This window comes from Nostoc sp. FACHB-110, assembly GCF_014697425.1.
Taxonomy (GTDB): Bacteria; Cyanobacteriota; Cyanobacteriia; order Cyanobacteriales; family Nostocaceae; genus Nostoc_B.
Genome location: NZ_JACJRU010000023.1, coordinates 1 through 57,671 on the forward strand (window position 1 = coordinate 1; position 57,671 = coordinate 57,671).

Genomic DNA, 57,671 nt, shown 5'->3' on the forward strand with positions numbered 1-57,671 from the left:
AAGAACATACCCATGTCGCCACTAGCCTCAACAACCTAGCTCTACTCTACTACTCCCAAGGCAAATACAGCGAAGCCGAACCCTTGTTCATCCAAGCTTTGGCACTGTCGCGCAAACTCCTGGGCGAAGAACACCCCGATGTCGCCACTAGCCTCAACAACCTAGCTCTACTCTACTACTCCCAAGACAAATATAGCGAAGCCGAACCCTTGTTCATCCAAGCTTTGGCACTGTCGCGCAAACTCCTGGGCGAAGAACACCCCGATGTCGCCACTAGCCTCAACAACCTAGCTCTACTCTACTACTCCCAAGACAAATATAGCGAAGCCGAACCCTTGTTCATCCAAGCTTTGGCACTGTCGCGCAAACTCCTGGGCGAAGAACACCCCGATGTCGCCACTAGCCTCAACAACCTAGCTCTACTCTACTACTCCCAAGGCAAATATAGCGAAGCCGAACCCTTGTTCATCCAAGCTTTGGCACTGAAGCGTAAACTCCTGGGCGAAGAACATCCCAATGTTGCACAAAGCCTCAACAACCTAGCATTACTCTACTACTCCCAAGGCAAATACAGCGAAGCCGAACCCTTTTACATCCAAGCTTTGGCACTGAAGCGTAAACTCCTGGGCGAAGAACATCCCGATGTTGCACAAAGCCTCAACAACTTAGCTCTACTCTACTACTCCCAAGGCAAAGACAGCGAAGCCGAACCCTTTTACATCCAAGCTTTGGCACTGAGGCGCAAACTCCTGGGCGAAGAACATCCCGATGTTGCACTTAGCCTCAACAACCTAGCACAACTCTACTACTTCCAAGGCAAAGACAGCGAAGCCGAACCCTCGTACATCCAAGCTTTAGATATTTTTGAGCGACAGTTAGGAATAAATCATCCTCATAGTGTCATGGTGCGTGAAAATTTAGCATCTTTGCGCGACTCTTTGAAATCACAACAGTAAAATTTAACTTCCCAACCTCATCAATCAAGCTTTTATCTCCAAGTTTCGTGTTCTGAACTCGAAGTTTCATGTTTCAAACGAGAATGTTCCTGTTTTAAGTGAGAACGTTCTTGTTCTAAACGAAAATGTTGTCATTTCAAGTGAGAATGTTTTTGTTATAAACGAGAATTTTTTTGTTCTGAAGTGGAATAATGATGTTCTGAGGGCGAGCGTTTTACCTTTTTGCTTTAAGTTTCTTATTCGCAGGTGAAATGATAGTGTTCTGAGGGCGATCGCTCGACTTAAAATCTAAAATAATGTACGTAGAAGCAAAGCGGCTTGTCGTTACACATTGCTTGCGATCGCTTATTTTAAGGTAAAGTTTTACAAAAGTCTATATGACCAGGGTTTATCTAGATACCAGTATTTATAATCGTCCATTTGACGACCAAACACAGCCAAAAATCTTTCTGGAAACACAAGCCATTATCTTAATTTTACAAATGGTGGAAGCAAGACTGATAGAATTGGTTAGTTCTTCAGTTCTAGACTATGAAAATAGTCGTAATCCTTTTGTTGTTAATCAGCAATCAATGGAGCGATACTTACAAATAGCTACATTGAGAATATTAGTAGATGAAAATATTAAAATGAGGGCAGAACAACTAGAACAACAAGGAATTAAACCTATTGATGCACTTCATGTGGCTTGTGCCGAAGCTTCTCAAAGTGATTACTTCATTACCTGTGACAAAAGATTAATCAACCGATGTCAAAATTTATCACTTACAGTCATCAACCCCAATAATTTTATTTTTGAGGTATAAAGTGGAAATTAAAGTTATTAATGAACAAGAAAATTTACAAGAAGTAATGCAGGTGTTACTCACTCACCTAGAACCATCGAAGGTCATGAAATTTTGGGCAACCTGTAAACTAAATGAAGGCGACTATTTACAACTAAAAGAAAAACTATTTGCCCAAGAAACAGTTGCCAGCTTATATACCAAAATTAAGGCGTATCAGGACGAAGCCTAATGTTTCAAGATAGCAGGCAGAGGTGATTAGACATCGCCTCAACTCACAACAGTAAAATTCAACTTCCCAAATTGATCAATCAAGCTTTTATCTCCAAGTTTCGTGTTCTGAACTCGAAGTTTCATGTTTCAAACAAGAATGTTCCTGTTGCCAGTGAGAAAATTCTTGTTCTAAACGAAAACGTTCCTGTGATCAACAAGAACGTTTGTGTTGCCAACGAGAACATTCTAGTTTTAAGTGAGAATGTTCGTGTTCTGAGGTGGAATGCTGGTGTTATGAAGCCGATCGCTTGACTATTATTTATCTATCGTGGTCATCGTGGCGATCGTACCTATCATCTCTATCATAGTCGTCGCGGCGATCGTATCTATCATCTCTGCCATTTCTATCAATGCGGTAGTCATTATCCCTGTCGTACCTCCCATTTCTGTCATAGCGACGGTTTCTGTAAAATCTACCGTTTCTGTTTCTGCCATTTCTTTCATATCTACCGTTGTTATCGCCAATGGCAAACTCAGCGCGACAACCATCTCTCACCCAAATACGATTTCTGCTGTACCCCCAGTTATCTCTGCAACTAGCATCAGACAATTGTCTAACAAATCTAACTCTGCCGCTTGTAGGTACTGAACAAGTATTTCGGCGATTATTCTGGCTAGAACAAGTAATGATTTCTTGTGCTGAAGCGGGAGGTACAACACTCAAAAGTGTACCGATGCTAACGCCGGCAGCCATAAAAATAGCTGCTATTTTAGAAAAATGCATAAACATATCAAAATATTAGGTTGCTTTGAGAATTTCCAACATCAACTATAGTTATTGTAGCGAACTAGATTAATATTAAATTTCCGCAGAGAATTAAACGCAAATATTCTTTGCATTCCCAACAGTGCAGGCTTTAACTGCTAAATTGGTTACTACTAGATATTTTGTTACCTATTGTCTGTGCGCAATTCCCTGACTCTACAAGGATGTTTAATCATCAAGCTAAAAACCAATATATCCAAGCATTAAATATTATTAACTTGATTTAACAACAAACACTTTTCGTGTAATTAATGGTTATCTTGAACCTGACAGCGAAGTATATTTTTTTGTTATGACCTGTTAACTTTAGCAAAGTTAGCAGAGATATATCGGGTATTTTTTAAGTAAAAATCAGGTGATTTTATTATTAAATAATGTATATTTAGCCACCTAAACTCGAATAAAATACCAAAATTAAATCTTTTGCTGCGGCTCAATATATAGATAAAACATAATTAACCTGGGAGTCTGCTATGGAAGCTCTCGACTTAAAATGGATACGCGGTCAGTTTCCCGCACTGACGCAAACCATTAATGGTCAACCTGCGATTTTTTTTGATGGGCCGGGTGGTACTCAAGTGCCGGGGGCGGTACTGGATGCGATGAGTGATTATCTGGTGAGGTCAAATGCCAACGCGCATGGAACTTTTGCTACAAGTGTGCGTACTGATGCCACGATCGCCTCTGCCCGGGCGGCGATCGCTGATTTTTTAGGATGCAGCAGTGAAGAGGTGGTATTTGGTGCTAATATGACCAGCCTCACCTTCGCTTTTAGTCGGGCGATTGGTCGAGAAATCAAGCCAGGAGATGAAATTATTGTCACCAGGCTTGACCATTACGCCAATGTCTCTTCTTGGTATGCCTTAGAAGAACAAGGTGCAACTATCCGCGTTGTAGATATTCATGTTGCAGATTGCACCTTAGACATGAGCGAACTGGAACAATTAATTAATCCACGTACTAAGTTAATTGCTGTCAGTTATGCTTCCAATGCTGTCGGGACAATTAACGATGTTGCGGCGATCGCGCGTTTGGCTCATGCTGTTGGTGCGTGGCTATTTGTGGATGCCGTTCATTATGTACCTCACGCACCAATCAACGTCCACGCCTTAGATTGCGATTTCTTAGCTTGTTCTGCATATAAATTTTTCGCCCCCCACGTCGGGATTTTGTATGGTAAACGAGAGCATTTAGAACGTTTGCAACCTTATAAAGTCCAACCCGCACCCAATGAAGTTCCCTCGCGTTGGGAAACAGGTACTCTCAATCATGAAGGATTAGCAGGAGTTGTCGCCGCAGTTAACTATTTAACTAAATTAGGTTGTCATGTTTCTCCCGCAATTGATAGCGAACTAGTTACAGCTTTAATCACCGCTGACAAAGAAGGTTTACAAACATTTAGTTGTCCGCGCTTTTTGCAATCACCAGATCCATCAAACATCGCTTCGGCTTATCACAGCCGCCGCGCCGCATTAGTCGCAGCCATGTCTGCCATTCAGCAATACGAACGGGAACTCAGCCATAAGTTAATTTCTGGACTGTTAGAAATTCCTGGACTAACTTTGTATGGCATCAAAGATCCGGCGCGCTTTAGTTGGCGTACACCTACTGTCGGAATTCGCCTGGCGGGAAAAACCCCTGAAAGTGTGGCGCAAGCCTTAGGCGAGAGGGGAATTTTTACTTGGCACGGTCATTTTTATGCGATCGGTTTAATTGAAAAATTAGGTTTAGAAGCCAGTGGTGGCTTACTCCGAATTGGATTAGCACACTACAACACCGTCGAAGAAATTCATCAGTTGTTAGAGACATTGCAGGAAATAGCCCTGCTTGTGGAAGGTTAAATTCACATCTTGCACCTAGCCCCAGCGAATAGAATTCGCGGCTATACAAACGAAGTCCGCCTACGCGGACTAACGCAATATCAAGGGTTTTGTCTGTGTAGCCGCGACTTCAGTCGCAGGCGTGCAAGATATGTGTAAAGCCAGATTTATCTGAGTGGAAAATCTTCTGCTGTTCTCCTCAGCACTCAGCACTTTCCACTCAGCCCTATATTGAAGAGGTTTTTATGCATACTCAGTTAAATTCTTACGATTTAGTCTTAAAAAATGGTTGGGTAATTGATCCTAGTCAATCATTAAATGGGCGTTTTGATGTTGCTATTTGTGATGGTAAAATTGCTGCGATCGCCGAGCAGTTACCGCCTTACGAAACTAAGCAAGAAATTGCCGCTAGTCAATATTTAATTTGTCCAGGATTTATTGATTTACACGTTCATGTCTACGAATGGGCAACAACTTTTGGCGTAGCCGCAGATGATGTGGGGATTAATGCTGGCGTAACGACTATTGTTGACCAAGGTAGTAGTAGTCCGTTTACTTTTGCGGGCTTTCAATCAGAAGTTATTGCCAAATCAAAAACCGATGTTCGCAGCTTTTTGTTAGTTAATCATGCAGCTAACCAAACCATAGGTAGTATTTTATCAGGCTTAGAAAGCCCGCAAAAAGTCAAGATAGAAACGTTAATCAAATTGGCACAAGCAAATCCTCAGATTGTGCGTGGGTTTAAAGTTCATGCTGATTCTGGTTCGATATCGCGTTGGGGAATGGGTGTTTTAGCATTAGCTCGACAAATAGGCGATCAAACTAATTTACCTTTATATGTGCATACAGGCGAGTTATTTCCCGTAGTAGAAGCTAATCGACCCAACCCTGAAAAATTGGTTGAGAATGCGCTGACTTATATGAAAGCCGGAGACATTCTAGGCCATTGTTACAGTTGTCAACCAGATGGCTTGATGGGAATACGTACTCAAATACCACAATGGCTATTAGCGGCAATTGAGCAAGGCATACTTTTAGATTTAGGTCACGGGTTAAAATTCAGTTTTGCTGTGGCGCGGCGGATGTTAGCGCAAGGCGTGTTTCCTGACACTATCAGTAGTGACGCTCATGGTAGTTTTAAAAATCTTCATGACGATTCCACCCTGACCTATAGTTTGTGTGGCGCGATTTCTAAACTGGTAGCTTTGGGATTAGACTTAGAAAAAGCGATCGCAGCTGTAACACTCAACCCAGCCCGTGTGTTAAAAGCTGAAACTGAACTTGGTACTTTAAAAGTTGGCTCCATCGCAGACATTTCCATATTGCAGCTAGTCGAGGGTGAATGGTGCTTTTTTGATGCTTTAGAAGAAAAACTAGTCGCCCAACAAAAGCTGATTCCTGTGGGAGTTGTGCGTTCTGGCGAATTCATTCAACCCAGTGGTCGTTTTTTACGCGATTTAGTGGCTAGGGCTTCAGCCTAAAAAAGAAAAAATTAGAGTTGGGGAAAGGGTTCAAACTATCCCCAGCCTTAAAAGACAATCTTGATACTTCAATCCTGAGTTTGTGAACTTCATCTGAGGCGCAATTTGTAAATCTACTGGATATAGAATTTCTCTTCAATTTCTTTTTTGATACTTTTAATAGCGTCAGATTTACTGATAAAACAGTCAAAACTAGCCCGGAAAATTTATCCTAATTTCGTTAAACACTCATGCCATTTTATACTTTATTACGCCTTTGTTACTTAAGCTAGAGAGGTAGGCAGTAAAACATAGAAAAATGAAGAGACTTTGGCGTACTTTGATAGTTTCTGGCCTAGCAGGATTAGGGTTGTTCTCTACTACTAAAGCTCAGGCTGCATCTTTGGAAATTGATCCCACTTATACCTTTCTTAAAACATACGTCGATACCACTTATTACAACGGTGTGACCACCACAGCAGGAAACACCAAAGCCATTTCTTTAGCAGATTTAGGTCTTAAAGGTGGAGACTCCATCAATTTGAATACTTCTGGTGCATTTAACTGGAGTGTTTGGAACCCTGGATACAGAAATGACATGATTGGGGTATTCAGTACGTCAGATACCCTACTTGATTCATCGGTAACACAACGCGTAGTTGATGCTATTGGACTCAATGCTAGCGATGCTAGTAAATATAATTACACACAGACAAATTGGACTTCTCGCACTCTATTTGACTCTGTTAACTACGCAGGTTCTACCTACGATTCTTCCAAAAGTGCTTATATGTGTGATGGTGCTTCTATCAACGATCCTGGTAGACTCTGTGGTAAACAAACATTATTTGATGGTATTTTCGGCATCTTTGGCCAGATGACCATTCAAATTCCCACTGATGCTAAGTTTTTGTTCTTGGCTGTTAACGATGTTTTTTACAGTGACAACACAGAAAAGATGTTAGTTAACATCACCAAATCAGGAAGCTTCACTAACAGTGCCGCAGTTCCTGAACCCAGTATGTTGATTGGTGCTGTTGCGACAATCGCCATCGCTTTAAGAATGAAGCGTAAGCAGCAGATTGCTCAATAAGTAGGGCAGAGAATAGACACAAACCAGAAACGAAGTTAAAGTTTAGATCATTCAAGAGTTTGGATTGAGAATTACTGTCTACTTCTGGTTTGAAGTCAATTTATTAACCGCCATTATTTTCTTAATTGGTATTATATAACGATTGGCTATGATGAACGGGTGTAGAGATGAGTTGTGTCAAACTACACCCATACATTCTTGCTCATACACATCACTGCAATTATCAAGCTAGTTCTTGGCGACGATGGTTTGCGGCTTGGGTTAGCAAAGAATCAGCAAAAGCGATTGCTTCAGTGGCCGATTTACCACCAGCTAACTGTGCTAGTTCTTCCCTGCGTGTATTTAGGTTATCTAAATAAGTTACTCTTACAACGGTACGCTGTTCAGTGCTACCGTTATTTGCTTTTTTACCTTTGCCTTGAGTAATAATTTGCTTATCAACTCTAAAATGGCGGTCAGCCATTGCTGCTACTAAAGGTTGGTGAGTCACACACAATACTTGATGGCTTTGTCCGAGTTGGTGCAATTTTTCAGCGATGGCTTGGGCGACTCTCCCAGAAACACCCACATCAATTTCGTCAAATACCAATGTCTCGGCGGAATCGGCTTGGGAAAAACAAGCTTTCAAAGCTAATAAAAACCGACTCATTTCCCCACCAGAAGCAATTTCTGTTAACGGTTGTAAGGGTTCCCCTGGGTTAGGGCTAAACACAAAGGTAATTTTGTCTGCACCCGCAGCAGTTGGCACAATCGGTATAATTTCTACTTGAAACTTTACCTTTTCCATTGCTAGCGGTTTTAATTCTGATATTAAGCGGGTTTCTAAATTTGCTGCTGCTTGAGAACGCAGTTTAGTTAACTTGTCACAAGCTTGGGTGAGTTTATCAAAACAGATTTTTTCTTGTTGTTCTAAACTTTCGATAGATTGTTCGCTGTCGTTAAGTTCTGCTAATTCTGCTTGAATTTTTTGATAATAAGCGATCGCTTCTATGAGGGTTGGGCCGTACTTGCGGCAAATTTGCTTTAATTCTCGAATTCTTTCTTCTACTTCTTCTAATCGCTGGGGATCGGCTTCTAAACTGTCACCATAGGCGTTAATTTGTCTTCCAACTTCGGCAACTGCGGTTTGTGCTTCCCGCACCAACTCTAATAAAGATTGCAGTTGGCTATCATATTCCACCATGTCATTTAAGGTGGCTTCACTGTCGCCAATTAAATCGGCGGCGGCTGGAGTGTCACCATCGTTTTGATACAAAGCTTGATAGACTTTGTAACTCATCTGCTGCAAATCAACGACGTGATTGAGACGTTCTCGTTCTTGTGTGAGTTGTTCTAATTCTTGCGCATCGCTGAGGTTGGCTGTTGATAACTCTTGTACTTGGTAGGTAAGTAAGTCCAGTTGTTGTAAGCGTTCTCTTTCTGAAGTGCGGCGTTTTTCTAGGGCTAAATGCGCTTGTTGATAAGCACTATAAGCAGTAGCAATAACTTGGCGTTGCTGAATTAAAGCCTCACCACCGTAGACATCTAACCATTCTCGGACTTGGGCTGGTTGTCCGACTTGGACTGTTTGACCTTGGGCTGTAATTTCTACAAGGCGATCGCGCAATCCTACCATAATCTGCCGATTTACCAATACACCATTTACGCGCGATCGGCTGCGGACATTACTACCTGTGGCTGTAATTTCTCGACTAATGACAATTGAGTTGTCATCTATTAAATCTATTTCCTGTTCGGTCAACCAAGCCGCTAAAAAGGGGCTAGATTTAAAAGTTGCTTCTACCAAAGCTCGACTCGTCCCAGTCCGAATGACTCGACTAGAGACTTTGCCACCCAAAGCTGCGTCAATGGCATCTAATATAATTGACTTTCCTGCGCCAGTTTCACCTGTTAAGACATTCAGCCCAGCACCAAATTCTAATTCTAGTTGGTCTATGAGGGCAAAGTTTTCGATTCGCAGACCGAGCAACATCAAGCTAAATTCTCCATAGGTAGTGCTGAGTCAGCATGATTCAAAAAAGACTGTGAAATTACAAGCGATCGCAATTTGTTGTGACTCAGCACCCAAACAGGAACTAGTAGCCCAAGTACCGAAATCCAGCACCCATTACAAATTGCTGCCAAGCTGAGTATACTGTTTTCTTTATTTCATACTTTAGACTTCATACCTCAACCTGCTTGTACTAGTACGCCCATATCAGTGTAACAAATCTAATCATTGCCTCTGCTGGTGTAACTGAAGTACCAAAAGTTAAGCATCTGATTAACTTCTAGCTTGTAGGCTTTTTGCCCCTGAAGCATAGTTTACAACACTACTTATTTAGGACTTACGCAAGAGAACGAAAAATTAAGGTTTTAGCAAGGGTGCAGGTGTGTGGGGGTGGAATGGTGCTAAGAAAAAGTGAAACTTCGTCAGGGCAGGGTGTAGGGTTTAAGACAATTAAATTTTAATTGTGCTTGGGAGTTCACATCTTCTTAATTCCCTACACCCTCTAAGCCAAGCATATCAAGGGTTGATGCTTAACTTAGTAGCATTCGTATGGGGGTGTTTGTATCAAAACAAATTAACCCCAAACCCTAAACCCAATCTCTAGTCCTAAAGTTAGAAGATTTTTGCTAGACTGCTAAGTCTTTCATAAACAGGAATAATGCGATCGCCTTCAACTTCCAGCGAATTTTCTGGATAATTACTAATAGCTTCTAGTAGTGTCACTTCTCCATCTTGCCTCACAGATGTAGTCACAGATGTTCGCAGTGCTTGTACATTGAGTTCGCCCGCAGGTGGATGAAATACTTCTCCAACTTGATTAACTAAAATTGGCCCCGCCCAACCAGAGAGTATGCTATTGACATAATCGGGTTCAGCTTTTAGTCCGGCGGTGAGTGCTTGGCGTGCTAATGCTGGGTCTTGTTTAGCTGTCTGCAAATAAGCTTTCAAGTTCGGTGTAGTTTTGCCTGTTTTGACAAACTGATTCAATTCTTGAACAGTCACAGACCCTTGAAAGCTACCATATTTTAAAATTACTTGCTCGGCAGCATAAGCATCAGCATTAAACAATAAAACACTAGCACTCACTCCTAAAGCTAGTGTCTGGCTCAATAATTTGATAAACTTCCATCTATTGAATTGATGAAAAAGTTGAAGAATCTGCATTTTATCTAACTTTCCTAGTAGTGAGAAGCGTATAAGTTGTTCTGACTGAATCAGACTGTCTTAAAGGCTGTTGAGCATAGCAATCTTATTTGAGAAAATTAATGAGCGACTGATCACCGACTTCTTGAAAAGGTCAAGGATATTGCTATTCAAGAATGATTGAGGTTGGCTATATATTGAGCGAGGTAATTTTGCTAAATGGTATAACCAAAGACTGTTTTATTTTACTTTTGTTCGTCTTGAGTTTCTACTTCTTCGTCTGGACGTTGAATAGCTGGAGGAAAATCCACAAATTCTTGGGTTCTGGTGATATTTGTAGTAGCTCCTTCGAGTAATACATCTTCAGGATTCACGCTTTCGTCAGCTGCCATATCCATAATGCTATCAGCATTGGTATTAGGTTTATTGCCAGTTCCTTGATGACTTGCATGACCACCAGGCATAATTTTTTCTCCACAATGATATGGTAGATACACACTCTCAAGCTAAACTGACTGACTATAAAGCAAACACTATCAGAAGGCTTAAATCTAAGTTGGAAGAATATTGATGCCTCTGTCGTAAGATAGCTTATTGATGAGTGTATAGACTCACTCAACCAATATCTGCAACGCTAGCTTTTGAAATTCATCAGTTGTTTGAACAAAACTTACAATTCAACACACACTGATTCAATTTCATTTGCTTGAATAGCTATATTAATAGAATTGAAATTCACTATTCTGGACTATGGCAAGTAAATACATTGACATACACGAGTACACCGTTAGAGCGCATAAACGACTAATTCACACTAGGGTCTTTCACTTTGTCTGTAAAGAGTGCAATCAGACAACCAAACGCGAGACTTATGGCCCTCGTCCTTTATATTGTGAAAGCTGTCGTCCACCACAAGCACCCCGCAAATCTCTACAGACATCTCAAAAAGCTAAACCAAGACCAATGACTTATAAAAGTGACACCGATTTAGGTTGATTTGAGGGTCTATGAAAGAACAATTGCAAATAGCTCCTCCTCCTCAGACTTTAATTTCGCCTCTGCTGGAACTACGAGAGTACTACATTCAGCTTGTAGAAGAGTACGATAACCTTTACAAACAAGCGCGATCGCAACTCACGAATGTAGAATCTTTGTTATCTAGTTGGGTTTCGCCAGCAAATGCTAGCAACGGTTTGCTGACAGTTGAAGTAGTCAATGAAATGCTGACTACTCCTAAAAAAGACTTGCTGTTATCGCCATCAGACGAGAGGGAATTGCCCAGTCTAGAGTCAAATCTGCAAGGCTCTGACTCTCTAGCAACGAATGAATCTACACCAACTGCAAAGTACACTCAAGAGTTTTCCTTAAATCAAGATAACTCTCTCAATAATGTAGATATTCCGATGCTGTCCGAGTATGCAAATCTGACTCGGATGGATGCTATTAAAAAGCTATTGCAAGAACATCTGGGTACTGTTTGCCATATAGATTTTATTGTGCGATCGCTTTATGGTGATTTACATCCCCATGTGTTTAAGGTCGTCAAAGGCAGAGTCCAATCTTCACTGACACAAGGTAGAGAAAGGCAAGTTTGGTTTGGAATGCCAAATGAGCCTGGTTGTTACACTCTGGATTTGAGTTTGGTCAATGCCAAAACTAGCACTAACTCTCGGACTGCTAACGCTAAAAAGAAAAAACCTGTAGTCCAACCAAAGACAAAAGTTGTACCTATGCTCAAGCCTTACGAAGGGCAATTTTTGATTGATGCTTTAACTACTTTCTTTCGCCAATATCCAGGTAAAGTGTTTGGCGTGGCGGAAGTCATCAATGGACTCTATGGCAAACTAGATCCAGAAGATGTTAAAGAAGTCAAAAGTAAGGTACTCAACGAGTTATCACGAGGTTATCGAACAGGACGATTCTCTAGGATACCCAATCAAGTCGGCTTCTATACTTTGGATACAAAGCTGATTTTATAGATGCTAGAAAACAGGGTTGAGGAAACAGGCTGGGAAGCTTCTTAATGTGCAGATTCTATGCTTATTCCTTAAATTTTGTAGAGGCGCGATATATCGCGCCTCTACTACTGTCTGCTGACTTTTCACTGCAAGTCCTAAAACCTTTGTTAAGTCAGGGGGTTGGGGGTTGGGGTGTATGTATCCAAAACCCATTAACCCCACACCCGACACCCTTACACCCAGCCTCCACAGACAATCTTTGTCCCTAAGTCCTAATGATCATCTCAATCTACCCAATCGAGGCTGCGCTGAACTGCCTTTTGCCAAGTAGCAAAGTTAGCCAGGACATCTCTGCTTTGATTTGGTTCAAAGATGCGGTCTATCTGCCTTTGGCTAACTAGTTTTGTGTAACTATCCCAAAATCCAGCCGCTAAACCAGCACCAAAAGCTGCACCTTGTACAGTTGTATCGCGCATTTTTGGCCTTTCGACAGGAATACCTAAAACATCAGCTTGAAATTGCATGAGAAAATTATTCTCACAAGCACCACCATCAACAATTAACCGTCCCATCGGTGTGGGAGAATAAGTATTGATGGCTTGAACTACTTCTACAACTTGATAAGCGATCGCTTCTAAAACGGCGCGGACTAAGTGTTGGGGTTGGACACTGGCAGTGATGCCAAAGAAGGTTCCTCTGGCGTTCATATCCCAGTGCGGCGCACCCAGTCCACTAAAGGCTGGCACAAAGTACACACCACCGTTATCGCTCACTTGATTCGCCATTGCTTCGGTTTCGCCAGCAGTGTTAATCAGTTTAATGCCATCGCGCAACCATTGGATACAAGCACCACTGGTAAACATACTGCCTTCTAAGGCATAACCAATATTTAATTTCCCAATATCGTTAGTTTGCGTCCATGCCAAGGTGGAAATCAGTTGATTTTGAGAACGCACAATTTCTGAGCCAGTGTGAGCGACTAAAAAACTACCTGTGCCATAGGTGCATTTCATTAAGCCGGGGCGATCGCATCCATGACCAAACAAAGCTGCTTGCTGATCGCCTAAAATAGCTGTGATGGGAATTTCTGCACCCACTAAGGCTTTATCAGTCACGCCAAATCTGCCTAAGCTTGGTTGAATTTGGGGAAGAATCTGCGCCGGAATTTTGAATATCTCTAATAATGTCTCATCCCACTCGCAGGTTTTGAGGTTCATTAACATGGTGCGGCTGGCGTTACTGTGGTCTGTCGCATGGACTTTCCCGCCTGTGAGGTTCCACAGCACCCAAGTATCGATAGTCCCTGCCAAAATATTGTTCAGGTCAATATCGCCAACGTTATCTAACAACCATACAAGCTTGGTAGCACTAAAATAAGCATCAATTACTAAGCCAGTACGTTGATAAATTTCTGCTGCATAGCCTTGTGCTTGTAGTTGATGACAAAGTGGGGCGGTGCGGCGGTCTTGCCAGACTATAGCTTTATGTAGTGGTTTACCTGTAGTCTTATCCCAGATTAAGCAAGTTTCTCGCTGTACTGTTAATCCCAAGGCGGCAATTGCATCTGGGGAAATTTGAGCAGTTGCGATCGCATTTTGCATTACCCAGAGAGTATCTTGCCAAATTTCTTGGGGGTCATGCTCTAACCAGCCTGGCTGGGGATAATACTGTGTGAGTTCTTTATATGCTTGTCCGACAATTTGACCCACTGCGTTAAACACAAAAGCACGGTTGCCTGTTGTACCCAAATCCAATGCCAAAATGTAGCCTGATGCTGTGCTGTCCAAGGTCACTATATAAGTATAAAGTGTGTAGACACCCTTTGGGTGGCTTCCCGTAGGGTAGTATGAAGTATGAAATACACTTTATAACAAGAGGTTGTGTGGCAGAACACCTGATGATATTTCTACATCATTTGCCATTCTTCTCGGCTAATGCCGTAGACTAATACTTCTGTTCCCAAAACCTCGGTTGTACCTTGCAATTTTTCGCCTATTTTTTCGGCGACGCGCACCGAAGCAAGATTTTGGGGATGAATCAAACTCATCAAATGCGATCGCTCTAACTGAGTAAAAGCATAGTTCATTGCGGCTGTTGCGGCCTCTGTGGCAAAACCAAATCCCCAATAAGCCCGCCTTAATGACCAGCCAATCTCCAACCCAGGCCAGCCCTCTGGTTGCCAAAAGCCCACCCGACCAATCATTTCCCCAGTTTGACTTTCTTCTACCGCCCACAGTCCATAACCCCGTAGTTGCCAATGACCGACTATCATTGCCATATTTCGCCAAGCATCACTACGGGATAAAGGTTGGCCTGCACCGATATAACGCATCACTTCAGGATTACCGCACATATCAGCATAAGCATCCAGGTCTGATTCACAAAATCCCCGCATAATTAAACGTTGAGTAGTAATTTGCGGAATCATTTTAGTTTTTTAAAACCATATGTTTTTTTGCATCAAAAGAAATTAAATCTTGTTGTTGTAATTTACTCAATAGCCTAGTAATTGTAACTCTAGTTGTACAGCAAGCACTAGCAATCTCTTCATGGGTAAAGCGGATACTAATGCGAGTACCATTGTCTACTTGTTCACCAGCTTCTTGTTTGAGTAGTTCTAAGAGATAGTGCAGACGGTCTTCGACTAATTGCTTGCGAGAAATCGCTAAAAATGATTCTGTTTGTTGTAAGCGTTGCGTGATTTTTGGTAACAAAATATGGCTGAGTGGTTGGTTAACTGCTAGTTCTGAGACATAAATTGGTACTAACTCAACATCTGCTAAGGCTGTCGCTTGGTAAACAGATAAAGCAGTCATACTCGAACCAAACACCATTTGGTTTTTTGCCAAGCCTAATAGCACTTCTTCGCCTGTTTCACTAAAGGTGCTAAGTTTCACCCAGCCCCGACAAACATACCAAATCACTGAGGTGTTGAGAGAAATATTTTCGCCTTTGGGATGTTTGTATACAGGACGATTTTGAATTAACTCATGGGAATTTGCTGTTAATTGTAATGCAGTTGGATGGCGATCGCTAATGTTCCGCAACAGCCAAAATAAATGTGTAACTTCGCCCTGTTGGTTCCGAATTGCTGCGACTGTTACAGCTGCATCAAAATATTCGCCATAACGTTGTTGTAAGCGAAGAACTAACTCTTTGGTTTTATTGATATGGGCTAGCTGATTTAATTTACTACGAAAGTGTGAGCGTTCTTCTAGACAGACAAAGTTAATCATTGCTTTGCCCACAAGGAACTGTTTAGAAATGTTGAGTAATTTTGTGATGGTTGCATTAGCATCTTCGATGACTCCTGCTGTATTCGTGACTAAATAGCCATCTGGTGCAAACTCAAATAATTCTAGATAATACTGCCGTTCCGACTCTAATAAATTCTGTGTTCTAATTAATTCTTCATTTTGCTGATATAACTCTTCTGCCGCCAATTGTAAAATTTTAGAGTTGTTATATAATTCTTGATAAGCTTGGGGCAGTAAATCAGATGGAATCCAAGGCAAAATTCTAGCAGTTTGGTGTAACTCTGCTAAAGGTTGATACATAGATTCTAAACTTTGAATCAGTCTTTCAATATTCACTTTTAATTTCTGCTCCTTATTTTGCCGAATTTTCGCAAAATAGTTCAATTCAAAAAACTTATACAAGGAATTATCAAATAAAATTCAGGAGTCAGGAGCAAGAGTTCATCTGAGAAATTCTGTGCAAATATGCGGATAAATAAACGCGTTAAACCCTCTACCAAATTGAAAATTTGGTAGTCTTCAATCAGTCGGATATTCAGACATAAAACTGATTGATTCTGACTTATGAATTTTATTTAAACTAGAGTCTAAATAATCTATTATTCTTCATCTACTTTAGGAGATTGGGATACTATTTTAGCTAGTTTAAGTATTGATAGGATTTAGCTATATATCCTACTTTCTCCCAAAATAGATAAAATTTTATTTACAACTAAAAAGCAAAATCAAAAATAATTACTAATTTTGTTGGTATTTTATTTTTTATTCATATCGGCAATCGTAAATTTTGATATTGCTCTCAACTTGCTCAACGCAGCGATATTTTGTTAACGCTTGATAACTTTTATTCATTACATTAAGCTTTATTCTTATTTATAACTTCTACCTAAAGGCTCAAACATCTACCCCTATAGGTATATGTCAGTTACCAACTCTATCAGCAGAGACATTCTATAAATCCTCTAGAAGCATAATATACAACGCTTCTACAAGTGCCGATAATTTTATCTTTGATATATGCACAGGCGTTGCCTAAATCCGGCGTAAATTCAGGTTTTTCAACCAAGACAACTCAATGTTTTGGGCTGAAAAACAAAATTTATGCCCTGAATGAGCAACGCCTATAATCACCATAATTAACGCAAACCTTCACCATCAATAGCACTGTAAGCATCACTGGCTAATAGTCCTAGCCAAGGGTCAGAATTAGGTGTCAAAAATAGTTGAGCGTAAACTTTATCGTTTAATTTCGCCAAGTCGCTTGTCTGAGCATCTTGCAAAAACCACTGATGAATTTGGCTATGTAGCATATATTCGTTTCTTACCGTATCTAAAGCCATTAAAGCTTCAAATTTATTGATTGTTTTTAATAAATTTCCAGTTTCAGCTTTGGTATTGAGGAATTTTTTGGCTGTAATTAAAGAGATGCTATTTTGATCTAGTTTGGCATCAGCAGCATAAAGTTGAGCAATTTTATTCCAGGCTTCTTGGTCAGTAATTGCTGCTAAATTTTCTCGATTTTGGGTAGTGTTAGGCCGCAAAGCATTCAGCATTGGGTTTTCTATTGCCATTTTGGTAACAGCGAGAGAACCAGCAATTTCGGCTGTTGGTTGATTTGTATTGCTTAACTTTGGTGGTGACTGAATACCCAAACGAGATAAATCAGCTTGCCATTGGGATTGGATAGCATTTAGGCGATCGCTATGGTATTTTTGTAAGAACGCTTGGCGTTGTGCCAAAGGAACTTTGCTGTATTCTTTGGCTACAACCTCAGCCTGTTGTAACTGGCGTAAAAACGCCTGCGGACTATACAATCCTGGTATCGCATCAATTGGACGGCCTGACTCATCTAACACATAATGAATGCTATTACCCGTAATTGTACGCTCTATTTTCCGCCCATCGCCGAAATCAATTGTAATTTTTGGTACAGGACGTACTGATTGCCAATGTAAAATAAACCGATTTTGTAGTGCTTGAGAAATTGCTGCGTTAGGGTATAGTGCAACTCGAAAAAAGCGGCTATTAGCACAACTTAAATCCTCATCCAATCGCCCAAGCAAACGCAGAGATAAAATTGGTTTACCACTAGCTTTAGCCGCAGCTTTAGCTTGTTCTAAATCTGTGTACCAATACAAATGCGAGGCGTAGCAGTCTCGCTGTTGACAGAGTGCATCTAAAGCAGCTCGAATTTTAGCATTAGGAACTGTCGCACCTAAAACGCCTGTGTTGAGTGCATCTTGATGAGATTTGAGAAATGTTTGCAATCCTTGAGGCCCTTGTTTGCGTAAAGTAGCGACTTCTTGAGACAACAAAGATGTTTCCTTAACCGGGGTTTGTGCATTAGCTGTAGGTAAATAACTAAAAATTGCTAACATCACAATTAGGGAATTCTTAACGTTTGTAAATTTCATATATTTTGGAGACTTAATTTCTCACTATTTTTATAGCTTATCGAAGCTGGCAATTGCACAATCAGTAGGTTTATGACTGCACAGCAAATATAAAGACTTAATAGAGGCTTTTAAAGTTTCTGCCTGTAATTGAGATTAATTTAGTTAATATTTAGTTACAATTAATATTTAGGTTTCTAATTTATTTTAAATTCACATAAATAACGTATTTAGATCGTAAAATGCGCGCATCAAGCATATTTACATAAAGTTGGCTATAAATAAAAATCAGTATTTTTCCGCTTTATCTCTTTGCAGATTTGCTTCTATATTGCTTATAGTTGCGTTGTGAGCCGCGTTAGCAAATCCAATATTTATTAAATCAGTGTGTATCTATAGTGCGTTTTGAGTTGCTTTGAGTGTTTTATATTGCATTCATTGGTTTGACATAGCAACATACATAGTCAGTGATTTGCCATGAGCGATATAAATCAGAATTTTTGGTTTAAAGCATGACGCAACTAAAGCCTTAAGTTCAAAAATTTATTCACCATAATGAAACTATTTAGTCTGACTCTGCTGTTATTACTGTTAGGTACAGTCTCTAATTTCATGGCTACTCCATGCCAAGCTCAAACTGCCAGTGATTCAAACATTGATACCTCTGATAATGTTTCGTCTCAAAAAGTTTCTGCTAACAATAAACTGGATGCACAATCACCAGTAGATAAAGCAGAAAATTCTGCTAATAATAAAGCAAATGTCATCTCTGAAAATACAGAGCAGGCATCTTCTGTTAATGTTAACCAAGCTAACCAAGTTAACTTTCGGATTCCGATTAGCAGCCGAATCTTTGCTGTTCCTTCAATGCGACAGTAAATTAGAGATTTTGCTATATATACAAATAAATCCCCGACTTTTTGAAAAAGTCGGGGATTTCATATTGCTACTAAGGGACTTCCAACTAAAAAAATAGACAATCACTGTGTAGGCAAAAAACGCTTTAGCCAGTAGTGAAGAGCTAATACCAATTCACAATTCGTGGCGGACGCGACGCTCGTTCCGACGCTCAAAGATTCGCTAACGCTGCGCTATCGCAATCAAAAAATTAGACGCAGCAGAGCTTTGGGGGTTTACATCTGTATCAGATTTTTCGTGAAGAGCTAAGATGATAATTTTTGCTAGCTACTAAGTATAAGTATGTCTTTTGAAGTATTGTTGTTAATTTTCTACTTATCCTATCCCCCTGGAAGGGATTAATGATCTATCATGCAAAAAAATACATAGAGCTATTACTTAGCTTTGACTATGTACTCTGGTCTCTATTGAGGAATTGATTGTGGTTGCTACTCCAGAAAAATTGCAACACACCCACGAGCATCTACCAAGCCAAGATCGTGTAGCGGTATTGCTTATGGGTTACGGTGAAGTCGAAAGTTACGAAGATTTTGCGAACTATAACGAACAAGCCTTAAATTTACTCACAGCAAAATTCGCTCCTGTCCCAACGTGGATTTACCCGCCTCTAGCAAGGCTGCTAGCTTTATTTGACCGCCATGAATGGGGTCATACGCACCACGATTTCATCTCGCCACACAATGCTATTTTTGAAAAGCAACGCGCAGGTATTGAACAAAATTTACAAGCTAAGTGGGGCGATCGCGTTAAAGTTTTCAAAGCTTTTAACTTTTGTGCGCCGTTTTTACCAAAGCAGGTTTTAACAGAAATTCACAATCAGGGATTTGAGAAACTACTGATTTACCCGTTGTTGGTTGTTGATTCTATATTCACTAGTGGAATTGCGATTGAACAAGTCAACAATGCTTTAGCAGAAATAGCTGATGGAGAAGAACACTGGGTAAAAGGCCAGCGTTATATTCCTTCTTTCTACAACGAATCTGGCTACATTAATTTGATGGCGCATCTAGTAGAAGAAAAAATTAACGCTGACTTAGCCGCAAATTACTTACCTTCCCAAATCGGTATCGTGTTGATGAATCATGGTTGTCCCCACAAAGCCAAAGGTTTCACCTCTGGGATTACCGAAAGTCAAGCACTATATGATTTAGTTCGGGATAAATTAATTAATCGTTATCCTTTAATCTCGGTGGGTTGGTTAAATCACGACACCCCCTTAATTGAATGGACGCAGCCAAACGCCGAACAAGCTGCTAAAAATCTGATTCAATTAGGTGCAAAAGCCATTATATTTATGCCTATTGGCTTTGCTACAGAAAACCACGAAACTCTGTTAGATGTACATCATATTATCCATGCTTTAGAAAAACAGCATTCGGGTGTGGATTATATACAGATGGATTGTGTAAATGACAACCCAGAATTTTTGGCAATGGCCGCAGAATGGGCAAATCCATATATTAGCCAATTATTGTCAGAGGAAGCTTTGACGGTGAATACCCACATCAGTGAACATCATCATCACCACCATCATTAATTTAGGTAATGTAGCAGGGTGGGTTAAATTTAACTCACTACCCTAAATTTTAGATTTTAAATTTTGGATTTTGGATTGCTTGCTTGACTCGCAAATCCAAAATCCAAATTTATTTAATTGACTCCTTTGAGTTTGCGAGTGCTATCAACTAAACTTTGGGCAAATTGGTCAAATCTTTGAGACAATTTTTCATCTAACAGCTTACCTTCAGGACTAAAAGCATTCCACGCTTGCCCAATAGCAATTTGTTCAGGAATTACCCAACCATGTACCCAACGGACAATTAACCGTAAATCGTTGAGTGCGTTGCTGTTAGATTGTCCGCCTAACACACTAATTAGTCCAGTGACTTTTCCCGATAGTTCGTCAAAGCTCATTAAATCAAGGGCATTTTTTAGCACACCGCTAACGCCGCCATGATACTCTGGTGTCGCTAAAATTAATCCGTCTGTACTACTCACAGTCTCACGTAAGCGCTGCACATCTGGATAGTCTGGATACTCTTTTTCGCCATTGCACAATGGTAGCTGCAACTGTCGCAAATCTAAAATCTCTACCTCTGCACCGATGGCTTCTAAACGTTGTGCCGCTACTTGTAAAGCCAGTTGCGTATAGGATTTGGATCTTAAGCTACCACCAATACCGACAATCTTTACCATAACTTACTCATCCTTGAGGAATATATCGCTAATAGAGAAATTTTTTTTAAAAGTCATAGTCATTACGATTATGTCTATAATAGCGATTTATTTGTTTATGGTCAAATTTCCGTAGCGCAATCAAGCAAAAATGCCGAAAGTGATGAGAACAGGTCAATCAACTGGAAATTCCTTCAAAACTCTCATGTTGCTAATACTCTGTCAGAATTCATTTAAATTCATCCCACCCAGGGGGACAATTTATCCCACTTAGTGGGCTTCCTTGAGTAGCATGGGTAAAGATAGTAAAGAATAGTTTTGTACAGAAGCTAGACTAGATAAAAAACCCTGATTTCCAGTTATTGCAATTTTTGCTAGAAGAAGAGGCATAAATCAAGCGCAAAGCTCATGCCAGCAGATAAAAGGTAAGTGATATGAAAAATTTTGGGAGAAAGGCATTGATGCAACAGCGATCGCCGATGTTACAGGTTCAGCCAGAGTTAAACTTAACTAATAACAAGCGATGGCCCCACCAACGTCAAGGGCGAAAGTCAAAACCTGTTGCTTGGACTGGGGCATTAATCGCCAGTTTAGTGATGTTGCCAAGTATTGTTGGTGGTACACCTGCCCTGGCACAGAGAGCAGAGCGCGAAATATCTTATGGTGAACTCATCAAAAGAACTGAACGAGGTGAAGTTAAAAAAGTTGAACTAGACGAAACAGAACAAGTCGCCAAAGTTTATCTCCAAGGTCAAAAGCCAGATACACCACCATTACAAGTCCGACTGTTAAATCAAAATACTGAACTAATTAATAAACTCAAAGCCAAAAACGTTGAGTTTGGCGAAGTCTCCTCTGCCAATAGTCGGGCGGCTGTAGGCTTATTAATCAACCTGATGTGGATTTTGCCTTTGGTAGCTTTAATGTTACTGTTTTTGCGCCGTTCCACCAATGCTTCTAGCCAAGCGATGAACTTTGGTAAATCGAGAGCGCGGTTTCAAATGGAAGCCAAAACAGGAGTCAAGTTTGACGATGTAGCTGGTGTAGAAGAAGCCAAAGAAGAATTACAAGAAGTTGTCACTTTTTTGAAACAGCCAGAAAGATTTACCGCCGTAGGGGCGCGCATTCCTAAAGGCGTGTTGTTAATTGGGCCTCCAGGTACAGGTAAAACTTTACTGGCAAAAGCGATCGCTGGGGAAGCAGGCGTACCTTTTTTCAGCATTTCCGGTTCGGAATTTGTGGAAATGTTTGTTGGTGTAGGTGCGTCCCGTGTACGCGATTTGTTTAAAAAAGCCAAAGAAAACGCCCCTTGTCTAATATTTATTGATGAAATCGACGCTGTAGGTAGACAACGAGGTGCAGGTATTGGCGGCGGTAACGATGAACGGGAACAAACCCTCAACCAGTTGCTCACGGAAATGGATGGTTTTGAAGGCAATACAGGCATCATTATTATTGCTGCTACCAACCGTCCAGACGTATTAGACGCAGCCTTGTTACGTCCCGGACGCTTTGACAGACAAGTAATTGTCGATGCGCCAGACTTAAAAGGACGTTGGGAAATATTGCAAGTTCACGCCCGCAATAAGAAAATTGATGAAAGTGTATCATTAGAAGCGATCGCTCGCCGGACTCCTGGTTTTACTGGTGCAGATTTAGCTAACTTACTCAACGAAGCAGCTATTCTCACCGCCAGAAGACGGAAAGACGCTATTACCATCCTCGAAATTGACGATGCTGTAGATAGAGTCGTCGCTGGGATGGAAGGTACTCCCTTAGTAGACAGCAAAAACAAACGCTTAATTGCTTACCATGAAGTTGGACACGCCTTAATTGGCACATTACTCAAAGACCATGACCCTGTACAAAAAGTTACTCTCATTCCTCGCGGTCAAGCTTTGGGCTTAACTTGGTTTACACCCAACGAAGAACAAGGCTTAATTTCTCGTTCGCAACTCAAAGCCAGAATTACCGCTACTTTAGGTGGCCGTGCTGCTGAAGAGATTGTATTTGGTAAGCCAGAAGTAACTACAGGTGCAGGAGATGACCTACAAAAAGTTACAAGCATGGCAAGGCAAATGGTAACACGCTTTGGTATGTCTGATTTAGGGCCTTTATCTCTAGAAAATCAAAGTGGCGAGGTCTTTTTAGGACGCGACTGGATGAACAAATCAGAGTATTCTGAAGAAATTGCGAGCAAAATTGATTCGCAAGTCCGCGAAATTATCAACTCTTGTTATCAAAAGGCAAAAGAATTACTGCAAGAGAATCGCATCGCTCTCGAAAATTTAGTAGATTTGCTAGCCGAGCAGGAGACTATTGAAGGCGAGGTATTTCGGAAAATTGTCAGGGAATATCATCAGGTAGCTGACGAAAAATTTGCTGTACCTAATTAATAGGTTTGGCTATAAGTTACTAATTTGTAGAGATATTGCTATGCAATGTCTCTACTTTAAATTTAGCTATGATAAAAAATCCTCCAGTCACTACTAGAGGATAAGCTAATTGCTCTAATTTAGGATGTTTTTCTTTCCCAAATTATAGCAAGATTGATCAGTATAAATGTGCCAAAATGGCAGAAAAAATACCTTCTTACAACCAGTTGTAGTTAAAGAAAATAACCTAGGGTGGGAGTAGAGTTGAGGCAGTAGTCATACCCTTTTTCAAAGTAACTCATTCTTAGTAACCGAAATCACGCTGATTCTTTGACTCTTGAATGACAATTTTTGACTCTCTACTAGCAATTTGCTGCTGAGTAAACATTTCTCGCAACACTAATGCTGGGTCAACGTAGTTATTAGCATATTTCAATCCCCAGTGGAGATGCGGCCCAGTGGTACGTCCTGTCATCCCTACACGACCAATCCTCACTCCTGTGGGAATTACTTGACCTTCCCAAATGAGAATTCCACCATTACGGTCTATCAAATATCGCCGTCCGCTGCTTGCCTCGACATGACCTTCCAAATGGCAATAGGTATGTTCCCATTCGCCAGATTTAATGACTATATAAGTACCACAAGCAGTGCGTTGGCTTTGCTTGCCGTAGGCATCACCTACTTTAATTACTGTACCTGTCCACCAATTGCGAATATAACTACCTTGCGGTGCTGCTATATCTAAGCCTCCATGAAATTCCCAATTTCCACCACCCGTAGCAGAACGACGATAACCAAAGGGTGATGTATATGCTTGAAAGTTTTCTACAGGAAAAGAAGCTGCTAACCAAGCATTACTTCTTGTTGCTTGTTTTTGTTGTACTTCTCTGGCTCTAACTATTTCCATTTTAGGTATTAGAGTACTCACACTTGCTATACCTAAACCTAGAACTAATAAAGTTGCTCCAGACAGTAATATTTTCTGTGGTTTTTTGCCTATACTTTGATGTGTTATTTTCACAGGAATATCTGTAATTTTTTATATTTTTTGGTTAATTAATTTACTTATTTTTGGTGTACTTAAGTATTACTCTCTATGGCATCAATTAGCTAAAAATGTTTTTTGTCTAATTCACTTTTCAACAAAATTGCAACATAAAAGTGTCCGGCTTTAGCTTTGACCCGCTTATATTAGCAGGTTTTACTAGCCTCGAATAATCATTTGTTGATAATTTTGCAGATTTTTTAAAATATTTAAAGACTATTTTTACAATATATGCTTATCTGCTATCTACTTCAAATTAACAGTTCAATTGACAGATATTAAGTATATACTTAAGTAAATGTAATACATAATAATATCCCCAGCTTCTTGAATGAAGTTGGGGATCTAGAGCTTAATAATCTTCACTAATCAACTAAGAACGCTATAAATAGAAGGTATTAGTAATAAAAATTACTTAACTTCATTGGCAGGAAACTTAGGCACTTTGCCCTTTTTGACAGCTACCACTACATCAAAGGTAGAACAATAAGAAAATGTGACATTGTTAGCTTTGTTGTAAAGATTCACTACCGAACCAGCACCACCAGGCTGAATGCCGATTGGTTCTAAATCGCCAAAGAAGAAACGACGTAATTGATCTCCGCTACCAAACACACCTTTATTTTTGGCAATCAAATCAATTTGTTGTTGAGGTGTCAAACCTGTAACGTCTTTCCCCTCAGCAGCTACGGCTTGAGTTAATAAAGGGTTAACAGCCTGCATTGGCACATCCGCAAAACTCAACAAACCAGCTAGAGCAGCACCTGTAACTAATGAAGAAGCGAGTTTCATTTGTAAATTCCTGATGTTTGAACTTTGTAACTATCCAAAGCATCTCAGACACAAGTGAAGCTCATCTGAAACTCAGCTATAAATTTTCTGAATTTATTCGTTCAGGAGATTCAGTGTAAACTCAGCATTTTCTCAGGTAATTGTGTTCTGAAGGAATTTTATCTAATTCTCAAGCTTATCTCAGATTTCTCTCACCTAGACTTAAGCTAGAAAGTTTAGTATTGTTGACATAATTTATCTTGCCAATGGTGTTGCGGTGACTAGTCCCAGAAGATGGCAGCTTTTGTTTAACCAAATTCCTAACCAAGTCTATCTTTGGCTAGCTATCTTAATTTTTGGCGTGTCTAGTGCAGTAACTCGGAGATTGACAGAAATTGGTTCGCAAAACTTAATCAATGGTAGAAATCCAATTTCTTTATGTAATGTTTTATTTGTGGGCAATTTATGTGCCTTGTTAGTTTTATTAAGTATTTATAGGCAACAGTGGAACAAAAAAGTATTAAGAAAAATATCGAGAAAGAATTGGTGGATACTAGCTTTAGTAGCTATTTTATCAGGTGCTTTGGTTCCTGGATTAGTATTTCAAGCATTAGCATTAACCAATGTTAATAATGTGATTTTAGTAGGTAGATTAGAGCCACCATTGACTTTAGCTTTATCTATCTGGTTATTAAAAGAACGGGTCAATTTTTGGACAATTGTTGGAGCGATCGCAGCATTTATTGGCGTGACTTTAACTATAGTACTTCAACCTCCTAGCCCTAACATGATGAATATGGCTGGCTTGAATTTAGGTATAGGTGAAATTCTGGCGACTGTAGCAGCTATAGCTGCAGCAATTTCTACAGTTATTAGTAAACAATATCTTCATCATATCCCTTTAGGCATCTTCTCAATTGTCCGGAATGCTTTGGGTACTGTTGTGTTTTTCTTGATAGCTTTATCGCTGTATGGTAGTCATCATTTTATCGATGTATTGTCGCCTTTTTTGTGGCAATGGATGTTGTTATATAGTGCAGTGATTGTAGTTTTAGGTCAATTACTTTGGTTTCAAGGTTTGAGAAATTCTCCGATTGCTGTAGCGTCTTTAATTGGTTCTTTTACACCAGTGGTAGGTATCTTAGCAGCTTATTTAATTTTAAATGAAGCACCCACTCAAGCTCAATATTTAGGTGGCAGTTTAATTTTAGTGGGTATACTCATTAGCCAAATTGGAGTTTTATCTCAAACTCGTCGCGGGATGGAGACTAATAGTATTGATTCTAAACAAGCCAAACAAGTAGAAACTGAAATGGGGTTTAAGGGGATTTAATTTGCTCAATTTATGCAGATGTAGATTCCTGAGTTAATATCTCTGCATCTTCATCGGCGACACTATGATTTAAATTGTTTCTTAGAGAGAAACCATCCGCAATATCTTTAATAAAACCAGCTAAAGGTACGGCAATAATTAAACCTAATACTCCACCAAGATAAGTTCCTACTAATAAAGAAATTAACACCCAAATAGGTCTTAGACCTGTAAAACTGCCTAACAGACGAGGTGCGATCGCTTGGTCAATTAACTGATCGATAATTACAGCTACCGCTAGCACTTTAAGTGCTAACCAGAAATCATGGGTAGCTATAATTAACGTAATTACAGCTAAACTGACAACATCTCCAAAAGGAATTAAACTCAAAATTCCTACACCTAATCCAAAGAGTAACCCAAACTGAACTTGAAATAACAAAAACATGAATGTTTGAGAAATACCCATGATCAAAGCTAAACTTACCTGTCCAATTAGGTAGTTTTGAAAGTTGTTTTGAATAGACTGGCTGACTTTTTGGGCAAAATCCCAAGGCAATTTTTTAAAGATACCTTCCCAAATTCTTGGGCCATCTAATAAGAAATAAAAACTTAAAACGATGGTTATTAAAGCTACTGAAATGCTATCTATTGTATCTATAATAATGCCTAAAAGTCTGTCGGACAGATATTCTACTTCATCAGGAATTTTATCAGTAATTTTTGAAAAAATTTGACTAAAATCTATTTTAGTTCTTTGGCTAAAAGCCCAATCATTTAACCCTTGTAGTTTCGTTTCCGTAGAATCAATCCACTGAGGCAATAATTTCAGCATTTCATTAAATTGTTCTGAAACTATTGGTAATAAAGTAATTCCCAAAATAACTAATATAACTGTAGCTAAAATAAAAACTAGCAGGACTCCATAATTGCGTTTCACTCCCTGTCGCTCAAGTAATGAAACAGGATAATTTAAGATAAAGCCAAATAACGACGCTAGAATAAAAATTGTAAATAATGGTTGAAAATATTGAAATAATTTTAATAATAGCCAACCATTAAGAAATAAGAGGGGAAATAGCAAAGTTAAAATCAGCCACTTGAATAATTGTTTAAATGATAAATTCATATTTTCCTAGCTTTGCATAAAACCTATGCGTCTGCTTAAAGTATAAAACGGCGATCGCCAACACAGAAACAAGGTTGAGTAACTTAATTTTTTGGAGATTACTTTTAGATGAAATCATCAAAATGATTAGGGGCGCAAGTTATTGCGCCCCCTTAAGTAATTAGTTAAAATTCAACATCTAAAACAGTAGCTTAACGCAGAGTAGTTAGCGGTACACCCAACCACCCAGCAAAATTTTCTTTCTGCCTAGCATCAGGATTATTGACTGGTACTACTTGATACTTACTAGAGCGAGGTGCAGCCAGAGTCACAGCACAGTTACGTAATTCGTCTTGATGGAAAACTGTGACTTGAATGGTGTCGTTTGGTTGATAATCTTTGAGGCGATCGCTTAATTGATGACTGGTAACGCGGATACCAGCAATAGCCAGCAACTCATCACCCGCATCAATGCCTGCTAATTGTGCAGGTGAACCGAATTCAACCAACTTAACGATTTCTCGACCATTCTCAGTATTTAATCTCACACCGAAGTAAGGTTCGTCTTCCTTATCCGCAATCACCTGTAAACCAAATGGTTCTAGGTACTGGTTGAAGGGTAACTCTTCCGTGCCATTAATGTAACGTTCAAAAAAGTCAGTTAAATCCATTTCTGCAATCGATTCTATGACTTCTTGCAATTGCTCTGGAGTGTAACCAATTTCTGGTTTGCCGAACTTACGCCACATTTGCCGCATCACATCATCGAGCGATCGCTGATTACTATAGCGCTCTCTAATCAGCAAATCCAGCAGCAAAGAAACCATCTCTCCCTTTAAATAATAGGAAATTTGGGAATTATTACTATTGGCATCAGGACGATAAAGTTTAATCCAAGCATCAAAACTCGATTCAGCCAATGGTTGTACTTTGCGCCCTGGAGTTGTCAAATAGCGCGAAATTTCCTTACTCCAATTTTGGAAATATGACTTCGCGTCATAAATACCTGCGCGCAAAGGAATAATCAAATCGTAGTAACTCGTCGTACCTTCACAAAACCACAAAGAGGATGTATAGTTTTCGCGATCGTAATCAAAAACTTCTAAAGCTTTGGGACGAATGCGTTTGACATTCCACAAGTGAAAGAACTCGTGGGCTACTAATTGCATAAAACGTTCGTATTTATCAGGGGATTTAAAACCAAAACGTTGATAAATTAAAGAACAACAATTTTTATGCTCTAATCCACCATAGGCTTGGGCAAATAAATGCAGCAGAAACACATATCTTTCATAAGGCAAGCCGCCAAACATCTGTGCTTCGACATGAATAATTTTTTGGATGTCAGCAATTATTCGTTGTACTTGATAATTGCCTTGCCCCCAGATAGCTAGTTCATGGGGTTTTCCTAGCACTTCAAAGTGATATAGCTCGTGATAGCCAATTTCAAAGGGGCTATCTACAAGCGTATCAAAGTCTTCTGCATAGAAAGTATAGGGCTGTCCCTCGACTGAAGGTAGAGGAGTAGTCACGCGCCATTCTGGATGGGGTGGCACAATAGTGACTTGAATTGGTAAGCCTTCGCAACCTCTCAGCCTGAAAAATAAAGCTGCTCCGTTAAAATAGCCGTGAGTGTTATCTAAATGATTTGTGCGTACCGACAGCTCATTGGCGAATATGCGGTAACGCACAGTTAATTTTGAAATTCCATCGGTATTTACTTGCCAATGGTTTTTACTGAGTTTGCACCAAGACAAAGGCTCGTCACCCGCAAAAGCGGCAAAGTCTTGTAAATTCTTGGCATATTCGCGCACTAAGTAAGAGCCTGGTGTCCAGACAGGCATTTTTAAGTCCAAAGTTGGGGATGAGTGATTAACAAGCTGCAAGCTCACCTCAAACAGATGGGTTTCTGGTTGGGGCATTGCTACCGAGTAATGGATTGTCGGTACTGTTTCCTTAACGCCAATTTCGAGACGAGGTGCTGTTGCTTCAGTCATTTGTAGTAGTAGACAGGAGTGATAAGTTATGAGTTTATAGTTAATAGTCAAAAGTTAATAGTCAATAGTAGGACTTTGTAAAGAATTAAGAACAAAATAGCGTTAAACTCGGATTTTGTAAAAATTTACATTTATTAATTTAATAACTAATGGTTGATTTCACTCAGCTAGAGATACTTTTATTCACATAATCAGTACCTTTTTCCCGTTGAATCGGCGTTTTCAGCAAGATCCCAGCTGACCAGCTTTTCGTGATTAATAGTCAATCAGGCAGATTTCAAAACTGATTACTCAAGACTTCACACTCAGCACCTAGTTAAAAGTTGAGTCAGACGTTTTTAGGATATGTCTAAGAAAGTTGACATATCTCTATAAATAAGTTTAACCAATTCTGGTGGTTCTGTTAGCTCTACTTGCAACAGCCAGTCTCTTGTTTTCGGCAAATTAGCCTCAATTGCTCTGAAAGATGAAGCGGCAGCCACTGTTGAGCAATGGCTGGGAATGACTCGCTTGATTGCGATTTTGAGTGGGATAGATAAATTTTCCCAAGCAGGGGAAGTGGAGTGACTTGACTGTGAAAACAAAACTAGACTTTGCCTGCTAAATTCATCAACTGTTTAAAATTAACTAATGAAATGATGTTATTAACACTATCAATGATGATCCAGCCTTTTTCATGTAATTTTTCCATAATTTTGGTGGTTTCTTCTACACCAATTTCTGTTACCTCTGCTAAATCTTTAAAAGGAATATTAAAAATTTCTTTACCTTGATGTGTTTCTTGTCCATAACTTTCACCTAAATTGACTAAAGTATGAGCAAGTTTGACAGCGGGTGGTGAAGAACGGATTTGCAATCTTTGGTTAATTTGTCGCAATCTTCGCACCATTAATTGCAACATTCGATGATGTAATTGTGGGTCTTTAAATAAAATTTGAATAAACCGTTCTCTGGAAATACTTAGTAATTTGACTGGCGAAAGAGCAATGACATCTGTTGAACGCGGAGATTCATCAAGAATTGCCATTTCGCCAAAAAAATCGCCTCGCCCTAAAATTGCGATCGCTACAGAATCATCTCCTGAAGTTCGCCGGACTTTTACCCAGCCGGATACTACGAAGTAAACTGCATTACCCCAAGCATCTTCCATGAGTACCGCTCTGCCTGCTGGATATTCGTGTTCAATTGCTACATTGAGCAGCCATTCTAATGTTTGAGGGTTGGCTGTACTCAATAAAGGGAAAAGTTCACTAAAAACCTCTGTCTGCATGAAATATCTTTAAAAATTAATTAAATAATGGAAAATAAGCTGACTACTATAAGTTTTAAAACCGCAACCATAGTATTAATACATACTTTTACAATATTGATTTACACAATAAATCTATGGTATTGGTCTAATCGTCCATTACAACATAACAATTCTCTAGGGGATCGAAATCAGCGGTTTTACTGACAGGATGTTTATTTCTAATTTACGCCAGAATCGTTATTAGCGGTCAGGATTTTGACTTGTCTATCTAAATTTTCTACTATTTGATTTAAGGCTACTAAAGCATCTGATTGCTCTGTAGTCAGGCTAGAGTTGAGTAAAAGGCGTTGATTTAGTTCTTGTAACTTATAGTTGAGTTGTTGGGAAATTCCTAAAACATCGCGGCGTAGGCGAGCTAATTGTTGCTGCTGATAAAATTTTAAGGCTGCTCCCCGTAAAACTTGCAGGGTTGCTTCTTCACCATAAATTCCTGGCATCACTCGCAGGCGTAATAACAAACGATTTTGTTGATACAAACATTCTTTCTCTACTTGTTTTGGTTCGGAAATGATGGTTACAGGTAGCCCAGCAAATCGCTTTAATTCATTGAGTACGCCTTGGAAAACCGAAAGAGGTAATTTATCTAATACAGATTGCACAACGCCGTTATCACTCCACAGAATCTTACCTTGATAAGGTTGTCTTTCTAAATACAAGCGGCCAATTCCCCCACCGAGAACTCGCCCTAATAGTTCTTCTAGCAGTTGTTTTGGTGGAAGTGCTGGTAGCAATTCTACAGGCGTGGTTAACTGTGGAGTTGGCACTGGCAAAATACTCAAGTTAGTTAGCAGTGCTGCTTCTTTGGCTAAATCTTCTCTGGTCTTTTTGCTTTGGGTGGTAGGTTCTGATAGGGGAATATATTCAGAATTGGTTGTTTTGCCAAATTCTGATATTTGTGATTGCTGGCTTTGGGATGTGACGATATCTGGGTTTGTTTTTTGTTCTGATTTGGCGGCTAAGTCTGCTTTTGGATGACTAAAGGTTGTGATTTCTAAACTGTGGGTATTTTTATAGTTGAGATAGGCTGATAGTAGCTGGCGATGGCTATCAGTAGGAATTTCTTGAATGACCATTGTGCAGTGGATATAAGTCAAGATGCGATTCACATAATCTAGTGCGCCGCTGTCTTGAGGATGTACCATACCCAGCGTTAGTACGTTGTCTTCTAATTGAAAGGGCAAAATTTGGTGGTATAAGCAAGCTTCAAATGACAAAAGACTTTCAATGAGTTCAAATACCTGTTGAAGATTGCTGTCTAGTTCTAAATTGATAACTGTGTTGGGTGCTATTTGTTGCTTGCTGATATCGATATCAGGGGATTTGTCCTCAGAAGACAACATAAATTTTAATGGCTGAAAGTTTGCTTATATTGTATTTTGCTCTAAATTCGTTGGCAGTAAATAAAGATACTTTGTTACCTTGTTAAAGTTAAATTAATTACTTTGGTTAATCAGCACATCAGTTAAATGGGGTCAGGGAGTATCAAGAAAGATTGCTTGGAGAAAAGCTCTTTCAGTTGCCTCCCGCATAGTCCCAAATCAACTGCTGTTTACATGATGCTGGTGTTTCAGGTTTGAATTGCGGCGATCGCTCTTGATTGTGTTATTCTTCGGTTCTCAGTGATTGGGCTGCGAGATAAATTTTTGACCATTCGCCCATTGCCTGATGGGTTTTGAGTTTTAACTGTTGGGCGATTGCTTCAATGGAGTTACCTGCTTTACGTAAATCTAGTACTTGCCGCCCAATGGGGGTTAATTGTGTATACAGTTTTTGCCATTGGCTAGGTGTGAGTCCCAGATTATGTTCTTGCAAGGAAGTAGCTAACCAGCTATCTACAAGTTCTGGTTTATCTTTAAGGGCAAAGACCCGCACTGCATGATAGCTAATTTTTTCTCGCAAGCGATAAATTTCACGGATGGGTTTATTTAGTTGCTTGGCAATTTCGTCTTGAGTTTTGCCTTGGAGATACAATCGTAACCAATCTACGGCTTCTTGTCCGAGATTGGCTTGTAGGTACTCAGCGAATTCTTGTTGAACTGTTTGCCGTAGCGATTGCTGCTCTTCTAGTTGTTGTGCTTCTTGATATTCGGCTATGGCTTGTGTGTCTACCAAGTTGATGCGGTTATCACTATCATCGGTGAGAATTTCTTCGGAAACTAATCTCACCATATCGCTACCGGGAACTTGGGTTAAGCCACCACGTTGTGTCCGGCGCAGGTAGTTGACAAAGCGATAGACTAATAACGGTTGATTGCGGACTGGTCGCAAAGCATACTCTTCTATGGTGGCAAACAGTAATGTGTCTTGCAGTCGTCTATCGGTGGTAAATTCAGCGATGCAAGCCATTTGCTGCTGCATATAAGTATCGTTTTGCAACAATTCTTGGATGACTTCTTGTAATACATCCATGACACTGCGTTGGCGATCGCGGCTTAAAGCTACCCAAGTTTGAATTTTATTACGTAAAGAAACCAAACTGCCCAATCGGGTAATTAAGTTGCGATAAGCTTTATCTCTGCCAATTCCTAAGTAGCGTTGACGTAAAATTTTCCAGCGATACTCCATCGCTTGCTTGGCAATTTCTAGTTCTTTGGGTTCGAGTAGTTCAAACCGTTGTAAATCTCTGCCCAACAGCCAACGTACAATACTTTCTGTTGTCGTTGTACTGTTGTCTGGGCATTCTTCGGCTAGGCGGTTGCGCCAATACTGTTCTAGTTTTTCCGCATCCTTGGCCATAGCGAGATTGCGCTCCTCGAAACCCTGTTTTAAAGTTTGCATCACAACCCCCATACATCGCACTTAAATGTTGATTGGCAATTGTTCAGGAATCTATCAGACTGATCGAGACATTTCCGCGATTCTATTGTTATTTACGTTTTTATTCCTAAACTTTATGCAGAAGTTTGAAAATTGCTGTTTTTGTTTTGATTTTTTAATGCTAGAGATGCCTGTATTGAAAGCTTTTTGCCATCTTAGAAAAATCTAAATTTTTGTAAATTTACACTGAAATTTTTCGCACAATATCCTTACCCTAAAGGGCAAAATATCACTTAAAAAGCACAATTCAGTTTTTGTGAAAGAATTAAGAAGATTTCCTTCAATTGAGACGTGATATTACTTAAATAAGTTTCATCTATGAGAGTCTTGCTTGTATTTGGGATGATATGTAATTTTTTTTATCATTTCTCTGTAGCTGGCAGGGCTAAGAGCAGCAATTTGTCTTTCACTCCTTGATTTTTCGATGACTCTAACCGAGGTCTTGCCCTAGGGAAGCGATCGCTAATAATACAATTCTCTAAGCATATTGCCAAAAATTATGAGAATTTTATGAAAATTACATTAAAAATTTCCCACCTGACCCAACAAATACTGAAAAACAGGTAAAAAATTAAAGGGTTCTTTTTCCTCGAACCCAGCATACTCAATTAATAGTGGCTACTATATTTTTGTGATGAGAAGTATTTTATCAACCTCTAGAGTTAACACTCGTGACTTGGCTGTTATTTACATTCAATAGATTAAGATTTCACCATAATCTTTAGCAAAAAGTCAATAGTCAAACACCCAGGATTAATGGTTATTTAACGCTGAGACTGTAGACTTTTGACTTTAGCTATCAAATAAATGGCTCGTAAATTTCAGTTATCTACCGTTAGAAGACCGAATAATGGGATTTTCTACAGAGTCACGGTACTGTTGTACAGCTTCGGTATAGCCAATTGGTAAAACAGCCTCAACGTTCTCGTGAGGACGGGGGATAATGACCCAAGACTCTAAGGTTCCACCATGAACATTTTCTGCGGCTTCTACACCAGCGGCCATTGCGGTTTTAACCTCAGAAACATCTCCACGAATATTCACAGTAAAACGCGCACTCCCAACTCGGATATACCCAACGAGGGTAACTCGTCCAGCTTTTACCATAGCGTCTGCTGCCGCTAACACAGCAGGAAAACCTTTAGTTTCCAGCGCACCAACCGCTTGTAGTGACATTCTTCATCTCCTGATATGAATAAAACCTATGTAGGGCTACAAGATTAATTGTAGAAAGCTTCGTTACAAATTTTAATGGCGAAACCGTTTAGAAAATTCGGAAAGGCTCAGATTTTTGGGTGAAGTGGATAGGTAAAATTGTTTCCACATTTTCCGGGGGGTTAGGAACTATGTAGTGGGTGATCACTTCACCACCATAAGCTTGTTCTCCAGCGGCTATTCCTGCTTCAACGGCTCTTTTGACTTCAGCAACTTGTCCCCGGACAGCAACTAATAAGCGAGCGCTTTCTGCCTGACCATAATACACAAGTGTAACTGCGGCAGATTTGACCATTGCGTCTGCTGCGGCTAACACAGCAGGAAAACCTAAAGTTTCGATTACGCCAACCGCCATTGGCATGGCATCAGCTCCTGAGACAATAATAAGTGATATATATTTTACGAGGGTTTTGTCCTAGTTGTGACATTTGGGACAGTTTTTTTCCTGGGTAACTAGGTGTTGTAAACTATAACTTATGTTTCCAAGCTTTTTACCTGCCACAGTTGGGCAATTAACACAACCAGAATCGATCGCATTAGCTCGCAGTATTCAACGTCAAGCGATCGCAACACCCTTATCTGAGCAACCAATCACCACAACCTATGTTAAACAGGGCAGTGGTGGCACACCAATTTTATTAATTCACGGGTTTGACAGTTCCGTATTAGAATTTCGCCGACTGTTGCCACTTTTAGGCGTAAAGAACGAAACTTGGGCAGTAGACTTATTGGGTTTCGGTTTTACTGATAGGTTGACAGGCATAGCATTTAGCCCAGTTGCCATTAAAACCCATCTATATTATTTCTGGAAAACGCTGATTCAGCAGCCCGTGATTTTGGTGGGTGCATCGATGGGTGGTGCAGCCGCGCTTGATTTTACCCTCACTTATCCAGAAGCAGTAAAAAAACTGGTATTAATTGATAGTGCTGGGTTGCGTGGGGGTTCACCCTTAGCAAAATTTATGTTTCCGCCATTGGATAATTGGGCAACTCAGTTTTTGCGTAGTCCTAAAGTACGCGATCGCATTTCTCGTGCTGCTTATAAAAACCCTAGTTTGGCTTCCTTAGATGCATCCTGTTGTGCGGCATTGCATTTAGAAATGCCTAGTTGGCATTTAGCTTTAATTGCTTTTACAAAAAGTGGTGGTTACAACGCTTTTAGATTTAAAACACTAGCACAAATCAAGCAACCCACCTTAATTCTTTGGGGCGACTCCGATAAAATTTTAGGCACAACAGATGCTAAACGATTTAAACGAGCAATTCCTCATAGTCAACTCGTTTGGATTCAAGATTCAGGCCATGTGCCGCATCTAGAACAACCACAAGTCACAGCCAAGCACATTCTAGAGTTTTGTGAGTAATATCCTGTTTACAAGCTGACTTTTCCACATAACGTGAAAAGTCAGAGGGTGTGGGGTGTAGGGTGTAGTAAGACTTTTTTCTTTTTCCACTCAGCTACACCCAACCCCCTACCCCCTTTCTTGACAAAGGTTTTAGGACTTGCCTTGAAAAGTCAGGTTTACAAGAAGCTCCCCGACTTTGGCAAAAAGTCGGGGAGCTTCTTGTTGAAGAATGATTTGGAACTGCTGTAGATATAGCTGTAGTCACTTAGCTGAGGACAGTGTTGATAGCTTAATTCTTTCTCCCTGCCCCCCTGCGACCCATTTGTATCAAATTTAAAGTGAAACGGTATAACTACACGCCTACAGGGGTTTTGCTTCCTGTTTCTGGTTGTGTGCCATCTGGCTGCAAATCTTGTCCTTCAATAAATGAGCGCAACATCCAAGCCATCTCTTCATGTTCTTCCATGAGTCCAGTTAAAAAGTCAGCAGTTCCTTCATCATGGAAATTTTCACTAGATTGGTCTATGTGTTCTCTAAGGTTGCGAATAATTTGTTCGTGGTCTTCTACAAGATTAGATACCATTCCTGTAGCAGTAGGAATATTACCTGAATGTTCTTTGAGAGTAGCAATTTTGAGAAAGCCTTCCATTGAACCAACAGGATAACAACCTAAAGCCCGAACCCGTTCTGCTAAAGCGTCAATATTTTCTGTCAGTTTCTCGTAGTGTTCTTCCCAAAGCTGGTGCAAACTGCGAAACTGAGGCCCTACAACATCCCAGTGATATTTTTTAGTTTTTACTAACAGTAAATAGGCATCTGCTAAATCTTGATTTAACAAATTGGCGACACCTTGGCGTTGTTCTTCTGTCAAACCAATGTTAATTGCACGCATTGATTTTTGTTCCTAACTAGACTCATTTACTAAGTTCACAAAAATCAAACTTCTTTTTCATCAACCATAGGAAAGATTACCTCAGCGTGATTAATTACAACTTAAGGTAAACCACATTTCTAACTTGTAATAGACACAAAAATTATGTAAATACGAAGAAGTACCTTGTTTATAACTATTAAACAAAGTACTTACTTTCTATTTCAAGATTTAGAAATTCCTAGGAATAAGAGAGTTAACCAATTAGCATTCCCAATATATCTAGTTGCTAATCATCCTCATGAGGATTAGTCGTTTTTACCAGTAACTTTTTCTAAGAAGTTTTGCACTTCATCTTCAACCGAAGTTGCACTTTGGGAATTGCCGGGACGCTTCATTTTATCAATATCAGCATCACCTTGCACTTCGTTAAGACCTTTATTGGATTCTTCTTGCACTTTTGCCCGTCCAGGAGGTGCAGAACGGCTAATTTCGTCGGTTTTCTTTTGAGTTTCCAGCAATTGTGTAGTAGCTTCTGTTGGCTTGCTTTGATAGCTATCAATTGCAAAAGCAGGAAAGGCATTAGTGAACAGCATTAATGCACAGGTAAACGCTACAATTAGAAAACGTACTGGACGTAATAGAGATAAAACAGAAGTGATATTCTTCATTGGAAATCCTCAACAACAGCGTTAACAAGAAATAAGTTATATTTTTCAGGGAAGCTTGTATCCTAATTTATACAAAACTAGGCACATAATGATTAATTAATGCTTCAGCCTTAGTTATTTCGAGGTGAATGTTTGAATAAACATCAGCAATGTGTAGGTGCTGTAAATGAGTCTATTAACAAGCATCAATAGCGCTCATATTCTTTGCCTTTTTCACAATGATTTTGCTCTCGAATTTCACCTAACTTATATTTAAGTGAAATCATCCTACCTTGGGATCGACCTGTAGGGTGAACTTAATAGCATCTGGATGAGAAATAAAATCAATCTGTAGGTAGAGCCACTAAATATCGACAAATTTGGCAATTTATTGCTCTAATTCAGCACTGATAAGGCAAGATAACAAAATAGCTAGTTCCAAGTACAGCAAATTCCTGGTACTTATCTCTCACTGACTCACTTGCTTTGAAGAATTATCCCTGGCGGAAGTAAACTGACTTGCGATCGCCCAAAATTAATTAGTAATAGTTCCCACAAGTTCATTCAACTAGTTATTCACTGCTTTGCGATGAGGCGCACTCCCAGCAAGTTCACTTAGTCTTAGTCGCATTTTGTTGAGCATAGCTAAGATTCCGCTGATATTCGATAATTTTTTGCTGCGCTACTTCATAATTAGCGCTCGATAAAGGTACTGATTGCATCATTGATATAGCAGCCTTCCATTCTTTAACAATGTTTTCCCATTCTGTGGGAGATTTAGCTGATTGTGTCAAATTAGCTGCATTGATGGCTTGATTCACAGCCTCACGAAAATTATCAGACGGAGGTGATACTTGAAGCAATTCAGAGTTGACCGGTGTAGGTATTGGTTGTGGTGTTTTTGATAAAGTTAGTGATTGACTCTTAGAAGAAGTAGAAAATATCATTTTAGTTTGAATAGTGGGTAACTGTATTATTAAGTATAAAGCTGCAATGATTGATGGAATCAATAACAGCAGGAACCTTTTTTGCTTTGTATTCCAGGTATTTTGTTTCTTGATTTGATTAACTTTTGGCTCAATTTGAGGATTTATATTTGAAGATGTCGCATATATTCCCATTTCGTTTCGTAATTTATTAAGCTCTATATTTACTTCTATAACAGGATTATTTTTATTTATAACTGATTCTTTTTTGACAGAATAAATGGAGATATATCGTCGTTTAACCAAGTATTCAATATGATATATTACAGAAGCAGTTGAAATGTAAAACAGTCCAAATATTCCTATGATTATTCTTTGATATTCTGTATAGTAAATAATGGGTTTATCATAACTGATATTAAATACAGGAAGAAAAAAAGTAGAAAATAAAAATGCTGTTAGTACAGAAACAATAATTACCAGCCAGCCATATAATCCTTCCCACCAGCTCATTAATCCTGGTAGTATTCCTTGGGTTTTACCGATTTCTGGGGATTGAATTTGGGAAATAAAATTACTAATAAATATGTGCAAAAAATGATGCGTAAAAGCAATTACTAAAATGGGTGATAGAATAATTAATATGGAAAGTATAACAAACAGTTCTATACTTTTTGTAAAAGTAATTATGTGGTAACTTACCTGTCCAGATTTTTCTAATACAAAGAGAATAACTCGTAAAAACATTGCTAAAATTAATGCTTTTAGCCACGCAGTAGGATAAGGAAACCATACAGGCCAGTATGAATTTTCTTGTCCCTGTTTCGTGGAATCCAGAAAATTTGGCTTTTTCATAACCGCTAAAAGGGAAAATTGAGAAAATAAACTACTAGTTTTAGAATTCCCCCTTTATAGATAAAACAATCATTTTTAGCTGATTACTACATATATAAATTTATATCTTGCACCTAACCTTAGCCACGAGAAGTAGCACGTTAGTTGCTTCTCCTAATCGGAGAGACTACCTGAACAAGTTTGCAAAGGCGACGACAGTCTCATCAAGTCAGGAAACATTTCGGTAGTTCCTCTAAGGGTCAACCGCCAACACCAGACTGTCTCACTAATGCACTGGCTTGGCTATACAAACTAAATCCATGTGCGCTGCTAGACGATTTCCCTCCACAACCAACTGGCCTTAGCAAGGTTCGGGTAGCACTCCCTTGGGAAGAAGAAACCTCATGATTCTTATCGGCGTGGCCGCGACTTCTATTCACCTGGGGCAAAATATTTACTAAAGACGTTTTAAATAGGTTCGTCTTAATTAACTAAAACTGGGCTGATTGTTTCAATTTACGTCAATAAAACTCATTAAATCTCTTAGTTTATGCCTTTGCAACCATAAGCTATATCACTCAGCTTTTTATCGAAGAGTTTAGATATTATTTTCTGAATAGGAGACAAAATATACCACAATTTACTATTTACATCCTATACCTGAAGGTAGAGAATAATGTTTAACTTTAATGTGGGCAATCTCAGAAAAATTATCTCCTAGGGATGTTTGCTCAAGAAGAGCCTGCCTAATTTATCTCCAGTGCAACTGAGGTCAAATGACGCAATCTTTCAATCCAGTCCAAGAGTGGGAACAACGTCGTGATCAAGCAACCCGCTACTACCAAGAAGGTAAACTGCAAGAATCTATCGCTCTAGCAATTCAAAATTTAGAGTTAGCGAAAGAAATGTGCGATCGCGCTAAAGAAGGTCATACATTAAATGACCTTGGTTTAGCTCACCTTGGTTGCTGGCAACCTCAAAGAGCATTGGAGTGTTTTGAGCCAGCCCTTGCCATAGCTCAAGAAATAGGCAATAAAAAAGCAGAAGCAACAGCCCTAAGTAATATAGGTTCTAGTTACAGCCGCCTCGGAAAGTTTTCCCAAGCACTGAATTATCTAGACAGAGCTTTAGTAATATTTAGAAAATTGCAAGATGCTCAAGGGGAAGTTTCAACTCTTAACGATGTAGCCCTGATTTATACCAAACTAGGTGAACCAAAACGAGCATTGTTATTACAGCACCAAATTCTCCAGATGCGGCGAATATTAGGAGATTTTTCTGGTGAAGCAACAACACTAAATGGTCTTGCTTTTATCCACAGTATTTTGGGTAATTATGAGCAAGCTCTAGAATTTTTGCAAGAGGCACGCTCTATTCAAAAAGCCTTCAAAAATTTGGTTGGTGAAGCAACTACTATGAATAATATTGCTTCCATTTACAGCGATTTAGGGCAACCTAAACAAGCACTGCTAATTTACTATCAAGTACTTTTATCTCGTCGCGCCCTTAAAGACATCTCTGGTGAAGCCACAACGCTGAACAATATTGGTTATGCTTATAGCCTTCTAGGAAATAACTGGCAGGCAATGAAATTTTATAAACAAGCCATTGCAATTTATCAAGAATTAGGCGATCGCTTAGGAGAAATTTCGACCTTGTTGAATATGGGTAATTTATACGCCTCAACCAAGCGTAAAAAGAAAGCACTATCTTGCTATCAAAATGCCCATGAATTGTCTCAGCAAATTGAGTATCAACCACTCTCTAAGAAGGTGCAGCAGCATATAGATGCTCTGTAGAAGTTGATTAAAAATGGGTGGTAGAGGAGTCGAACCTCTCTATGACGGATTAAAAGCCCGTTGCACAGCCGCTATGCCAACCACCCATGAATAAGGAATGGGAAGTAAAATCCACCAGGGAGGTACTGCCCCTCCTGTTTCTGTGTTATCAGCACAGCGCCTCACTTTTCGGCTTCAGGTGGAAGGCGGAAGATGCAGGAATCGTAGACGAGGTAGCGGCTTCCCGAAGGGTACCTGCAAAAAACTAGATCCTCGGTCTAGTGCGTCTTCCGTTCCGCCACGGGAGCTTATACCAATTCGCAATTCGCAATTAAAAAACTTAGATGTAGCAAGGATTTTAGGGTTTACATATTTCTCAGATTTTTCGTGAAATGGTATTAGTACCCCTGACAGGATTTGTAGACGCGAAGCGGCTTCCCGAAGGGTAGCTGCAAAATCTGGACTCTGATTCCAGCACGTATGCCAGTTCCGTCACAGGGGCATATCGGGATGGCAGGATTTGAACCTGCAACCTTCAGCTCCCAAAGCTGCCGCGCTACCAAGTTGCGCCACATCCCGTTGGTACTCCTGGTGGGAGTTGAACCCACACAATTAACAGATTTTAAGTCTGCCGCCTCTTCCAGTTGGGCTACAGGAGCTAGTGTTGGTACTCTTGGTGGGAATTGAACCCACAACATACCGTTTTTGAGACGGCAGCCTCTTCCAATTGGGCTACAAGAGCAAAGTTTGGCAGCCCTGCCAGGGGTCGTAGACGCGAAGCGGCTTCTCGAAGAGTACCTGAAATCTTCGCCTTCAAAGGGCGGGATGTTGCCAATTACACCACAGAGCTTTATTGCCAGGGCAGGGTTTGAACCTGCAACCTCATCGTTCAGAGCGATGCGACTTTCCAATTCGTCCACCCGGCAATGAATGGCTGCCTCGGCAGGGTTTGAACCTGCGACCTTTCGCTTAACAGGCGATCGCTACTACCACTGAGCTACGAGGCAACGCAGCCCCCCAGGTCGGAATTGAACCGACGACCTCCTGTTTTTCAAACAGGCGCTACTACCAACTGAGCTACCAGGGGATAAGAAGGAGAGATGGGTAATTACCCCGTGGACTGGTTTAATTCAACTTGAATCAGCCACTCCACCACCTCTCCTATGTAACGAGAGCGGAGGGATTTGAACCCTCAAGTCTTCAGTTTCGTAGACTGAGATGTTATCCAGTTACACCACGCTCTCAATAGGGGTTAGGGGCTAGAGGCTAGTATTTTGACTCCGCACTTTTAAGGCGGAGAGGACAGGATTTGAACCTGCGACGGTCATTAAACCGTTTCCTCTTAGCAGGAGGATGCTTTTAGCCACTCAGCCACCTCTCCACAGTGGGTCGAGCAGGATTTGAACCTGCGAACAAAATAGAACAGTTTTACAGACTGTCGCCTTTAACCAGACTCGGCCATCGACCCATAATTCCCCCGACGAGAATTGAACTCGCATCTCCGCTTTGAAAGAGCAGCGACTTAACCGTTCGTCCACGGGGGCAGAAGTAGAACGCAGGGACTAGGATTTGAACCTAGAACATCGGATTTGGAGTCACGAGGTGTTGCCGTTACACTATCCCTGCATTGGTGGCAGTAGTGGGAGTTGCACCCACATCAACTAGGGTATGAACCTAGTACTTTGCTAGTTAAGTTACACTGCAACGTACCAAAGGCTGAGGTGAGAATCGAACTCACGATGTCGGTTTTGCAGACCAATGCCTTCAACCACTTGGCTACTCAGCCGTTTGGGAGCCTTGACGGGAGTTGCACCCGCTTCTCTGTGCTTGAGAGGCACAGCGACTTATCTAGTCGTCCACAAGGCTACACGGGAGTAACGAGACTTGTAGACACCCTTTGGGTGGCTTCCCGCAGGGTACTCGCAACCTATCGCTCGACAGGCGATCGCTCTCACCATTTGAGCTATACCCCCATGTTTGATATCTGTGCCTAATGTTTAGGCTCATAGGCACAGAAGATTTTTGGTGAACTTGCCCATTCCTTATTCAGTTTTCAAGGTTCGGAAAAATTACTTGGCTTGAGAAAAAACTTTTAACCAAATAACCGACGCTCTAAGTAATAAACCTGTTGTGTATTACTGATGTATTCGGCGGTTTTCGCTTGAGCCAATTGAGAATTTTTGGCTTTGATATCCTCTACTTCTGGTTGTTTAGAAGTGAGAGATGCTTGTTTGACTGGCAACTTTCGTTGATTCCAGTGCCTGTTCCGTATGTTTGTGTAGAACATGACTTTTACCGTTGGGAGGCTTTGTCTTTCGCCTCACTACATATATAGTACATATATGCTACAAAAGATGTCAAGGGGTTGAGGAAAAATTTTTAAAAATTGCTGAAAATCCTTGTATTACTTGACTTTTAGCTGGTTAACATTTATAAGAAGTAAAACTACAAGCTTATGATGGGCTGAATATTTTTAGGAACCTAATGTGAAAGAAAAAGACCGGGAATTATACAGAATATTTGGTTGTGTAGCGATCGCCTTTTGTGTAACAAGCTGTAGCACCTCTGCAAAATTGGAAAATACCCAATCAATGAACAAAGTCCATGCAGCACCAGTGCCAGATCAACCAGTAACCAGTCCAACAGATGCTAAACCACAGCCATCAACTAAGCCAGAAAACCTTAATTTCGAGGTTCCGGCGAAATTTCAAGGAAAAACCTTATATAAAGTAGAGCCTAGTAATCAAGAGAAAGTTATTGCCTTGACTGTTGATGATGGCCCCTGGCCAAAAACAACCTTACAAATGCTGGATATTTTCAAAGCAAATAACGTTAAGGTGACATTCTTTTGGGTAGGGAGTGCTTTACAAGCAAATCCAGAAATTGCCAAGCAAGTTGTAGCGGAAGGACACGCCATCGGCAACCATACTTGGCATCACTGGTATAAAAATATGGATGCAGCCACAGCCAAAAAGGAAATTGACCGCACCTCTGAATTGATTTACAAAACAACAGGAGTCAAAACAACTTTGTTTCGACCTCCTGGGGGCTTTTTAAATAATGGATTAGCGGCTTATGCCAAAAGCCAGAAATATTCTGTAGTTATGTGGTCTTTGACTTCCGCCGATACTGACCCCCGTGCTAAACCCCAAGCATTTGTGAATAATGTATTGAAAGGCGCAAAACCAGGAGCTATTGTTTTAATGCACGATGGTGGAGGCGATCGCAAAAGAACAGTAGAAGCACTACCAAAAATCATCGCTGGGCTGAAACAGCAAGGCTACCGATTCGTGACAATCCCCGAACTTCTACAAGAAAGCGGAAAGTAGAAGTATGAAATTTCTCAAACAGGATTCAGGAAGTCAGGAAGCCCAAATTCAGAATGGAATTGGAGTGTGAGATTTCGACAAGCTCACGACATCGCTCCTGAATTCTTATTCAATTTTCATACTTCATACTTCACACTTCATACTTTACAGATGCACAAGCTTGAGCTTCTTGCCACAGTTTTTGCAGAAAGAACTCGGTGCGATCGCTCATTGTGGTAATGAATACGCCTACAGCATCTTCAGCACCATTCGATAACCAAGAACCCTGTAGCGTCACTTCCACATATTCACTATCGCAGACACATAAGGCTATGACTTCGCGATCGTCTCGTTTTACCTCCGCCTTAAGTGCTTCTACCCCTGGCAGATCAACAGGTAGCAAAAAGGAAGCAGTACTCGGTTCAACACACAGATTTTGTCCAACTCGCATAGCGAAAATTACTCGCTGTGCTACCCACTCCTCTAGTGACTGAGGAATACACTCTAAACAAAAGCTCCTTTCGGTGTAAGTTAATTTCAGCATTCCTTATGCTCTCCTGCTATTCCAGGTTTGCTTGCACATTTGTCCAAAACTGTTCAGCCAAAACGCTCTTCACAGTTTCACTCCTTATAAAAAAACCCCCGCTTCTTAGTTGGGTGAAGCGGGGGTTAGAAATTTACCAAAAACTTTTCTGGTTTTATATCGGTACAGTATGCTTTTGTCTGTACCTCCCGCTTCTTTGGTTCAGTTGTGGTTGCGCGTGCAGCACGCCTATGCCGAGATATCTAAAATCAAAATCATATTTATCCTCTTTGATTAGCCCATTAATTCGGCTACCATTACCCATAAATAAATACTCCACTCCCACAGCGGCCGATTCCCAACTGGATGGACAGTTGGTAGCACGCAAGGAAGTAGAGATGGGATAGAGGGATTTCACAGAAAATTTCACCTATTGAACATTCCTTTAAACATACTACACTTGTATTACTATCCTGTCCATACCCATAAGGAGAAAAAGTCATGCATACGATTACTCGCACCCCAACTACCGATATGGAAGTTACCAGCATTCGTCTGGAGCGAGAACTTAAGGATAAACTCAAAGAAATAGCTGGCAATCAGGGCTATCAAGCTCTAATCCGCGATATTCTTTGGAATTATGTCCAACAAAAATCTGGGGAGTGGAAACCGCGATTTTCACGAGCCGACATTCGAGCTAGTATAGCTGCAACTGCTCAACAGGAAGAACGTTGTGTACTCACAGGTCAATTAATTCAGCCTCAACAACCTATGTTATTAGGATTAACAAGAAATGGCGATATGGTTCCTCTCAGTATCGAAAGTTTGGCTGGTTAGTTTTTAATGCTACTGAAAGCAGCTTAGTTATTGCTTACAGTAACTAGGCTGCTGTTATTATTTTGTTTTTTTATGATATAAATGAATTTTATTGAATTAATTTATAAGTTAAGGCAAAGTAAACAGAACAAAAATAAAACTTCCGAGTTGATGAGTTTTTCTTAATATTTGGTAAGCTAATCGTCATTAAAATTGCTTCATATTTATGGTATTCAACCCTGCAAACAGCCACATAAATTGCATCTAATCATTGGGGAATCTGATAATAGTTGCTATAACGGAAAGAATCTTCTCTCAGTACTACTATCTCAGCCTTTTGCAAAATCTATGCCTGACATCATCCTTTACCAAGTCTTTACGGAGAGAATCTCTCTACTATCAGAATTTTTCCTGAAGCTCTGTCATAATGAAATTTAAATTTTTGGCAAAATTCAGATAAATGTACTTAAATTAATGATTTTTTACAAGCAATAAATATTACTAAACTTTATATATTTTAAGTATTAACGCGGTTCTTATCTTTAGACTAATTGTCTGAATTCCAGAGAAATTACGGTTTATGTATAGTTACAGACAAGCTATCCTAGGCCCATGTTAGTAAGAATAGACCTGCAAAAAAGCCCAAGATCACCTGGAGGCAGAACCTGAGTATATTTTGGATCTTTTTATACCTATATATAAAGTATTCTTATATACAAGTAACTTGTTCATTTGCCAAGAAAAGGGGCTATAACAGGTGAGATAAAGTCTTTAATCAAAGATTTACCACGTATTGGGGTGCAGAGACATAACTAACGGTGGATCATATGCCAAGAAATTGGGTGCATATAATATGGGGTCATTATCCAAGAGCGTGCCAGGGATGAAAAAGCATTTATCATTGCCGCGACAGTATCCGGATGACCTAGAGCGACTACAATCATACCCAGTCAAGCTGATGCAGCATCAGAAAGAATCAACTCTCCAGTTGGTACAAAAAATTAACCACATCATCGCCAATAGTTCAGCAACAACTTTGATGCTGCAAGAAATTGCTCGCTTGCTAGGAAATGCTTTCAAAGTTGATTGCTGTTGTTTAGTTACAGTTTCCAGCGAAGCATCTGCTGAAGCAACTGCTGTACATTGGTGCGCTGATGAGTATCTGGGGATGCCACACTCCAGTGAAATGTTCTCAACAGAAAGTTTATTAATGGATTTGCCCGTATTGCAATGTGCTGCAGAACCATTCACAATTGACGACATTTCTACGATTCGCAATAGTTTGATAGTTGGAGGTCAACAACTGCCATTACCAATCAAAGCAGTTTTAGCCATCCCAACTCGGTTTTTAGGTCAAAATAACGGTGTAATTAATCTGATCAAATTCCAATCCTATGATTGGAGTGACTCAGAAAAACAATTATTAAAATTAGTTGAATCTGCTTGTGCGATCGCTTTTTCGCAGGTGAACCAATTGCATCTGATTGCTGCACAACAGATGCATCTCCAAAAAAATGGTCAATATCAAAGTTTAATTCAGCAATTAACTATATTGAGTCGTAGCAACTTAGAGTTAAATCAAATGCTCAAGTTAGCTATTTCCTCAACTGCCGAATCTTTACAGGCAGACAGAGGCTTATTAATATTACTCAAATACACAGATCCTTTATTTAGAACTCAAGCTAGAAGAACAATTCCCAAAGCTAAGGCTAATGTAGTTGCCGAGTGGAGTAAAAAGACTCAAGGTTATAGCAACAGCGAGTCGGAAACTCAATCATTTTTGCTTTCGGATTGTGGTTTGTGCCAACGTATATTCTCAGATTCAGGCAGACCTGTAATTATTGATGATTATAGAGAACTTCAAGATACTTTAACACCCACTGCTTTGTTTGCGATTGATGAGTTACCTGCGGTGTTATTAGTACCCTTGGAAAACCAAGGCAGAATCTTAGGGTTTATTGTCTTACAACAAGCAACAGCCCGAAATTGGCAAACAGCAGAGTTGAATTTAGTAGAAATGGTATGCGCTCAAATAAGTAATGCCATTATTCAGTCACAAACACTGCGCCAAGTCCAGACTTTGGTGGATGAACGAACAGCAAAACTTCAAAGCAGTTTGGAGTTGCAAGCTAAATTGCACGAAAAAACACGGCAGTATGTCCAGCAACTGCGAGAACTCAACCAACTTAAAGATGAATTTTTAAGCAATATGAGCGATCGCTTACGTTATCCATTGACAAATATGCAAATGTCAATCAAAAACTTGCGATTGCCAGGAATCACCGCAGACCGCCAAGCCAGATATATGGATATCCTAGAGCAAGAATGTACGAAAGAAATTAATTTAATTAATGATTTGCTGACACTCCAGAAACTAGAGTCTCAGCAAGAACGCCCGCAACTTGAAACTATAGATTTAAATAATAGAATTCAAACATTAGCCGCCAATTTGGAACCAAAACTGGCAGCTAAAGCTTTAAGTATAGATTTAGATTTACCCCAAAATTCTTTAACAATCCAAACTGAGCTAGAAAGTTTTAACCGCATTCTGCAAGAATTGTTCACAAATGCCTGTACATACTCAGAGCATGAAAGTATGATTCATGTGCAAGTCTGTCACCGAGTTGAGCAACTGGCGGATCGAGTTATCATTAAAGTAACTAATACAGGCAGGGGCATCTCTGAAGAAGAAGCCACCTACATATTTGATAGGTTCCGTCGTGGTAAAGGTGGGCGATGGACTCCTGGAACAGGTTTGGGACTTGCTTTAGTTAAGTCTCTGGTGCAGCATTTGAATGGGGCGATTGCTGTTGAAAGTACGCCAATTCCAGATTCCCAACTCAGCCAAGTTTGTTTTACTCTTTCCTTGCCCCAATTTTCTGAAGAAAGCGAATTATAAATCCGACCGTGACTGAACAACAAAATTTCCCAGCGAACCTTGATTTTAACGCCGTTAGTGACGACGACACAAGCCTAGAAGACAATTTAGCTGTTGATGCAGCTAATTTACCTCCGGTGACTGTCCAAATCGAGAAGATAGCCGAGCGACAACGGCAAATTACCGCTAAAATTCAAATTCCTCATCCTGTAGAACGGATATGGAAAGTTTTGACAGATTATGAGGCCTTAGTTGATTTCATCCCTAATCTTGCTAAGAGTCGTTTACTGGAACATCCCCAAGGTGGGATTCGACTCGAACAAGTTGGCTCACAACGCTTACTCAACTTCAATTTTTGTGCGCGTGTAGTCTTGGACTTAGAAGAATCTTTCCCTAAAGAAATTTGCTTTTCTATGGTTGAGGGAGATTTTAAAGGCTTTTGTGGGCGTTGGCATCTAGAGCCTTACTCTGGGGATGGGATTACAGGCACTAATCTTTGTTATACCATTCAAGTTTGGCCGAAGCTGACAATGCCAATTTCAATTATTGAACGTCGTCTGAGTAAGGATTTACAGTTAAATCTACAGGCGATTTATCAGCGTGTAGAACAGTTAACAGTTTAAAAACTAACAAGCTTTTCTGATTAGTACTTCTTGAAAGAAAAGCTTGTTATTCAACAAAATTTAATTAAAGTACCCCCAGGGGAATTCGAATCCCCGTCGCCTCCGTGAAAGGGAGGTGTCCTAGGCCTCTAGACGATGGGGGCATAAGACTGCCCGTTGATAGGTTAGCCAAGATTAAGTTTGACGCTGCCTTGGTTAAATACCCCCAGGGGAATTCGAATCCCCGTCGCCTCCGTGAAAGGGAGGTGTCCTAGGCCTCTAGACGATGGGGGCATCGCAATCAAACCTTTTATAAGTTAACTAATTTTCTGAATGATGTCAACAGCTTTTGCAAAAAAAGAATTTTTATTGCAAAAACAGGAGGAAATTTAGGGTTACAGGGGCAGGGGCCAGAAGAAAATGGGGAGAATGCTTGTTGACAAACTACCACTTTTTTTGGAACTAGAGGACAATAGAGTATCAAACAAAACCAAGTAGAGAAGAAAATCGAAATTCAATGGAAAAGAGTGTAATGTTGTACCCTGGAAAAGTAAACTTTACATTTCTTTACAAGAGATTTTGAAATTTATCGCTCAAAATCTACAACATGGAAGCATCTCTTGAAATCACCTTACAGATGGCGATTGCCGTTGTAGCAGGTATTAGCGCCCAAGTAATGGCGGCATATTTGCGCTTACCGAGCATCGTCTTGCTATTATTTTTAGGCATTCTCCTCGGTTCTGATGGTGTGGGTTTGTTGCACCCCCATACACTAGGCACAGGACTAGAAGTGATTGTGGCTTTAGCGACGGCTATCATTCTGTTTGAAGGTGGGCTGAATTTAGATTTACGCGAGTTAGGCAGAGTTTCTGTGAGTCTGCAATTACTCGTCACCCTAGGAACGTTAATCACCTTACTAGGGGGAAGTATGGCGGCGCATTGGTTGGGTGAATTTCCTTGGAATATCGCTTTTCTCTACGCTTCTATTGTGGTAGTGACAGGGCCAACCGTGGTTGGGCCTTTGCTCAAACAAATCAACGTAGATCGGCAAGTGGCGACGCTCTTAGAAGGGGAAGGGGTGTTAATTGACCCGGTGGGAGCTATTCTCGCCTTTGTGGTGCTGGATACGATTGTGAATAACGATGCCGATCCGGTAAATGCCATTGTTGGTTTGCTGATGCGTTTGGGAGTAGGTGCAGCGATTGGTGCAGTAGGCGGTTATTTGATGAGTTGGGTATTTAAACGCGCCAATTTGCTGTCGTTTGAGTTAAAAAATTTGGTGGTTTTGGCGATACTTTGGGGCCTTTTTTCGTTGGCGCAGGCTATTCGCACAGAATCGGGAGTAATGACTACCGTTGTAGCCGGAGCCGTATTCGCCAACTCTTCAGTTCCAGAACAACGTTTATTGCGTAGCTTTAAAGGTCAGTTAACAATTCTCAGTGTCTCTGTCCTGTTTATTTTACTGGCGGCTGATTTATCAATTGCTAGTGTGTTTGCTTTAGGTTGGGGGAGTGTATTAACTGTTTTGGTGCTGATGTTTGTGGTGCGCCCAATTAATATTTTGGCTTGCACTTGGAACAGTGACCTCAACTGGCGGCAGAAATTATTTTTAAGCTGGGTGGCTCCTAGGGGGATTGTTTCGGCTTCTGTAGCTTCATTATTCGCCATTTCCCTAACCCAGCGTGGGTTCAATGGTGGTGACGCGATTAAAGCATTGGTATTTCTCACCATCATTATGACGGTAGTGTGCCAAGGGTTAACTGCTGGGGGAATTGCTCAGTTGTTGCAAATTACATCTAAGGATGCAACGGGTGTGGTGATTGTTGGCTGTAATCCCTTGAGTTTGTTAATTGCGCGCTTCTTTCAAGAACGGGGCGAAGTTGTGGTGATGATTGACACAGATGCAGCACGTTGTGAAAAAGCCGCAGAGCAAAATATTAGAGTTATCGCTAGTAGTGCGCTTGATACTGGAGTTTTGGAAGAAGCGGGACTAAGTTCTATGGGAACTTTTTTAGCGATGACAAGCAATGGTGAGGTCAATTTTGTTCTGGCGCAACGTGCTGCTGAAGAATTTAAGCCGCCGCGTGTGTTAGCTGTTTATCCCCGCGATCCCCAAGCGAGTAATTCAGGAAATCACAAGACGGTAAGTCAAGCTTTTGTGAATGACTTAACTATTAAAACTTGGAATGAGTATCTGAATGATGGACGGGTGAAGTTGGGAACAACTACGTTAGATGAAGTAGATTTTGAGGCTCAACAAGAGCGCATCCAAGAAAAGATCCGGACTGGGGCATTGATACCGCTTTTGTTAGAACGGGAAGAACGCCTACAAGTGATGCCAGCAAATCAAGAATGGGAAGTAGGCGATCGCATTATATATTTACTGCACGATCCCAGACCAAATCTTTTAAAACGCTTATCTGGTGCTAGTCAATCCACCCCCTTGGTTGTGGAAAAACTGCCGGAGGTGGAAGAAATACCTGTACCGACTTTAGCTCAACTTTCTACCAGTGAAGTTTCAGGAAATTGATCTGTATACATTTCTTGTTCTTGCCAAAGTAAGGCGAGTAAATGAGTAACAGCCAAAATTAAAGTCGCACCAGCAATCAAATAACTGTGGAGTGCATAAAGATGCTCTACTGTCAAGCTGCTAATTGCTCCGCCACCTGTGAGGATGTTTCGCAACTGCCCACCAATGAAGGGAATGACTTCAATGGTTCCTAATTCAATGCTGAAACGCCAGTAGCCTTCTTGTGTCCAGTCGAGCAGCATGGCTGTCCAATCTAGAGCAATCGCGCTGAGGGTGAGAAAAATACCACTAATCCAAGCAACGAGCCAACTTTTACTAAATTGTCGCCCTAAAAACATCACGACAATCTGTACCAGGGCGATCGCAATTACCAAATTACCAGAAATCTCATGGGTTCGGTAAAACAACCAACCATAAGGCACTTCAGTATTAATCATTTTTAAGGAATTGTAAGCACCACCCGCTGTTGGCTCGTAGTAAAAAGACAGCAAAATGCCAGTGGTGGTATAAATCAAGCACAGGGTCAGAATTACGACTGATAATATCGTTGCGAGTCGCCGCACAATTCTATCAAACTGGGTGGTTTGCATACTTCACCCCTCCTGTTCTTTATTAAATATGTATTTTTATTACATTTTACCTAAATAAATATAAATATTTTTTACTTTTATCAAATAAATATAAGATTTTTAAATTAGATACTTGAGCCACATATTTAGCGGTTCTGGGGAGCCGTACCAAATTCCGGGGCTTCGGGGCGAGTGTCTTACGCCTTCGATAATTAAATTCTCTGCGCCTGCCAGATGAGCAGCGACAATTGGAGTAATGCCATCACCCCAGGTGTTACCTTGTCCGCAGGTTAACTGATAACTGCTGTATGCAAACCAACTTCCTAGTCGTCGTTCTCCCAAGATAGTTTTGCCAGCGATACAGACGTAACGGACATTTTGATAAAATGCGCCGGGATAATTATGAGTCACAAAGTCAAGATTCCAACGTGTCCAACGTTCTTGGCTGATGTGGGGTGTGCCTAGCGTAGTTAAAGTAGCAACGAATGGGTGAGCATTCCAAATTGATGGATTCACTTCACCTCGGGCAGTATAGGGCTTTTCTCCTAAATAAATCCGGGAAATCCAACCGCCAGCTGAATGTCCAATTAGATTGATTTGGTTTGCTTGATGCTCTTGCAAGATATTTTTAACGGTGTTGTCTAGCAATCGCAAAATTGGGGTAACGGATCTGCCACCAACAGTAGGCAACCAGTCACGCCGTCGTAATGGTACTGTGACTGTGGGATACCCTAATTGTGTCAGGGATTTTTCTAGGGGAAGGTAGGCGATCGCATTTTCTAAATAGCCAGGCACAATAACTGTAGGTAACGGCATTTGGTAGTGAGTTTGAGAAGTTTTTTGGTATGAGATGTTGCCAGCAAAACTGCAAAAATTATAGGGGGCTAATTTGGCAAAATATCAGCAACAAACAGCAAATTTAGTCACAGTTTGCGACACACTGATGTGGTAGGATGTCAACTGTATGTACTTTACCCGCAAGCCAACTAGGCATCGACAAAATCTCAAAGATTGCGCTAAAAGCAGTTAAACTAATACATTATTAGTCTGCCAAGAAAAGATAACTATATCTTTTGACCGATGCAATCAACCTTGCTGATTAATACTGTTAGTTTCAGTTCGATTGGCAGCAATAACCAAAAAAATAGTATTTAACCAATTAAAAGCTACACTTAAGCATAGCCAGAACGTGCAACCTAAAAAACGAAGTTACGTCATTAATTAGAGATTGAACAAGGACAGAAAAATATTACTTGTAATTTTGATTACTAGTTGAGGAAGTTATTATTTTTCAATGGATGCATCTTGTGGTGTCGAGATAAAATTTACTTCTTAATTAACAGCAACTGAGCAGAGTGAACGATAACAGCTATGTCTTACGTCTCCCTACTAAAAAATATACCAGAAATTTTAAGCCAGCCGACTGGAATAGCCGCTATAGCCTCCGTTGGTATTCACGGTGCGATCGCGTTGATTGTTCCTTTAATGCCAGTAGATAATAGTCAATCTAAAGCAGCATCAAAATCGGTAGGTGTGATGGAAATCAGCCAAGCCGATCAAAATCGCTTACCACAAACTCCAGGCTCGCCGCAAGTAGGCATACAACAACTGCCACCATTACCAGGACAACAACAATTAGCCTTACAACCACAAATACCATCAACTGATTTTAACTCTCAAAGTACTTTTGTACCGCCGCCACCATCTAGCTATACGCAACCACCACTCTCACCCTTACCTATAAATCCTAATAACTATCGCACTTACTCTTTACCTTCGAGACAATCGTTTCAACTTCCCAAACAAGATTTTCGCTTTGACAATTCTGGTTTTAGAGCTAATAATCCCAAATTTACTTCACCAGTACCCAGTTTTGATAGCCAGCAAATAGCACAAGCACCGCAACCGCTACCGGTAGAAAGATTACCAAAACTTTCTTCAGAGCAAGTACCTACCGATTTGGCAAATACTCCTATTCCTGCTTCTAGCCCAAATATGACAACTGCCAACAATATTACGCCACAGCCTACGCAGGTTGATGATATGTTGGGCAATCAAAATCAAAATTTAGCAGCCAATATTAATTCAACTTCTGAGACTAGGAATAATCCCACAACTACTACTGGTAGTGTTGCTAATGTCCAATCACAACCAGCAGAAACAACCACATTACCCAAAAACGCACCGAGTCCAACACAGATTTCTCAGCTTACATCTTACGAAGAACTGAGAAAAGCACTCCAGCAGCAATACCCTAATTCCGAAGAAAAAGCTGTGATTCGGGACACTGTTGGTGTGAGTAAAGCAGGCGTAGAAGGAACAGTTTTAGGTTTTTTAGTTGTTGACCCAGATGGTAAAGTATTGGATATCAAATTCCAAGACAAATTGCTGTCGCCGGCACTGCAATTAAAAGCCAGACAATATTTTAATGCTAAATCTTTGAAAGGCAATAAGCAAATTAGCCGCTATCCATTTAATTTGCGTTTTCAAGATAGTAGTAAAACTGCTGGTGTAACTCCCCCCATTAATACATCGCCCTCTGAAAAATTGTCTAATCCCATCAATAATAATCAGTCAACACCTGCAGTATCACCTCCTGCGAAACTAATACCACTGTTGAAACCAACATCTAGTGAAATTCAGCCAATACCAACACCTGAAACAACTAGCAAACCTTTATCTACAAGGATTAATAGAAATCAACTGTCATCCTCTCAAGAAGCTAATCCAAAGCTAATTCAAACATTGCGTGAGTTTAGGGAAAAAAGAGAAAATTCTAGTTCAGCCCAGTAAATCTTAGTTGATAAGCTCCGTTCTGAAGAACGGAGTTAGATATTTTTACTTTGATAATCTTCTGGGTTTTCTGTCTTAATTGAAGATTGAGATTGTTGAATTGGAATTTGAATAATAAATTTTGCGCCTTTATCTGGTGTTGAATAGCATTCTAGTTTTCCTCCATGCAATTCAACAATAATTTTATAACTAATAGATAAACCTAAACCTGTACCTTTGCCAATATCTTTGGTGGTAAAGAAGGGATCGAATAATTTTGCTTGTACTGGCTCGGCAATTCCTAAACCATTATCAGCAATGCTAATTTCTATCCAATGAGAATTAATGACTTTTGTAGCGATGGCAATTTGGGGAGTAAATAACTCTTTAATACATTTTTTGTGAATAACTGCCTCATCTAAAGCGTCAATGGCATTTGCTAATATGTTCATAAATACTTGATTCAGTTGCCCTGCGTAACATTCAATTAAGGGTAAATTTCCATAATTACGGATGATTTGAATACCCTGAGCGTTACTGGCGGATGGCTTCAGACGGTTATTTAAAATTACTAAAGTGCTATCAATACCATGATGAATATCAACAGTTTTAAACTCGGCTTCATCAAGGCGAGAAAATGTTCGTAGTGATTTAACAATTTCACAGATACGTTCTGCCCCACACATCATAGATTGAAATAGCTTTTTTGAATCTTCTTGGATAAATTCCAGATCCATTTCTGTGATTTTTTTTTGGATAGCACTGACTGGTTGAGGATAATACTGTTGATAAATTGCTACTAAGTCGAGTACATCTTGAAAATAATTGTGGGCATAACTCAAGTTACCGTAAATAAAACTCACAGGATTATTAATTTCGTGAGCAATTCCCGCAACTAAAACTCCGAGAGCAGACATTTTTTCAGATTCTACAAGTTTGATTTGTAAAGTTTTGAGATTCCCCAAAATAGTTTCTAGTTCTTTACCGCGATTTTCTAAAGCTATTTGTGATGCTTCCAATTCTCGAATGACATTTTTGAGAACTGCTTCTCTGACTTCACTAGCATTCTCTAATTGTCGGCGATCTGCCTCAGAACGATCTAATTTTTTTTGCAAAACCCGAACGGTTTTTTCTAATTCTTTGAGTCTGCCCTCGTAGTCTATATCTTGCATAGCCCTTTATTTTGTGCCTATGAGCAAAGTCACAAATGTTTCTTGGTGATAATAAGTTGAACCTTGGGGTTGGATAGGAGAAAATTCGCCGTAGGTATAAAATCCACAAATCGGAATTTCTTGAGGAATTTTTGTTTTCAGTTCTTGTTGAATAATTTGATATTCTTCTTTGGCTCTTGTGCCTAACAGCCAACGCCGACAACAACAAGAAAACAGCAAAATAGCTTCTGGTTCTTTACCGGGATAGTTTGCTAAGGCTGTCTGAAGTGAAGTTTTAACAGCATCAAGCACTTCATCACGGTTAAAATCTGTCATCTGAATTGTGGTTTGTTCCGGCACACTTCCCAGAAAATTAATGCTGCCATTGGACGCGCAAGTATTAGGAACTCGCATATAATAACGATCGCTATCTCCTTCGTAGACTGCTAGAGGATTTTCTGCGGTTGGTTGGCGATCGCCTAAATATCGCTGATAAAATTGTAGGGCTGAGACTCCATCAATTTCTTCCACCACAGTTCCGTGGGATTTCGTAACAATACTCTTGCGTCCGATAGGTGTCCAACCACAACCAGTCCCATAAGAAAACAAAATATCGCCCGAAAAAATTAAAATTGGCAACGCATCTGTAAAAACTTCGTTACCGAAAAATTGATAAGCAGTTTGAAACCTAAATTGATCTCCCGCCGCGCCTCCTAAAATTGGTATCTGCGAACCTAAAGCCGATTTCAAGCCTACCAAAACTAACTCACCATTAGTTGTCGAACCATCTGCTAAATAACTAGCAGGTAAGGTGACACATAATTTTGCTGGGGTTTTGCACTTGTTTGTAGCTTGTTGTACTGCTTGCTGCGCTGCGGCTAAGGGATTTTCTTGGACTCCGTATCCTACCCCTGCATAAATATCTACATTGTCAGAGCAGAAAAGCATTAGTGTTAAAGAATCTTGCTGAAACTCTAATATTGAAGACATTTCACCATCTGTAGTGCAACCAATTAAGTCAATTTCGGGAAATGCTTGCTGAATTTCTTTGAGCATCAGAGCATGATCAAAATCAATCGCTGCAAATACGATACCAGCTTTTGGTTTTGCTTCTGGAATATTACTTAGCTCACTAACGCATCTATCTAAAACTTCTTCAATAGCTCCTTGAGTAT

Annotated in this window: 48 protein-coding genes and 18 tRNA genes (1 of these 66 running past the window's edge); 20 read left to right on the forward strand and 46 right to left on the reverse strand. The window is 40.2% G+C overall.

What is annotated here, in order from left to right:
• The 3 genes from H6G69_RS19725 to H6G69_RS19735 all read left to right on the forward strand — a co-directional run.
• A partial coding sequence (locus tag H6G69_RS19725; protein ID WP_190690840.1) for a tetratricopeptide repeat protein occupies window positions 1-956 on the forward strand: 956 nt, incomplete at its 5' end.
• A 377-nt stretch (window positions 957-1,333) separates the two neighbouring features.
• Window positions 1,334-1,762, forward strand: coding sequence for a PIN domain-containing protein (locus tag H6G69_RS19730; protein ID WP_190690841.1), 429 nt, complete (start codon window positions 1,334-1,336; stop codon window positions 1,760-1,762).
• A 1-nt stretch (window position 1,763) separates the two neighbouring features.
• Window positions 1,764-1,973 (forward strand): hypothetical protein, encoded by a 210-nt coding sequence (locus H6G69_RS19735; RefSeq protein WP_190690935.1) that lies wholly within the window; start codon window positions 1,764-1,766, stop codon window positions 1,971-1,973.
• 300 nt (window positions 1,974-2,273) lie between these two features.
• Here H6G69_RS19735 and H6G69_RS19740 read toward each other — a convergent pair whose 3' ends face one another.
• Complete coding sequence (locus H6G69_RS19740; RefSeq protein ID WP_190690842.1) at window positions 2,274-2,708, reverse strand: DUF3011 domain-containing protein; 435 nt, start codon at window positions 2,706-2,708, stop codon at window positions 2,274-2,276.
• Between the two features lie 545 nt (window positions 2,709-3,253).
• Here H6G69_RS19740 and H6G69_RS19745 point away from each other — a divergent pair.
• From H6G69_RS19745 to H6G69_RS19755, 3 genes are all read left to right on the forward strand, one after another.
• Window positions 3,254-4,621 (forward strand): cysteine desulfurase-like protein, encoded by a 1,368-nt coding sequence (locus tag H6G69_RS19745; RefSeq protein ID WP_190690843.1) that lies wholly within the window; start codon window positions 3,254-3,256, stop codon window positions 4,619-4,621.
• A gap of 224 nt (window positions 4,622-4,845) precedes the next feature.
• Window positions 4,846-6,081 carry an amidohydrolase/deacetylase family metallohydrolase gene (locus H6G69_RS19750; RefSeq protein ID WP_190690844.1) on the forward strand — a complete coding sequence of 412 codons (1,236 nt, stop codon included), beginning with the start codon at window positions 4,846-4,848 and terminating at the stop codon, window positions 6,079-6,081.
• Between the two features lie 298 nt (window positions 6,082-6,379).
• Entirely contained in the window at window positions 6,380-7,153 is a 774-nt protein-coding gene (locus H6G69_RS19755) for a hypothetical protein (RefSeq protein ID WP_190690845.1), read from the forward strand.
• A 223-nt stretch (window positions 7,154-7,376) separates the two neighbouring features.
• On the opposite strand, the gene recN is transcribed toward H6G69_RS19755, so the two are convergent.
• The 3 genes from recN to H6G69_RS19770 form a co-directional block, all read right to left on the reverse strand.
• A complete protein-coding gene (gene recN, locus H6G69_RS19760; protein ID WP_190690846.1) occupies window positions 7,377-9,125 on the reverse strand; it encodes a DNA repair protein RecN in 1,749 nt (582 codons plus the stop codon).
• A 630-nt stretch (window positions 9,126-9,755) separates the two neighbouring features.
• Complete coding sequence (locus tag H6G69_RS19765) at window positions 9,756-10,253, reverse strand: alpha/beta hydrolase (protein ID WP_242072120.1); 498 nt, start codon at window positions 10,251-10,253, stop codon at window positions 9,756-9,758.
• A 278-nt stretch (window positions 10,254-10,531) separates the two neighbouring features.
• Entirely contained in the window at window positions 10,532-10,750 is a 219-nt protein-coding gene (locus H6G69_RS19770) for a hypothetical protein (protein WP_190690848.1), read from the reverse strand.
• Between the two features lie 286 nt (window positions 10,751-11,036).
• Here H6G69_RS19770 and H6G69_RS19775 point away from each other — a divergent pair, with 286 nt between their 5' ends.
• Entirely contained in the window at window positions 11,037-11,282 is a 246-nt protein-coding gene (locus H6G69_RS19775) for a hypothetical protein (protein ID WP_190690849.1), read from the forward strand.
• Window positions 11,283-11,293: 11 nt separating this feature from the next.
• A complete protein-coding gene (locus H6G69_RS19780; RefSeq protein ID WP_190690850.1) occupies window positions 11,294-12,265 on the forward strand; it encodes a hypothetical protein in 972 nt (323 codons plus the stop codon).
• Between the two features lie 263 nt (window positions 12,266-12,528).
• Here the strand turns inward: H6G69_RS19780 and glpK are convergent, their stop codons facing one another.
• The 4 genes from glpK to H6G69_RS19800 form a co-directional block, all read right to left on the reverse strand.
• On the reverse strand, window positions 12,529-14,040 hold the full coding sequence (gene glpK, locus H6G69_RS19785; RefSeq protein WP_397326957.1) for a glycerol kinase GlpK: 1,512 nt from the start codon (window positions 14,038-14,040) through the stop codon (window positions 12,529-12,531).
• Between the two features lie 110 nt (window positions 14,041-14,150).
• Window positions 14,151-14,672, reverse strand: coding sequence for a GNAT family N-acetyltransferase (locus H6G69_RS19790; protein WP_190690851.1), 522 nt, complete (start codon window positions 14,670-14,672; stop codon window positions 14,151-14,153).
• 1 nt (window position 14,673) lies between these two features.
• Window positions 14,674-15,837, reverse strand: a complete 1,164-nt coding sequence (locus H6G69_RS19795) for a helix-turn-helix domain-containing protein (protein ID WP_190690852.1) — start codon at window positions 15,835-15,837, stop codon at window positions 14,674-14,676.
• An 800-nt stretch (window positions 15,838-16,637) separates the two neighbouring features.
• On the reverse strand, window positions 16,638-17,915 hold the full coding sequence (locus H6G69_RS19800) for a hypothetical protein (protein WP_190690853.1): 1,278 nt from the start codon (window positions 17,913-17,915) through the stop codon (window positions 16,638-16,640).
• A gap of 534 nt (window positions 17,916-18,449) precedes the next feature.
• On the opposite strand from H6G69_RS19800, the gene H6G69_RS19805 reads away from it, so the two are divergent.
• Together H6G69_RS19805 and H6G69_RS19810 are read left to right on the forward strand one after the other, a co-directional pair.
• Complete coding sequence (locus H6G69_RS19805) at window positions 18,450-18,773, forward strand: hypothetical protein (RefSeq protein ID WP_190690854.1); 324 nt, start codon at window positions 18,450-18,452, stop codon at window positions 18,771-18,773.
• A gap of 460 nt (window positions 18,774-19,233) precedes the next feature.
• Window positions 19,234-20,349 carry a ferrochelatase gene (locus H6G69_RS19810; protein ID WP_190690855.1) on the forward strand — a complete coding sequence of 372 codons (1,116 nt, stop codon included), beginning with the start codon at window positions 19,234-19,236 and terminating at the stop codon, window positions 20,347-20,349.
• 113 nt (window positions 20,350-20,462) lie between these two features.
• Here H6G69_RS19810 and H6G69_RS19815 read toward each other — a convergent pair whose 3' ends face one another.
• Window positions 20,463-21,008, reverse strand: coding sequence for an NADPH-dependent FMN reductase (locus H6G69_RS19815; RefSeq protein ID WP_190690856.1), 546 nt, complete (start codon window positions 21,006-21,008; stop codon window positions 20,463-20,465).
• 413 nt (window positions 21,009-21,421) lie between these two features.
• On the opposite strand from H6G69_RS19815, the gene ftsH reads away from it, so the two are divergent.
• Window positions 21,422-23,383 carry an ATP-dependent zinc metalloprotease FtsH gene (ftsH, locus tag H6G69_RS19820; RefSeq protein ID WP_190690857.1) on the forward strand — a complete coding sequence of 654 codons (1,962 nt, stop codon included), beginning with the start codon at window positions 21,422-21,424 and terminating at the stop codon, window positions 23,381-23,383.
• A gap of 283 nt (window positions 23,384-23,666) precedes the next feature.
• Here ftsH and H6G69_RS19825 read toward each other — a convergent pair whose 3' ends face one another.
• Window positions 23,667-24,365: a peptidoglycan DD-metalloendopeptidase family protein gene (locus tag H6G69_RS19825; protein ID WP_190690929.1), complete on the reverse strand. Its 699-nt coding sequence runs from the start codon at window positions 24,363-24,365 to the stop codon at window positions 23,667-23,669.
• Between the two features lie 456 nt (window positions 24,366-24,821).
• Entirely contained in the window at window positions 24,822-25,202 is a 381-nt protein-coding gene (locus tag H6G69_RS19830; RefSeq protein WP_190690858.1) for a hypothetical protein, read from the reverse strand.
• A 256-nt stretch (window positions 25,203-25,458) separates the two neighbouring features.
• On the opposite strand from H6G69_RS19830, the gene H6G69_RS19835 reads away from it, so the two are divergent.
• Complete coding sequence (locus H6G69_RS19835) at window positions 25,459-26,514, forward strand: DMT family transporter (RefSeq protein ID WP_190690859.1); 1,056 nt, start codon at window positions 25,459-25,461, stop codon at window positions 26,512-26,514.
• 10 nt (window positions 26,515-26,524) lie between these two features.
• On the opposite strand, the gene H6G69_RS19840 is transcribed toward H6G69_RS19835, so the two are convergent.
• From H6G69_RS19840 to H6G69_RS19870, 7 genes are all read right to left on the reverse strand, one after another.
• Window positions 26,525-27,622: an AI-2E family transporter gene (locus H6G69_RS19840; protein ID WP_190690860.1), complete on the reverse strand. Its 1,098-nt coding sequence runs from the start codon at window positions 27,620-27,622 to the stop codon at window positions 26,525-26,527.
• A gap of 191 nt (window positions 27,623-27,813) precedes the next feature.
• Window positions 27,814-29,598, reverse strand: coding sequence for a M61 family metallopeptidase (locus tag H6G69_RS19845; protein ID WP_190690861.1), 1,785 nt, complete (start codon window positions 29,596-29,598; stop codon window positions 27,814-27,816).
• Window positions 29,599-30,184: 586 nt separating this feature from the next.
• A complete protein-coding gene (locus tag H6G69_RS19850) occupies window positions 30,185-30,868 on the reverse strand; it encodes a Crp/Fnr family transcriptional regulator (protein ID WP_190690862.1) in 684 nt (227 codons plus the stop codon).
• A gap of 200 nt (window positions 30,869-31,068) precedes the next feature.
• Window positions 31,069-32,250: a pilus assembly protein PilB gene (locus tag H6G69_RS19855; protein WP_190690863.1), complete on the reverse strand. Its 1,182-nt coding sequence runs from the start codon at window positions 32,248-32,250 to the stop codon at window positions 31,069-31,071.
• A 262-nt stretch (window positions 32,251-32,512) separates the two neighbouring features.
• Entirely contained in the window at window positions 32,513-33,700 is a 1,188-nt protein-coding gene (locus tag H6G69_RS19860; protein ID WP_190690864.1) for a HetZ-related protein 2, read from the reverse strand.
• 852 nt (window positions 33,701-34,552) lie between these two features.
• Window positions 34,553-34,903 (reverse strand): carbon dioxide-concentrating mechanism protein CcmK, encoded by a 351-nt coding sequence (locus tag H6G69_RS19865; RefSeq protein ID WP_190690865.1) that lies wholly within the window; start codon window positions 34,901-34,903, stop codon window positions 34,553-34,555.
• Window positions 34,904-34,991: 88 nt separating this feature from the next.
• Window positions 34,992-35,303 carry a carbon dioxide-concentrating mechanism protein CcmK gene (locus tag H6G69_RS19870; RefSeq protein WP_190690866.1) on the reverse strand — a complete coding sequence of 104 codons (312 nt, stop codon included), beginning with the start codon at window positions 35,301-35,303 and terminating at the stop codon, window positions 34,992-34,994.
• A gap of 115 nt (window positions 35,304-35,418) precedes the next feature.
• On the opposite strand from H6G69_RS19870, the gene H6G69_RS19875 reads away from it, so the two are divergent.
• A complete protein-coding gene (locus H6G69_RS19875; protein WP_190690867.1) occupies window positions 35,419-36,306 on the forward strand; it encodes an alpha/beta fold hydrolase in 888 nt (295 codons plus the stop codon).
• Window positions 36,307-36,640: 334 nt separating this feature from the next.
• Here the strand turns inward: H6G69_RS19875 and H6G69_RS19880 are convergent, their stop codons facing one another.
• The 3 genes from H6G69_RS19880 to H6G69_RS19890 all read right to left on the reverse strand — a co-directional run bounded on the left by H6G69_RS19880 (window position 36,641) and on the right by H6G69_RS19890 (window position 39,590).
• A complete protein-coding gene (locus tag H6G69_RS19880) occupies window positions 36,641-37,180 on the reverse strand; it encodes a Dps family protein (protein WP_190690868.1) in 540 nt (179 codons plus the stop codon).
• 287 nt (window positions 37,181-37,467) lie between these two features.
• Window positions 37,468-37,830: a hypothetical protein gene (locus tag H6G69_RS19885; RefSeq protein ID WP_190690869.1), complete on the reverse strand. Its 363-nt coding sequence runs from the start codon at window positions 37,828-37,830 to the stop codon at window positions 37,468-37,470.
• A 590-nt stretch (window positions 37,831-38,420) separates the two neighbouring features.
• Window positions 38,421-39,590, reverse strand: coding sequence for a hypothetical protein (locus H6G69_RS19890; protein ID WP_190690870.1), 1,170 nt, complete (start codon window positions 39,588-39,590; stop codon window positions 38,421-38,423).
• Window positions 39,591-40,345: 755 nt separating this feature from the next.
• Between H6G69_RS19890 and H6G69_RS19895 the strand changes: the two genes are divergently transcribed.
• On the forward strand, window positions 40,346-41,368 hold the full coding sequence (locus tag H6G69_RS19895; RefSeq protein ID WP_190690871.1) for a tetratricopeptide repeat protein: 1,023 nt from the start codon (window positions 40,346-40,348) through the stop codon (window positions 41,366-41,368).
• 14 nt (window positions 41,369-41,382) lie between these two features.
• Here H6G69_RS19895 and H6G69_RS19900 read toward each other — a convergent pair.
• From H6G69_RS19900 to H6G69_RS19980, 17 genes are all read right to left on the reverse strand, one after another.
• A tRNA-Lys gene (locus tag H6G69_RS19900) sits at window positions 41,383-41,454 on the reverse strand.
• A 398-nt stretch (window positions 41,455-41,852) separates the two neighbouring features.
• Window positions 41,853-41,926, reverse strand: a tRNA-Pro gene (locus H6G69_RS19905).
• Window position 41,927: 1 nt separating this feature from the next.
• Window positions 41,928-42,006: transfer RNA gene (locus H6G69_RS19910), tRNA-Leu, on the reverse strand.
• A 6-nt stretch (window positions 42,007-42,012) separates the two neighbouring features.
• Window positions 42,013-42,089: transfer RNA gene (locus H6G69_RS19915), tRNA-Leu, on the reverse strand.
• A gap of 6 nt (window positions 42,090-42,095) precedes the next feature.
• A tRNA-Gln gene (locus H6G69_RS19920) sits at window positions 42,096-42,197 on the reverse strand.
• A gap of 3 nt (window positions 42,198-42,200) precedes the next feature.
• A tRNA-Gln gene (locus H6G69_RS19925) sits at window positions 42,201-42,273 on the reverse strand.
• A 5-nt stretch (window positions 42,274-42,278) separates the two neighbouring features.
• A tRNA-Asn gene (locus H6G69_RS19930) sits at window positions 42,279-42,354 on the reverse strand.
• A gap of 6 nt (window positions 42,355-42,360) precedes the next feature.
• Window positions 42,361-42,434: transfer RNA gene (locus H6G69_RS19935), tRNA-Phe, on the reverse strand.
• 82 nt (window positions 42,435-42,516) lie between these two features.
• A tRNA-Arg gene (locus H6G69_RS19940) sits at window positions 42,517-42,591 on the reverse strand.
• 50 nt (window positions 42,592-42,641) lie between these two features.
• A tRNA-Ser gene (locus H6G69_RS19945) sits at window positions 42,642-42,728 on the reverse strand.
• A gap of 4 nt (window positions 42,729-42,732) precedes the next feature.
• A tRNA-Tyr gene (locus H6G69_RS19950) sits at window positions 42,733-42,815 on the reverse strand.
• 4 nt (window positions 42,816-42,819) lie between these two features.
• Window positions 42,820-42,890, reverse strand: a tRNA-Glu gene (locus H6G69_RS19955).
• 11 nt (window positions 42,891-42,901) lie between these two features.
• Window positions 42,902-42,973, reverse strand: a tRNA-Trp gene (locus H6G69_RS19960).
• Between the two features lie 2 nt (window positions 42,974-42,975).
• A tRNA-Met gene (locus H6G69_RS19965) sits at window positions 42,976-43,051 on the reverse strand.
• 9 nt (window positions 43,052-43,060) lie between these two features.
• Window positions 43,061-43,133: transfer RNA gene (locus tag H6G69_RS19970), tRNA-Cys, on the reverse strand.
• Window positions 43,134-43,216: 83 nt separating this feature from the next.
• Window positions 43,217-43,320: transfer RNA gene (locus H6G69_RS19975), tRNA-Asp, on the reverse strand.
• 119 nt (window positions 43,321-43,439) lie between these two features.
• Window positions 43,440-43,589, reverse strand: a complete 150-nt coding sequence (locus tag H6G69_RS19980) for a hypothetical protein (protein WP_242051385.1) — start codon at window positions 43,587-43,589, stop codon at window positions 43,440-43,442.
• Window positions 43,590-43,833: 244 nt separating this feature from the next.
• Here H6G69_RS19980 and H6G69_RS19985 point away from each other — a divergent pair, with 244 nt between their 5' ends.
• Complete coding sequence (locus H6G69_RS19985; protein WP_190690873.1) at window positions 43,834-44,676, forward strand: polysaccharide deacetylase family protein; 843 nt, start codon at window positions 43,834-43,836, stop codon at window positions 44,674-44,676.
• Window positions 44,677-44,806: 130 nt separating this feature from the next.
• Here the strand turns inward: H6G69_RS19985 and H6G69_RS19990 are convergent, their stop codons facing one another.
• Complete coding sequence (locus tag H6G69_RS19990; protein WP_190690874.1) at window positions 44,807-45,199, reverse strand: alr0857 family protein; 393 nt, start codon at window positions 45,197-45,199, stop codon at window positions 44,807-44,809.
• 154 nt (window positions 45,200-45,353) lie between these two features.
• Window positions 45,354-45,608 carry a hypothetical protein gene (locus H6G69_RS19995; protein WP_190690875.1) on the reverse strand — a complete coding sequence of 85 codons (255 nt, stop codon included), beginning with the start codon at window positions 45,606-45,608 and terminating at the stop codon, window positions 45,354-45,356.
• Between the two features lie 71 nt (window positions 45,609-45,679).
• On the opposite strand from H6G69_RS19995, the gene H6G69_RS20000 reads away from it, so the two are divergent.
• The 3 genes from H6G69_RS20000 (at window position 45,680) to H6G69_RS20010 (ending at window position 49,495) form a co-directional block, all read left to right on the forward strand.
• Window positions 45,680-46,015, forward strand: coding sequence for a hypothetical protein (locus H6G69_RS20000; RefSeq protein WP_190690876.1), 336 nt, complete (start codon window positions 45,680-45,682; stop codon window positions 46,013-46,015).
• Between the two features lie 832 nt (window positions 46,016-46,847).
• Window positions 46,848-48,893, forward strand: coding sequence for a GAF domain-containing sensor histidine kinase (locus H6G69_RS20005; protein WP_242072121.1), 2,046 nt, complete (start codon window positions 46,848-46,850; stop codon window positions 48,891-48,893).
• 8 nt (window positions 48,894-48,901) lie between these two features.
• Window positions 48,902-49,495 (forward strand): SRPBCC family protein, encoded by a 594-nt coding sequence (locus H6G69_RS20010; RefSeq protein ID WP_190690877.1) that lies wholly within the window; start codon window positions 48,902-48,904, stop codon window positions 49,493-49,495.
• Window positions 49,496-49,565: 70 nt separating this feature from the next.
• On the opposite strand, the gene H6G69_RS20015 is transcribed toward H6G69_RS20010, so the two are convergent.
• Both H6G69_RS20015 and H6G69_RS20020 read right to left on the reverse strand, forming a co-directional pair.
• Window positions 49,566-49,638, reverse strand: a tRNA-Glu gene (locus H6G69_RS20015).
• 57 nt (window positions 49,639-49,695) lie between these two features.
• Window positions 49,696-49,768: transfer RNA gene (locus tag H6G69_RS20020), tRNA-Glu, on the reverse strand.
• Window positions 49,769-50,081: 313 nt separating this feature from the next.
• Here H6G69_RS20020 and H6G69_RS20025 point away from each other — a divergent pair.
• The gene (locus H6G69_RS20025; RefSeq protein WP_190690878.1) at window positions 50,082-52,004 is read left to right on the forward strand and encodes a sodium:proton antiporter; all 1,923 of its coding nucleotides are present in this window, start codon (window positions 50,082-50,084) and stop codon (window positions 52,002-52,004) included.
• On the opposite strand, the gene H6G69_RS20030 is transcribed toward H6G69_RS20025, so the two are convergent.
• Together H6G69_RS20030 and H6G69_RS20035 are read right to left on the reverse strand one after the other, a co-directional pair.
• The gene (locus H6G69_RS20030; RefSeq protein WP_190690879.1) at window positions 51,971-52,594 is read right to left on the reverse strand and encodes a cytochrome b N-terminal domain-containing protein; all 624 of its coding nucleotides are present in this window, start codon (window positions 52,592-52,594) and stop codon (window positions 51,971-51,973) included. The genes H6G69_RS20025 and H6G69_RS20030 overlap by 34 nt on opposite strands.
• A 99-nt stretch (window positions 52,595-52,693) precedes the next feature.
• A complete protein-coding gene (locus H6G69_RS20035; protein ID WP_190690880.1) occupies window positions 52,694-53,389 on the reverse strand; it encodes a triacylglycerol lipase in 696 nt (231 codons plus the stop codon).
• Between the two features lie 555 nt (window positions 53,390-53,944).
• Here H6G69_RS20035 and H6G69_RS20040 point away from each other — a divergent pair.
• Window positions 53,945-55,366 carry a hypothetical protein gene (locus H6G69_RS20040; RefSeq protein ID WP_190690881.1) on the forward strand — a complete coding sequence of 474 codons (1,422 nt, stop codon included), beginning with the start codon at window positions 53,945-53,947 and terminating at the stop codon, window positions 55,364-55,366.
• A 35-nt stretch (window positions 55,367-55,401) separates the two neighbouring features.
• Here the strand turns inward: H6G69_RS20040 and H6G69_RS20045 are convergent, their stop codons facing one another.
• On the reverse strand, window positions 55,402-56,517 hold the full coding sequence (locus H6G69_RS20045; RefSeq protein WP_190690882.1) for a sensor histidine kinase: 1,116 nt from the start codon (window positions 56,515-56,517) through the stop codon (window positions 55,402-55,404).
• A gap of 6 nt (window positions 56,518-56,523) precedes the next feature.
• Window positions 56,524-57,671: the 3' portion of an FIST signal transduction protein gene (locus H6G69_RS20050; protein ID WP_190690883.1), read on the reverse strand. It continues 37 nt past the right edge of the window; the window shows 1,148 of its 1,185 coding nt (coding positions 38-1,185); its start codon lies off the right edge, out of view; the stop codon is at window positions 56,524-56,526.

Bases quoted from the DNA above. Each gene is read 5' to 3' on its own strand.
- H6G69_RS19730 (WP_190690841.1), top strand. From the start codon at position 1,334: ATGACCAGGGTTTATCTAGATACCAGTATTTATAATCGTCCATTTGAC.
- H6G69_RS19740 (WP_190690842.1), bottom strand. From the start codon at position 2,708: ATGGCTGCCGGCGTTAGCATCGGTACACTTTTGAGTGTTGTACCTCCC.
- H6G69_RS19745 (WP_190690843.1), top strand. From the start codon at position 3,254: ATGGAAGCTCTCGACTTAAAATGGATACGCGGTCAGTTTCCCGCACTG.
- H6G69_RS19750 (WP_190690844.1), top strand. From the start codon at position 4,846: ATGCATACTCAGTTAAATTCTTACGATTTAGTCTTAAAAAATGGTTGG.
- H6G69_RS19755 (WP_190690845.1), top strand. From the start codon at position 6,380: ATGAAGAGACTTTGGCGTACTTTGATAGTTTCTGGCCTAGCAGGATTA.
- recN (WP_190690846.1), bottom strand. From the start codon at position 9,125: ATGTTGCTCGGTCTGCGAATCGAAAACTTTGCCCTCATAGACCAACTA.
- H6G69_RS19770 (WP_190690848.1), bottom strand. From the start codon at position 10,750: ATGCCTGGTGGTCATGCAAGTCATCAAGGAACTGGCAATAAACCTAAT.
- H6G69_RS19775 (WP_190690849.1), top strand. From the start codon at position 11,037: ATGGCAAGTAAATACATTGACATACACGAGTACACCGTTAGAGCGCAT.
- H6G69_RS19780 (WP_190690850.1), top strand. From the start codon at position 11,294: ATGAAAGAACAATTGCAAATAGCTCCTCCTCCTCAGACTTTAATTTCG.
- H6G69_RS19790 (WP_190690851.1), bottom strand. From the start codon at position 14,672: ATGATTCCGCAAATTACTACTCAACGTTTAATTATGCGGGGATTTTGT.
- H6G69_RS19800 (WP_190690853.1), bottom strand. From the start codon at position 17,915: ATGAAATTTACAAACGTTAAGAATTCCCTAATTGTGATGTTAGCAATT.
- H6G69_RS19805 (WP_190690854.1), top strand. From the start codon at position 18,450: ATGAAACTATTTAGTCTGACTCTGCTGTTATTACTGTTAGGTACAGTC.
- H6G69_RS19815 (WP_190690856.1), bottom strand. From the start codon at position 21,008: ATGGTAAAGATTGTCGGTATTGGTGGTAGCTTAAGATCCAAATCCTAT.
- ftsH (WP_190690857.1), top strand. From the start codon at position 21,422: ATGAAAAATTTTGGGAGAAAGGCATTGATGCAACAGCGATCGCCGATG.
- H6G69_RS19830 (WP_190690858.1), bottom strand. From the start codon at position 25,202: ATGAAACTCGCTTCTTCATTAGTTACAGGTGCTGCTCTAGCTGGTTTG.
- H6G69_RS19840 (WP_190690860.1), bottom strand. From the start codon at position 27,622: ATGAATTTATCATTTAAACAATTATTCAAGTGGCTGATTTTAACTTTG.
- H6G69_RS19845 (WP_190690861.1), bottom strand. From the start codon at position 29,598: ATGACTGAAGCAACAGCACCTCGTCTCGAAATTGGCGTTAAGGAAACA.
- H6G69_RS19850 (WP_190690862.1), bottom strand. From the start codon at position 30,868: ATGCAGACAGAGGTTTTTAGTGAACTTTTCCCTTTATTGAGTACAGCC.
- H6G69_RS19855 (WP_190690863.1), bottom strand. From the start codon at position 32,250: ATGTTGTCTTCTGAGGACAAATCCCCTGATATCGATATCAGCAAGCAA.
- H6G69_RS19860 (WP_190690864.1), bottom strand. From the start codon at position 33,700: ATGGGGGTTGTGATGCAAACTTTAAAACAGGGTTTCGAGGAGCGCAAT.
- H6G69_RS19865 (WP_190690865.1), bottom strand. From the start codon at position 34,903: ATGTCACTACAAGCGGTTGGTGCGCTGGAAACTAAAGGTTTTCCTGCT.
- H6G69_RS19870 (WP_190690866.1), bottom strand. From the start codon at position 35,303: ATGCCAATGGCGGTTGGCGTAATCGAAACTTTAGGTTTTCCTGCTGTG.
- H6G69_RS19875 (WP_190690867.1), top strand. From the start codon at position 35,419: ATGTTTCCAAGCTTTTTACCTGCCACAGTTGGGCAATTAACACAACCA.
- H6G69_RS19880 (WP_190690868.1), bottom strand. From the start codon at position 37,180: ATGCGTGCAATTAACATTGGTTTGACAGAAGAACAACGCCAAGGTGTC.
- H6G69_RS19885 (WP_190690869.1), bottom strand. From the start codon at position 37,830: ATGAAGAATATCACTTCTGTTTTATCTCTATTACGTCCAGTACGTTTT.
- H6G69_RS19890 (WP_190690870.1), bottom strand. From the start codon at position 39,590: ATGAAAAAGCCAAATTTTCTGGATTCCACGAAACAGGGACAAGAAAAT.
- H6G69_RS19895 (WP_190690871.1), top strand. From the start codon at position 40,346: ATGACGCAATCTTTCAATCCAGTCCAAGAGTGGGAACAACGTCGTGAT.
- H6G69_RS19990 (WP_190690874.1), bottom strand. From the start codon at position 45,199: ATGCTGAAATTAACTTACACCGAAAGGAGCTTTTGTTTAGAGTGTATT.
- H6G69_RS20000 (WP_190690876.1), top strand. From the start codon at position 45,680: ATGCATACGATTACTCGCACCCCAACTACCGATATGGAAGTTACCAGC.
- H6G69_RS20005 (WP_242072121.1), top strand. From the start codon at position 46,848: ATGGGGTCATTATCCAAGAGCGTGCCAGGGATGAAAAAGCATTTATCA.
- H6G69_RS20025 (WP_190690878.1), top strand. From the start codon at position 50,082: ATGGAAGCATCTCTTGAAATCACCTTACAGATGGCGATTGCCGTTGTA.
- H6G69_RS20030 (WP_190690879.1), bottom strand. From the start codon at position 52,594: ATGCAAACCACCCAGTTTGATAGAATTGTGCGGCGACTCGCAACGATA.
- H6G69_RS20035 (WP_190690880.1), bottom strand. From the start codon at position 53,389: ATGCCGTTACCTACAGTTATTGTGCCTGGCTATTTAGAAAATGCGATC.
- H6G69_RS20040 (WP_190690881.1), top strand. From the start codon at position 53,945: ATGTCTTACGTCTCCCTACTAAAAAATATACCAGAAATTTTAAGCCAG.
- H6G69_RS20045 (WP_190690882.1), bottom strand. From the start codon at position 56,517: ATGCAAGATATAGACTACGAGGGCAGACTCAAAGAATTAGAAAAAACC.